At 64.5% G+C, this 53,138-nt stretch carries 64 protein-coding genes and 1 tRNA gene (1 of these 65 running past the window's edge); 27 read left to right on the top strand and 38 right to left on the bottom strand.

The features are described 5' to 3' along the window. Together C8N34_RS27105 and C8N34_RS05515 are read right to left on the bottom strand one after the other, a co-directional pair. Positions 1–881, bottom strand: partial view of a calcium-binding protein gene (locus tag C8N34_RS27105; protein WP_108128137.1) — the 5' portion only. It extends 34 nt beyond the left edge of the window; 881 of the gene's 915 nt are visible here — the first part of the coding sequence; it begins with the start codon at positions 879–881; its stop codon lies beyond the left edge, outside the window. An 80-nt stretch (positions 882–961) separates the two neighbouring features. Continuing rightward, positions 962–3,265 (bottom strand): DNA topoisomerase IV subunit A, encoded by a 2,304-nt coding sequence (locus C8N34_RS05515; RefSeq protein WP_054300754.1) that lies wholly within the window; start codon positions 3,263–3,265, stop codon positions 962–964. Between the two features lie 139 nt (positions 3,266–3,404). Here C8N34_RS05515 and C8N34_RS05510 point away from each other — a divergent pair, with 139 nt between their 5' ends. The 6 genes from C8N34_RS05510 (at position 3,405) to C8N34_RS05485 (ending at position 7,491) form a co-directional block, all read left to right on the top strand. Further along, positions 3,405–3,887 (top strand): SH3 domain-containing protein, encoded by a 483-nt coding sequence (locus C8N34_RS05510; RefSeq protein ID WP_108128136.1) that lies wholly within the window; start codon positions 3,405–3,407, stop codon positions 3,885–3,887. 63 nt (positions 3,888–3,950) lie between these two features. Then, the gene (locus tag C8N34_RS05505) at positions 3,951–4,784 is read left to right on the top strand and encodes an SDR family NAD(P)-dependent oxidoreductase (RefSeq protein WP_108128135.1); all 834 of its coding nucleotides are present in this window, start codon (positions 3,951–3,953) and stop codon (positions 4,782–4,784) included. An 80-nt stretch (positions 4,785–4,864) separates the two neighbouring features. Next, the gene (locus C8N34_RS05500) at positions 4,865–5,077 is read left to right on the top strand and encodes a twin transmembrane helix small protein (protein ID WP_054300757.1); all 213 of its coding nucleotides are present in this window, start codon (positions 4,865–4,867) and stop codon (positions 5,075–5,077) included. Then, positions 5,077–5,649, top strand: coding sequence for a cob(I)yrinic acid a,c-diamide adenosyltransferase (locus C8N34_RS05495; RefSeq protein WP_054300758.1), 573 nt, complete (start codon positions 5,077–5,079; stop codon positions 5,647–5,649). The genes C8N34_RS05500 and C8N34_RS05495 overlap by 1 nt, the downstream gene beginning before the upstream one ends. Positions 5,650–5,803: 154 nt before the next feature. Further along, a complete protein-coding gene (locus C8N34_RS05490) occupies positions 5,804–6,565 on the top strand; it encodes an electron transfer flavoprotein subunit beta/FixA family protein (protein WP_054300877.1) in 762 nt (253 codons plus the stop codon). After that, positions 6,565–7,491, top strand: a complete 927-nt coding sequence (locus tag C8N34_RS05485) for an electron transfer flavoprotein subunit alpha/FixB family protein (protein ID WP_108128134.1) — start codon at positions 6,565–6,567, stop codon at positions 7,489–7,491. The genes C8N34_RS05490 and C8N34_RS05485 overlap by 1 nt, the downstream gene beginning before the upstream one ends. Before the next feature lie 54 nt (positions 7,492–7,545). Here the strand turns inward: C8N34_RS05485 and C8N34_RS05480 are convergent, their stop codons facing one another. Further along, positions 7,546–8,361 carry a DUF6473 family protein gene (locus C8N34_RS05480; RefSeq protein WP_108128133.1) on the bottom strand — a complete coding sequence of 272 codons (816 nt, stop codon included), beginning with the start codon at positions 8,359–8,361 and terminating at the stop codon, positions 7,546–7,548. Positions 8,362–8,520: 159 nt separating this feature from the next. On the opposite strand from C8N34_RS05480, the gene C8N34_RS05475 reads away from it, so the two are divergent. Next, positions 8,521–9,396: a 3-hydroxybutyryl-CoA dehydrogenase gene (locus tag C8N34_RS05475; protein WP_054300761.1), complete on the top strand. Its 876-nt coding sequence runs from the start codon at positions 8,521–8,523 to the stop codon at positions 9,394–9,396. Between the two features lie 9 nt (positions 9,397–9,405). Here C8N34_RS05475 and C8N34_RS05470 read toward each other — a convergent pair whose 3' ends face one another. From C8N34_RS05470 to C8N34_RS05440, 7 genes are read right to left on the bottom strand one after another with little or no spacing between them, the layout of a single operon-like run. Further along, on the bottom strand, positions 9,406–10,257 hold the full coding sequence (locus tag C8N34_RS05470; protein WP_422387657.1) for a lysophospholipid acyltransferase family protein: 852 nt from the start codon (positions 10,255–10,257) through the stop codon (positions 9,406–9,408). A 14-nt stretch (positions 10,258–10,271) separates the two neighbouring features. Beyond that, entirely contained in the window at positions 10,272–10,541 is a 270-nt protein-coding gene (locus C8N34_RS05465; protein ID WP_054300763.1) for an HPr family phosphocarrier protein, read from the bottom strand. Further along, positions 10,538–10,957, bottom strand: coding sequence for a PTS sugar transporter subunit IIA (locus C8N34_RS05460; protein ID WP_108128347.1), 420 nt, complete (start codon positions 10,955–10,957; stop codon positions 10,538–10,540). The genes C8N34_RS05465 and C8N34_RS05460 overlap by 4 nt, the downstream gene beginning before the upstream one ends. 16 nt (positions 10,958–10,973) lie before the next feature. Continuing rightward, entirely contained in the window at positions 10,974–11,873 is a 900-nt protein-coding gene (rapZ, locus tag C8N34_RS05455; protein WP_054300879.1) for an RNase adapter RapZ, read from the bottom strand. After that, the gene (locus tag C8N34_RS05450; protein ID WP_242013760.1) at positions 11,873–12,331 is read right to left on the bottom strand and encodes an HPr kinase/phosphorylase; all 459 of its coding nucleotides are present in this window, start codon (positions 12,329–12,331) and stop codon (positions 11,873–11,875) included. Before C8N34_RS05450 ends, rapZ begins: the two co-directional genes overlap by 1 nt. Beyond that, positions 12,309–13,994 carry a sensor histidine kinase gene (locus C8N34_RS05445; protein WP_108128131.1) on the bottom strand — a complete coding sequence of 562 codons (1,686 nt, stop codon included), beginning with the start codon at positions 13,992–13,994 and terminating at the stop codon, positions 12,309–12,311. Before C8N34_RS05445 ends, C8N34_RS05450 begins: the two co-directional genes overlap by 23 nt. A 9-nt stretch (positions 13,995–14,003) precedes the next feature. Next, positions 14,004–14,705, bottom strand: coding sequence for a response regulator transcription factor (locus C8N34_RS05440; protein WP_054300765.1), 702 nt, complete (start codon positions 14,703–14,705; stop codon positions 14,004–14,006). 349 nt (positions 14,706–15,054) lie between these two features. Here C8N34_RS05440 and C8N34_RS05435 point away from each other — a divergent pair, with 349 nt between their 5' ends. Beyond that, the gene (locus C8N34_RS05435) at positions 15,055–16,653 is read left to right on the top strand and encodes a phosphoenolpyruvate carboxykinase (RefSeq protein WP_054300766.1); all 1,599 of its coding nucleotides are present in this window, start codon (positions 15,055–15,057) and stop codon (positions 16,651–16,653) included. A 46-nt stretch (positions 16,654–16,699) separates the two neighbouring features. Here the strand turns inward: C8N34_RS05435 and C8N34_RS05430 are convergent, their stop codons facing one another. Next, positions 16,700–17,467 (bottom strand): sulfite exporter TauE/SafE family protein, encoded by a 768-nt coding sequence (locus C8N34_RS05430; RefSeq protein WP_229825215.1) that lies wholly within the window; start codon positions 17,465–17,467, stop codon positions 16,700–16,702. A gap of 165 nt (positions 17,468–17,632) precedes the next feature. Here C8N34_RS05430 and C8N34_RS05425 point away from each other — a divergent pair, with 165 nt between their 5' ends. Beyond that, entirely contained in the window at positions 17,633–19,297 is a 1,665-nt protein-coding gene (locus C8N34_RS05425; protein ID WP_108128130.1) for an acyl-CoA dehydrogenase family protein, read from the top strand. Positions 19,298–19,338: 41 nt separating this feature from the next. Here the strand turns inward: C8N34_RS05425 and C8N34_RS05420 are convergent, their stop codons facing one another. The 12 genes from C8N34_RS05420 to folK form a co-directional block, all read right to left on the bottom strand. Then, positions 19,339–20,556, bottom strand: a complete 1,218-nt coding sequence (locus C8N34_RS05420) for an MFS transporter (protein WP_108128129.1) — start codon at positions 20,554–20,556, stop codon at positions 19,339–19,341. Positions 20,557–20,662: 106 nt separating this feature from the next. Further along, on the bottom strand, positions 20,663–21,385 hold the full coding sequence (recO, locus tag C8N34_RS05415) for a DNA repair protein RecO (protein WP_108128128.1): 723 nt from the start codon (positions 21,383–21,385) through the stop codon (positions 20,663–20,665). Between the two features lie 63 nt (positions 21,386–21,448). Further along, positions 21,449–21,781 (bottom strand): DUF1491 family protein, encoded by a 333-nt coding sequence (locus C8N34_RS05410; protein WP_054300770.1) that lies wholly within the window; start codon positions 21,779–21,781, stop codon positions 21,449–21,451. 3 nt (positions 21,782–21,784) lie between these two features. Further along, positions 21,785–22,693: a GTPase Era gene (gene era, locus C8N34_RS05405; RefSeq protein WP_054300771.1), complete on the bottom strand. Its 909-nt coding sequence runs from the start codon at positions 22,691–22,693 to the stop codon at positions 21,785–21,787. Further along, positions 22,686–23,375, bottom strand: coding sequence for a ribonuclease III (rnc, locus tag C8N34_RS05400; protein WP_054300772.1), 690 nt, complete (start codon positions 23,373–23,375; stop codon positions 22,686–22,688). Before rnc ends, era begins: the two co-directional genes overlap by 8 nt. Beyond that, positions 23,372–24,160, bottom strand: a complete 789-nt coding sequence (lepB, locus tag C8N34_RS05395) for a signal peptidase I (RefSeq protein ID WP_054300773.1) — start codon at positions 24,158–24,160, stop codon at positions 23,372–23,374. Before lepB ends, rnc begins: the two co-directional genes overlap by 4 nt. A 77-nt stretch (positions 24,161–24,237) precedes the next feature. Next, entirely contained in the window at positions 24,238–24,663 is a 426-nt protein-coding gene (gene acpS / locus C8N34_RS05390) for a holo-ACP synthase (protein ID WP_108128127.1), read from the bottom strand. Between the two features lie 70 nt (positions 24,664–24,733). Beyond that, complete coding sequence (locus tag C8N34_RS05385; RefSeq protein ID WP_108128126.1) at positions 24,734–25,483, bottom strand: pyridoxine 5'-phosphate synthase; 750 nt, start codon at positions 25,481–25,483, stop codon at positions 24,734–24,736. Between the two features lie 25 nt (positions 25,484–25,508). Continuing rightward, positions 25,509–26,201: a DUF2062 domain-containing protein gene (locus C8N34_RS05380; RefSeq protein ID WP_108128125.1), complete on the bottom strand. Its 693-nt coding sequence runs from the start codon at positions 26,199–26,201 to the stop codon at positions 25,509–25,511. Between the two features lie 22 nt (positions 26,202–26,223). Beyond that, on the bottom strand, positions 26,224–28,341 hold the full coding sequence (locus C8N34_RS05375) for a RelA/SpoT family protein (protein WP_054300776.1): 2,118 nt from the start codon (positions 28,339–28,341) through the stop codon (positions 26,224–26,226). Positions 28,342–28,372: 31 nt separating this feature from the next. Continuing rightward, positions 28,373–28,732, bottom strand: coding sequence for a DNA-directed RNA polymerase subunit omega (gene rpoZ / locus C8N34_RS05370; RefSeq protein WP_054300777.1), 360 nt, complete (start codon positions 28,730–28,732; stop codon positions 28,373–28,375). A gap of 90 nt (positions 28,733–28,822) precedes the next feature. Further along, entirely contained in the window at positions 28,823–29,392 is a 570-nt protein-coding gene (gene folK / locus C8N34_RS05365; protein WP_108128124.1) for a 2-amino-4-hydroxy-6-hydroxymethyldihydropteridine diphosphokinase, read from the bottom strand. Between the two features lie 138 nt (positions 29,393–29,530). Here folK and C8N34_RS05360 point away from each other — a divergent pair, with 138 nt between their 5' ends. The 8 genes from C8N34_RS05360 to C8N34_RS05325 all read left to right on the top strand — a co-directional run bounded on the left by C8N34_RS05360 (position 29,531) and on the right by C8N34_RS05325 (position 34,402). After that, complete coding sequence (locus C8N34_RS05360; protein ID WP_054300779.1) at positions 29,531–30,109, top strand: LabA-like NYN domain-containing protein; 579 nt, start codon at positions 29,531–29,533, stop codon at positions 30,107–30,109. 58 nt (positions 30,110–30,167) lie between these two features. Further along, positions 30,168–30,605, top strand: coding sequence for a YqaA family protein (locus C8N34_RS05355; protein WP_229825217.1), 438 nt, complete (start codon positions 30,168–30,170; stop codon positions 30,603–30,605). Positions 30,606–30,668: 63 nt separating this feature from the next. Further along, positions 30,669–31,625, top strand: coding sequence for a 4-hydroxy-3-methylbut-2-enyl diphosphate reductase (ispH, locus tag C8N34_RS05350; RefSeq protein WP_054300781.1), 957 nt, complete (start codon positions 30,669–30,671; stop codon positions 31,623–31,625). A 66-nt stretch (positions 31,626–31,691) separates the two neighbouring features. Then, complete coding sequence (locus tag C8N34_RS05345) at positions 31,692–32,300, top strand: LysE family translocator (protein ID WP_108128122.1); 609 nt, start codon at positions 31,692–31,694, stop codon at positions 32,298–32,300. Continuing rightward, the gene (locus tag C8N34_RS05340; RefSeq protein WP_108128121.1) at positions 32,297–32,725 is read left to right on the top strand and encodes a DUF3429 domain-containing protein; all 429 of its coding nucleotides are present in this window, start codon (positions 32,297–32,299) and stop codon (positions 32,723–32,725) included. Before C8N34_RS05345 ends, C8N34_RS05340 begins: the two co-directional genes overlap by 4 nt. A 27-nt stretch (positions 32,726–32,752) precedes the next feature. After that, a complete protein-coding gene (gene rnhA / locus C8N34_RS05335) occupies positions 32,753–33,217 on the top strand; it encodes a ribonuclease HI (protein ID WP_108128120.1) in 465 nt (154 codons plus the stop codon). Continuing rightward, a complete protein-coding gene (locus C8N34_RS05330) occupies positions 33,214–33,840 on the top strand; it encodes a trimeric intracellular cation channel family protein (protein WP_108128119.1) in 627 nt (208 codons plus the stop codon). Before rnhA ends, C8N34_RS05330 begins: the two co-directional genes overlap by 4 nt. 37 nt (positions 33,841–33,877) lie before the next feature. Continuing rightward, positions 33,878–34,402: a TetR family transcriptional regulator gene (locus C8N34_RS05325; RefSeq protein WP_108128118.1), complete on the top strand. Its 525-nt coding sequence runs from the start codon at positions 33,878–33,880 to the stop codon at positions 34,400–34,402. Here the strand turns inward: C8N34_RS05325 and C8N34_RS05320 are convergent. From C8N34_RS05320 to def (C8N34_RS05295), 6 genes are read right to left on the bottom strand one after another with little or no spacing between them, the layout of a single operon-like run. Further along, positions 34,392–34,625 carry a hypothetical protein gene (locus tag C8N34_RS05320; protein WP_054300883.1) on the bottom strand — a complete coding sequence of 78 codons (234 nt, stop codon included), beginning with the start codon at positions 34,623–34,625 and terminating at the stop codon, positions 34,392–34,394. The genes C8N34_RS05325 and C8N34_RS05320 overlap by 11 nt on opposite strands. A gap of 19 nt (positions 34,626–34,644) precedes the next feature. Continuing rightward, a complete protein-coding gene (locus C8N34_RS05315) occupies positions 34,645–35,115 on the bottom strand; it encodes an EVE domain-containing protein (RefSeq protein ID WP_108128117.1) in 471 nt (156 codons plus the stop codon). Positions 35,116–35,171: 56 nt separating this feature from the next. Next, positions 35,172–36,068, bottom strand: coding sequence for a methionyl-tRNA formyltransferase (fmt, locus tag C8N34_RS05310; RefSeq protein WP_108128116.1), 897 nt, complete (start codon positions 36,066–36,068; stop codon positions 35,172–35,174). After that, positions 36,065–36,568: a peptide deformylase gene (gene def / locus C8N34_RS05305; protein ID WP_054300789.1), complete on the bottom strand. Its 504-nt coding sequence runs from the start codon at positions 36,566–36,568 to the stop codon at positions 36,065–36,067. The genes fmt and def (C8N34_RS05305) overlap by 4 nt, the downstream gene beginning before the upstream one ends. Continuing rightward, a complete protein-coding gene (gene def, locus C8N34_RS05300) occupies positions 36,565–37,059 on the bottom strand; it encodes a peptide deformylase (protein WP_108128115.1) in 495 nt (164 codons plus the stop codon). The genes def (C8N34_RS05305) and def (C8N34_RS05300) overlap by 4 nt, the downstream gene beginning before the upstream one ends. After that, positions 37,060–37,578 carry a peptide deformylase gene (def, locus tag C8N34_RS05295; protein WP_108128114.1) on the bottom strand — a complete coding sequence of 173 codons (519 nt, stop codon included), beginning with the start codon at positions 37,576–37,578 and terminating at the stop codon, positions 37,060–37,062. A gap of 241 nt (positions 37,579–37,819) precedes the next feature. Here def (C8N34_RS05295) and C8N34_RS05290 point away from each other — a divergent pair, with 241 nt between their 5' ends. Beyond that, positions 37,820–39,004 (top strand): MalY/PatB family protein, encoded by a 1,185-nt coding sequence (locus C8N34_RS05290; protein ID WP_108128113.1) that lies wholly within the window; start codon positions 37,820–37,822, stop codon positions 39,002–39,004. Positions 39,005–39,007: 3 nt separating this feature from the next. On the opposite strand, the gene C8N34_RS05285 is transcribed toward C8N34_RS05290, so the two are convergent. Together C8N34_RS05285 and C8N34_RS05280 are read right to left on the bottom strand one after the other, a co-directional pair. After that, on the bottom strand, positions 39,008–39,757 hold the full coding sequence (locus C8N34_RS05285; protein ID WP_199750643.1) for a class I SAM-dependent methyltransferase: 750 nt from the start codon (positions 39,755–39,757) through the stop codon (positions 39,008–39,010). After that, entirely contained in the window at positions 39,748–40,095 is a 348-nt protein-coding gene (locus C8N34_RS05280; RefSeq protein WP_054300793.1) for a hypothetical protein, read from the bottom strand. Before C8N34_RS05280 ends, C8N34_RS05285 begins: the two co-directional genes overlap by 10 nt. Before the next feature lie 177 nt (positions 40,096–40,272). Between C8N34_RS05280 and C8N34_RS05275 the strand changes: the two genes are divergently transcribed. From C8N34_RS05275 to C8N34_RS05245, 7 genes are all read left to right on the top strand, one after another. Then, positions 40,273–41,214 (top strand): threonine-phosphate decarboxylase, encoded by a 942-nt coding sequence (locus C8N34_RS05275; RefSeq protein ID WP_108128112.1) that lies wholly within the window; start codon positions 40,273–40,275, stop codon positions 41,212–41,214. Beyond that, positions 41,211–42,122, top strand: coding sequence for an adenosylcobinamide-phosphate synthase CbiB (gene cbiB, locus C8N34_RS05270; protein ID WP_108128111.1), 912 nt, complete (start codon positions 41,211–41,213; stop codon positions 42,120–42,122). The genes C8N34_RS05275 and cbiB overlap by 4 nt, the downstream gene beginning before the upstream one ends. A gap of 252 nt (positions 42,123–42,374) precedes the next feature. Further along, positions 42,375–42,878, top strand: coding sequence for a type III secretion system chaperone family protein (locus tag C8N34_RS05265; protein WP_054300796.1), 504 nt, complete (start codon positions 42,375–42,377; stop codon positions 42,876–42,878). 80 nt (positions 42,879–42,958) lie between these two features. Then, positions 42,959–43,768 (top strand): pyrroline-5-carboxylate reductase, encoded by an 810-nt coding sequence (proC, locus tag C8N34_RS05260; RefSeq protein WP_108128110.1) that lies wholly within the window; start codon positions 42,959–42,961, stop codon positions 43,766–43,768. Continuing rightward, positions 43,765–44,100: a tRNA-binding protein gene (locus C8N34_RS05255; protein ID WP_054300798.1), complete on the top strand. Its 336-nt coding sequence runs from the start codon at positions 43,765–43,767 to the stop codon at positions 44,098–44,100. Before proC ends, C8N34_RS05255 begins: the two co-directional genes overlap by 4 nt. Then, the gene (locus C8N34_RS05250) at positions 44,100–45,047 is read left to right on the top strand and encodes a 2-hydroxyacid dehydrogenase (RefSeq protein WP_108128109.1); all 948 of its coding nucleotides are present in this window, start codon (positions 44,100–44,102) and stop codon (positions 45,045–45,047) included. The genes C8N34_RS05255 and C8N34_RS05250 overlap by 1 nt, the downstream gene beginning before the upstream one ends. Beyond that, positions 45,044–45,697 (top strand): sulfotransferase family 2 domain-containing protein, encoded by a 654-nt coding sequence (locus C8N34_RS05245; RefSeq protein ID WP_108128108.1) that lies wholly within the window; start codon positions 45,044–45,046, stop codon positions 45,695–45,697. The genes C8N34_RS05250 and C8N34_RS05245 overlap by 4 nt, the downstream gene beginning before the upstream one ends. A 64-nt stretch (positions 45,698–45,761) precedes the next feature. Here the strand turns inward: C8N34_RS05245 and C8N34_RS05240 are convergent, their stop codons facing one another. From C8N34_RS05240 to C8N34_RS05215, 6 genes are all read right to left on the bottom strand, one after another. Beyond that, positions 45,762–47,945: a 3-hydroxyacyl-CoA dehydrogenase NAD-binding domain-containing protein gene (locus C8N34_RS05240; RefSeq protein WP_108128107.1), complete on the bottom strand. Its 2,184-nt coding sequence runs from the start codon at positions 47,943–47,945 to the stop codon at positions 45,762–45,764. Between the two features lie 89 nt (positions 47,946–48,034). Further along, positions 48,035–48,487, bottom strand: a complete 453-nt coding sequence (locus tag C8N34_RS05235) for a cupin domain-containing protein (protein WP_108128106.1) — start codon at positions 48,485–48,487, stop codon at positions 48,035–48,037. Beyond that, the gene (locus C8N34_RS05230; protein WP_054300802.1) at positions 48,487–48,957 is read right to left on the bottom strand and encodes a cupin domain-containing protein; all 471 of its coding nucleotides are present in this window, start codon (positions 48,955–48,957) and stop codon (positions 48,487–48,489) included. The genes C8N34_RS05235 and C8N34_RS05230 overlap by 1 nt, the downstream gene beginning before the upstream one ends. Then, positions 48,957–50,168 carry an acetyl-CoA C-acetyltransferase gene (locus C8N34_RS05225; protein ID WP_108128105.1) on the bottom strand — a complete coding sequence of 404 codons (1,212 nt, stop codon included), beginning with the start codon at positions 50,166–50,168 and terminating at the stop codon, positions 48,957–48,959. Before C8N34_RS05225 ends, C8N34_RS05230 begins: the two co-directional genes overlap by 1 nt. Before the next feature lie 137 nt (positions 50,169–50,305). Continuing rightward, positions 50,306–50,938 carry a glutathione S-transferase family protein gene (locus tag C8N34_RS05220; RefSeq protein ID WP_108128104.1) on the bottom strand — a complete coding sequence of 211 codons (633 nt, stop codon included), beginning with the start codon at positions 50,936–50,938 and terminating at the stop codon, positions 50,306–50,308. A gap of 155 nt (positions 50,939–51,093) precedes the next feature. Continuing rightward, positions 51,094–51,177 (bottom strand) — tRNA-Tyr (locus C8N34_RS05215). 120 nt (positions 51,178–51,297) lie between these two features. Here C8N34_RS05215 and rlmB point away from each other — a divergent pair. Both rlmB and C8N34_RS05205 read left to right on the top strand, forming a co-directional pair. Next, entirely contained in the window at positions 51,298–52,086 is a 789-nt protein-coding gene (gene rlmB / locus C8N34_RS05210; RefSeq protein ID WP_054300805.1) for a 23S rRNA (guanosine(2251)-2'-O)-methyltransferase RlmB, read from the top strand. A 162-nt stretch (positions 52,087–52,248) separates the two neighbouring features. Further along, positions 52,249–52,671 carry a CoA-binding protein gene (locus C8N34_RS05205; protein WP_054300806.1) on the top strand — a complete coding sequence of 141 codons (423 nt, stop codon included), beginning with the start codon at positions 52,249–52,251 and terminating at the stop codon, positions 52,669–52,671. A 4-nt stretch (positions 52,672–52,675) separates the two neighbouring features. Here C8N34_RS05205 and C8N34_RS05200 read toward each other — a convergent pair whose 3' ends face one another. Continuing rightward, a complete protein-coding gene (locus tag C8N34_RS05200; protein ID WP_108128103.1) occupies positions 52,676–53,050 on the bottom strand; it encodes a hypothetical protein in 375 nt (124 codons plus the stop codon). Between the last annotated feature and the right edge of the window lie 88 nt (positions 53,051–53,138).

Below are 53,138 nucleotides of genomic sequence, written 5' to 3'. Positions count from 1 at the left end.
GTGCCATCCGTCACTTCGGCCACCAGCACCTTGGCCCGGCCGCCCACCCCGTCCGCATCATACCAGAGCCTGCCGCTCGCCCGGTGATAGATCAGGTGATCATCGGCATCGCGGGCGCGCAGACCGAAGGTCAGCATATCCTCCGGCAGGCTGCCGCCGATCATGCTGAATGCCCTGAAGACATCATTGTCGAGCAGGATCATGTCGCGCGAAGACTGGAAATCCTGGATCGTGTCAAAATGCGCGTCCCCCGGACGGGTATCGAAGACGAACTGATCCGATCCCGCACCGCCAATCAGCGTATCATGCCCCGCACCGCCGGACAGGGCATCATTGCCGATGCCGCCTGACAGACGATCATTCCCGGCCTCCCCGACCAGATTGTCGCTGCCCGCCTGCCCCAGCAACGTGTCGCTGCCTGCGCCGCCATAAACGCGATCATCGCCGCCCCGCGCCTCAACCCGGTCGCGCCCCCCGCCAGCAAGAAGGGCGTCACTGCCTGCCCCGGCGATGATCGTGTCATTCCCGGCAAGAAGCTTGTTCACCGCTGCTGCCGAATCGTCGCGGATCAGATGATCTGCAAACTGCGCCGCCGGGATGCTGAGGCCGCTCAGCTTCAGCACGGTATCGCCATCGACCTTCCATGTAATCCCTTGCAGCCGCCCGCCGGTAACGGCGACCAGATTGGCGCCGGAAAACTGATAAGCCAGCCCCCGCCCCGAAAAGGTCAGCGAATCCGAGCCGGAATCGTAGACGGTCAGCGCCGTGCTCTGGGCATTCACGAAATCATAGCCAAAGACCCGCTCAGAAAATGACGAGCGGATTTCGAACATATCGAAATAGGGAACCGCCCGATTCGGAGTAAAAACCAGTCGCGCCATCACGCCCTCCTGAAATATCGGTGCGAATGGTCGCGCCCCGAGGGTGATGCGTCAACTGGTTTTACCCCGATTTCCCCTGATCAGGTAAAACGGTTGTCGCGGGGGAAGCCACGGGGCGCCATGGCGCCCGCAGCGGCTCGGCCACCCTTCCACTGGGTCAGATCGGTTTCCGTCCTCGTGCGACCTGCCGGGTCTTTCCAGCTCAGGCCGTCCGCAAGCGAGAAGGTGATGGCATCGCTCAGCCCGCCATCCTTGTACTTTTGCAACCTGACGCCCTTGCCCTTCGCCATTTCCGGCAGTTCGGACAGTGGGAAAACCAGCAATTTGCGATTTTCGCCCACCACAGCGACATGATCGCCCCGGATGCGGCGGCAAAGCGCGGTGCGGATGCCATCCTTTACGGTCAGAACCTGCTTGCCCGCGCGCGTCTGGGCCACCACCTCGTCCGAAGGCACGATGAACCCGTCTCCGGCGGTCGAGGCCACCAGAAGCTTTTCTCCCCCGCGCCACACCATGAGATCGGTGATATCGGCGTCGTTCGGCAGATCGATCATCAGGCGCACGGGTTCGCCCATACCACGTCCGCCCGGCAGATTGGCCCCCAGCAGCGTGTAGAAGCGGCCATTGGCACCAACGACCAGAATCCGGTCCGTCGTCTCGGCATGGAAGATGAAGCGGCCCTCGTCGCCATCCTTGAACTTGGCGTCGATGTCGAGCGGCTGGTGGCCTTTCATGGCCCGGATCCAGCCCATCCTGGAGCAGATCACCGTGATCGGCTCGCGCTCGATCATGGCCTCCAGCGGCACTTCCTCGACCTCGGCCAGATCGGCGAAGGTGCTGCGACGGCGGCCTGCCTCGGTATTCTTGCCGAATTGCACCTGCACCCCGGCCAGATCACGGCCGATACGCTGCCATTGCAGGCCCGGATCACCCAGAAGGGCCATCAGATCCTCGCGTTCGGCGCGCAGTTCATCCCGTTCGGCAACAAGTTCCATCTCTTCCAGCCGGCGCAGACTGCGCAGCCGCATGTTGAGAATGGCTTCGGCCTGCACTTCGGTCAGTTCACCCTTGCCGGGTTTCGGCGGCACATAATCGGCCTCAGAGGTCGCCCGCCGGTGCTTCTTGCCCCAGCTTTCGGCCATCAGCGCCGCCTTCGGGTCCTCGTCATAGCGGATGATGTCAATCACCCGGTCGAGGTTCAGGAAGGTGATGATGAACCCTTCAAGGATTTCAAGCCGGTGGTCGATCTTCTCGATCCGGTGCTGGGTGCGGCGGGTCAGAACCTCGCGCCGGTGATCGAGGAAAGCGCGCAGCACATCCTTCAGGCTGCACACTTTCGGCACACGCCCGTCGATCAGCACGTTCATGTTCAGGCTGAAGCGGACCTCAAGATCGCTGTTCTTGAACAGCATCCCCATCAGCATGTCAGGATCAATGGTGCGAACGCGCGGTTCCAGCACGATGCGCACATCCTCGGCGCTTTCGTCACGCACATCGGCCAGAGCGGGCACCTTCTTTGTGGTGATGACCTCGGCCAGACGCTCGATCAGCTTGGATTTCTGCACCTGATAGGGGATCTCGGTCACGACGATCTGCCACTGGCCGCGCCCCAGATCCTCCACCGCCCAGCGGGCGCGCAGGCGGAAAGCCCCGCGCCCCGTGCGATAGGCGTCAAGGATGCTGTCGCGCGGTTCCACGATCACACCGCCGGTCGGGAAATCGGGGCCAGGCACCAGCTTCACCAGTTCCTCGTCCGACACATCGGGGTCGGCAATCATCGCCTGACAGGCATCGATCAGCTCGTGCAGGTTATGCGGAGGGATATTGGTCGCCATACCGACCGCAATGCCGCTGGCGCCGTTGGCCAGAAGATTCGGGAAGGCCGAAGGCAGCACCGCAGGCTCTTCCAGACGGCCATCATAGTTCGGGCGGAAATCAACGGCGGTTTCGTCGATCCCTTCCATCAGCGCCTCGGTCAGCGCGGTGATCCGCGCCTCCGTGTAACGGCTGGCGGCGGCATTGTCGCCGTCGATATTGCCAAAGTTGCCCTGCCCGTCGACGAGCGGATAGCGCATGTTGAAATCCTGCGCGAGCCGCACCATCGCGTCATAGATCGCCGCATCGCCATGGGGGTGAAAGTCCCCCATCGTGTCGCCCGCGATCTTGGCGGATTTCAGAAACCCGCCCGTCGGGCTGAGCCGCAGCCGCCGCATCGCCCAGAGAATCCGCCGATGCACCGGCTTCAGCCCGTCGCGCGCATCGGGCAGCGCCCGGTGCATGATGGTCGACAACGCATAGGTCAGATAGCGCTCGCCGATGGCGCGACGCAGCGGCTCCGACACGGTGACGGGCTCGATCTTGGGGGTCTCGGGTTCCTTGCTCATGGATGTGGTGTAATCGCGGCCCGCGCGCCGGTCCAGCCGGATTTGCCGTCAGGGGGAAAACCGCCGCTTTTTTCCACACGAAACCGTAAACTTCTGTGATAATGCGGGCAGGTCCGAGTGATTCAGGTTGGGATTTGTGATGCTGCGGCTGCTGGCTTTTCTTTGCGCGGGAATGTTCGCCATTCTCCTTATCGGAGGAGAGGATCACGGCCAATTGCGCCCTGGTCTTGTCGCACAGGACAGCCCTGCCAAAGCGCCCGCCGCACGGATCACAAGCCCGGCACAACCGGCTGCGGTGATTGAAGCCGCCTATACCCCCGAGGCCGCGGCACAACCCGCCGCCGCCCATCTTCCTGTCGTGCTGCCTCTGATCAAACCCGTGGCCGAACTGCCCGAACCGGAAGCGACCGAGCCCGAGGCAGAGATTCGCTATGTCAGCGCCCGCGCGGTGAATGTGCGCGAAGGGCCATCCACGGAGTTTCCCGTGGTCGAACGTCTGACCCGTGGCGAGGCGATCCGCGTCATGTGGGTCGAGGATAATGGCTGGGTTCATATCGTGATCGAGGGGGACGGGATTTCCGGCTTCGTCTCGGGCGATCTGCTGTCCGCTACCGCCCCCTGACTCCAAGCGCATTGCAATGCGCCCGGTCAGCGCCTAATCCGGGGAAAAACCCCGGAGCAGCGCATGACCACCCCCCGTACCGTCCTGATCACAGGCTGTTCGTCCGGCATCGGGCTTGATGCAGCGCGGGGCTTGAAAGCACGCGGCTGGCGCGTCTTTGCCACCTGCAGGCAGGAGGCCGATTGCGCCCGTCTGCGCGGCGAGGGACTGGAAAGCTTCGTGCTGGACTATGCTGACGAGACCAGCATCGCGGCCGCCGTGGACGAGGTAAAAAGCCGCACCGGCGGACGGCTGGACGCGCTTTACAACAACGGCGCCTTCGCCTGTCCCGGTGCGACCGAAGACCTGCCCCGCGCCGCGCTGCGCGAAATTTTCGAGGTCAATCTGTTCGGGTATCACGACCTCAACCGCCGGGTGATCCCGTTGATGCGGGCGCAGGGACATGGACGAATCGTCAACTGTTCCTCGGTCCTCGGACTGGTCGGGATGAAATGGCGCGGCGCCTATGTTGCCACGAAATTCGCGCTGGAAGGGCTGACCGATGTGCTGCGGATCGAGATGCAGGGCACCGGCATCGAGGTCATCCTGATCGAGCCGGGCCCGATTCCCACCCGCATCCGTCAGAACTCGATCCCGCATTTCGAGAAGTGGATCGATTGGGAAAATTCGGCCCGCGCCGAGGAATATCGCACGCTTCTTGGCCGCCTTTACAACGAACGCACCAGGCCCGACCTGTTTGAACTGCCCTGCTCCGCCGTCACCGCAAAACTGATTCACGCGCTGGAAAGCCCGCGCCCGCGTCCGCGCTACTATGTCACCAAAGCCACGCATCTGATGGGCACCGCGCGCCGGATCCTGCCGACGCGGGTACTGGACTGGCTGATCGCCAAGGGCTGAAATCAGGCCCCGGGACAAGAAAGCCCTCGCCTTTCGCGCCGGGGTCGCTACATCTGCGGCAAGCTCAGGAAGGAAATGCCATGCTTCTGAAAGACCCGCTTTTCCTGCTTGCCGCCGGGGCAAGCTTTGTCGTGCTGATCGTGCTGATGATCGGTATTGGCGGCTTTGCCAAGGGCGGCGATTTCAACCGCAAACATGCCAACCGCCTGATGCGCTATCGCATCATCGCGCAAGCCATCGCGGTGCTGCTGATCGTTCTTTTCGCATGGCTGCATCAACGTGGAGGCATGTGATGGTCGTTCTGTCGAAAATCTACACCCGGACCGGCGACGCGGGACAGACCGCGCTTGGAAACGGTGCGCGGGTTGCCAAGCATGATGCCCGCGTGCAGGCCTATGGCACGGTGGATGAAACCAATGCGACCATCGGACTGGCCCGGCTGCACGCGACCGGCGACATGGACGCGGCGCTGAAGCGCATTCAGAATGATCTGTTCGATCTGGGCGCCGATCTGTGCCGCCCCGATATGGCGAAGGATCACGAGGCCGGCTATGTGCCCCTGCGCATCATCGCCACCCAGGTCGCCCGGCTGGAGACCGAGATCGACGCGATGAACGCGAAGCTGGAGCCGCTGCGCAGCTTCATCCTGCCGGGGGGCAGCGCGCTTGCCGCCTGTCTGCACCTCTGCCGCACGGTATCGCGCCGGGCTGAACGGCTGGCGGTGGAACTTGCAGGGGTCGAGGATGTGAACCCGGAAGCCGTGAAATACCTCAATCGCCTCAGCGACTGGTTTTTCGTTGCGGCCCGCATCGCGAATGATGATGGCCGGGCCGACATCCTCTGGGTGCCAGGCCAGTCGCGTTAAGCGCGCGGGGGGCCTGACCTAACGTCAATGACGCGGCGTCGTGCGCCATCACCGCGTCGCTTTTGGATTGTTTTCCGGATGCGGCACGGGCTAACAACGCTGCGGAGAGCTTGGAAAGACCCCGCGGGGTCGGGAATCTGGGAGATTGCCGCTGATGAAGGTTTTGGTACCTGTCAAACGCGTGATTGACTACAACGTGAAGGTTCGCGTGAAAGCGGACGGGAGCGGGGTTGATCTGGCGAATGTGAAGATGTCGATGAACCCGTTTGACGAGATCGCGGTGGAAGAGGCGATCCGTCTGAAGGAAAAGGGGACCGCGTCGGAGATCGTCGTGGTGTCCATTGGCGTGAAGCAGGCGCAGGAAACGCTGCGGACGGCGCTGGCAATGGGCGCGGACCGCGCGATCCTGGTCGAGGCGGCTTCGGACGTGCATACCGACATCGAGCCGCTGGCGGTTGCGAAGATCCTCGCAGCCGTGGTGAAGGCCGAAGAGCCGGGTCTGGTTCTGGCCGGCAAGCAGGCGATCGACAATGACATGAACGCCACCGGCCAGATGCTGTCGGCGCTTCTGGGCTGGTCGCAGGCGACCTTCGCCAGTGAACTGGCGGTGGACGGCGACAGCGCGACGGTGACGCGCGAGGTCGACGGCGGGCTTCAGACCATCAAGGTGAAGCTGCCTGCAGTTGTGACCGTGGACCTGCGCCTGAACGAGCCGCGCTATGCCTCGCTTCCGAACATCATGAAAGCGAAGAAGAAGCCGCTGGAAGAAAAGACCGCTGCCGATTTCGGCGTCGACGTCACACCGCGCCTGACCGTGGTGAAGACCGTCGAACCCGCCGGGCGGAAGGCAGGCGTGAAGGTCGGTTCGGTCGACGAGCTGATCGCGAAACTGAAAGACGAAGCGGGGGTGATCTGATGGCTGTTCTCCTTCTGGCCGATGTGAATGGTGGCCAGCTTGCCACCGATTCGGTTGCGAAAACCTTGACGGCCGTAGCCGGTCTGGGCGAAATCCACGTTCTCGTGGCCGGTGAAGGCGGCGATGCGGCAGCGACCGAGGCTGCGGGCCTTGCCGGCGTGACCAAGGTACTCTTCGCCGACGGGCACGACTATTGCCATGGCATGGCTGAAGCGACGGCGGCTCTGGTTGTGGGTCTGGCCGGCAACTACAGCCACATCTGCGCCCCGGCGACCGCTGCGGCGAAGAACGTGCTGCCGCGCGTCGCGGCGCTGCTCGATGTAATGGTGCTGTCGGATGTGACCGCCGTGGTCGACGCCGACACGTTCGAGCGTCCGATCTATGCGGGCAACGCCATCCAGACCGTGAAATCCGGCGACAAGGTGAAGGTCTTCACCGTGCGTACGGCGGCTTTCGCGGCGGCGGGCACCGGCGGTTCGGCGTCGGTCGAGAAGGTCTCGGGTGCGACGGCCGAGGGGCTGTCGTCCTGGGTGGAAGACAAGGTGGCGGCGTCGGATCGCCCGGAACTGACCTCGGCGAAGATCGTCGTCTCGGGCGGCCGCGGTGTAGGCTCGGAAGCCGATTTCGCGCTGATCGAAAAGCTGGCCGACAAGCTCGGCGCTGCTGTGGGCGCCTCGCGCGCGGCCGTCGATTCGGGCTATGCGCCGAACGACTGGCAGGTGGGTCAGACCGGCAAGGTCGTCGCCCCCGCGCTTTATGTCGCCGTCGGCATCTCGGGCGCCATCCAGCACCTCGCCGGCATGAAGGACTCGAAGGTCATCGTCGCCATCAACAAGGATGAAGAAGCCCCGATCTTCCAGGTCGCAGACTACGGCCTCGTCGCGGACCTCTTCACCGCCGTACCGGAAATGACCGACAAACTCTGATCCCAAAAGGGATGTGAAGGAGAGGCCGCGCGATCTGCGCGGCCTTTTCATTTCTTATCGCGCCAACAAGGCCGCCAGATGCGCCGCGACCTCTGCATGCGCGGCAGGCCCCGGCAACAGCCGGGCAGCGGGCAGATCCAGCGCGGAAAACAACATTCCCTCTGTCCCCTGCGCCCGCGCCTCTGCGCTGATGATGACCTCGGCATAGGCCGCTGTCGCGGGCCGCAGCGCATCCACCATGGCCCGTGTCACCAGCAGCGGGTCGGCTGCCATGTCCAAACCGCCGTCCGGTGGCGGGTTCTCCCCCGCCCATAGCAGCGTCACCGGCACCGCCAGCACTTCGATCAGCGCGTGCATCCGCTCCAGCCAGGCAGCGCGCAACTCATCGGCAACACGCTCGAACCGAAGGGGAGAGACCCGGCGCAATTCGGTCAGCATATGCCGGGTGAAGTTGAACTCGGTAAAGTCGACCTCGCGGAACAGCATCCGCAGCAAAGGGCGCGCGGTCAGAAAGCGATCATTGCGCCGGGGATGCACCCGGTAGTAACGATTGCTCAGATTCTGCGCCCCTGGAATCTGAAGCACCACCGCCTCGGCGCCTGCCGCGATGGCAAGCACTTCCGGGTCCCCCAGATAGGCGTCGACGCCCGCGTTGGGGATCCCCAGATTCACAACAGTATGACCTGTCGCGCGGGCAACCAGCGCCGGATAGGCATGTTCGACGAATTTTCCGTAGGTCATCGTCCCGCCCAGCATCGCCCAGTAGGGTTGATCCAGCCGCGCGGCTGGCCCGCGGAAGCTCAGCTTCGACGCGCCATACCGGCATGGCGCATAATCCGGCGCACCAGCGCCCGGTCCAGTAAAACTCATTGGTCCCACCCATGTCTTTTACACCCGCGTCCAGATTGCGCCGCAGTTCTTGCCAAACCGCTAACCCCGGCATTCGCTTCAAATTTCTTGTATCCGTTCCCGGCTTGCGCCCATCCCGTTCCCGCGCATAAGGTTCCGGGGACACTGGTGGAGGCGTGAATGACAATCGAGACGGTGGGCGTGATCGGCGCCGGACAGATGGGCAACGGGATCGCGCATGTGTTTGCGCTGGCGGGCTATGAGGTGCTGCTGAACGACATCAGTGCCGAAAGCCTTGAAAAGGCTGTCACCACCATCGACAAGAACCTTGAGCGTCAGGTCGGACGGGGCAAGGTTTCGGCCGAGGACAAGGCCGCCGCCATGGCGCGCATCAAGACCACGCTGACCCTGACGGATCTGGGCCAGACCGATCTGGTGATCGAGGCGGCAACTGAGCGTGAAACGGTCAAGCAGCAGATTTTCGACGCGCTGCTGCCGCATCTGAAACCTACGACAATCCTGACCTCGAACACCTCGTCCATTTCCATCACGCGCCTCGCCAGCCGGACCGACCGCCCGGAAAAATTCATGGGGTTCCACTTCATGAACCCCGTGCCGGTGATGCAGTTGGTAGAGCTGATCCGTGGCATCGCCACCGACCAGCCGACCTATGAGGCGCTGCTGGCCGTGGTGAACAAGCTGGGCAAAACCGCCGCCTCGGCCGAGGATTTCCCGGCCTTCATCGTGAACCGCATTCTGGTGCCGATGATCAATGAGGCGGTCTATACGCTGTATGAGGGCGTGGGCAACGTCCGCTCCATCGACGAATCGATGAAGCTGGGTGCCAATCACCCGATGGGTCCGCTGGAGCTGGCGGATTTCATCGGGCTGGATACCTGCCTCGCCATCATGAACGTACTGCATGACGGGCTGGCGGATACGAAATACCGTCCCTGCCCGCTGCTGACGAAGTATGTGGAGGCGGGCTGGCTGGGCCGCAAATCCGGCCGGGGCTTCTATGATTACCGGGGAGACACGCCGGTCCCGACGCGCTGAGCCTTCGGCTCAGCGTCCAAGATCGAGGGTCAGCTGCCGCAGCCAGGCAAGGAAGCCACGCGGATTGCTTTCCCATTCCTTCAGCGCCTCGGGCGGGATCGGCTGCCCGATGAAAGGCCGCTGCGGCTTGAACAGCGCGCGCTTGATTTCATAAAGCAGCAGCCCCTGCCGGAGCGTCGCCGACAACTTGTCGGCAATCTGATAGGCGCGGCTGTTCTGCCCGGTGAAATGGATCGGCACCACCGTTGCGCCGGAACGCATGATCATCTTGTGGGTGAAGGGGTTCCATTCCGGCTCGATCGCCGGACCGAACCAGCCCTCTGATACCGCCACCTTGCCCGCCGGGAACAGGATGACCAGCCCGCCACGCTTCAGATGCGCCATGGTCAGCGCCCGCATCTCCAGCCCCGCCTCGCGCGCGTTTTCCTCATGCGGGAAGGGGACCGGGATCATGAACTCCTCGATCTCGGGAATGCCGGTCAGCAGCGAGCGGGTCAGGATCTTGAAATCCGGCCGCACGCGCGACACCATTTCAGCCATCACCATGCCGTCGACCAGACCATGCGGATGGTTGGCCACCACGACCACAGGGCCGGTCGCGGGAATACGGGCAATCTCGTCCGGCGGGGTCTGGATCTCGATCCCCATCTGGCGGATCGCCTTGGGCCAGAACGGGGCGCCAAACGGGGCACCCGAACGCTCGAACTGACGGATCAGCCGCAGGAGCGTGATCTTGGCCGTCAGCCATTCAATCGCGCGGATCGTGCCTGCCTTGAACGGATTCGTGAAGGTGCCTGCATAGGACAGGCGGCGCATGTCATACTGGCGCTCGTCCGTCGGGCGAGGGGTGGATTCGGTCACGGTTTTCGGCCCCGTCACCTGTCTTCGCCAAAGCGGTTGGCGACCAGAGCCGACAGGGCCTCGCACAGCGCCTCGGCCTGCGGGCCTTCGGTCACGACAGAAATCGACGTCCCGCGCGAGGCACCCAGCATCAGAAGACCCATGATCGAGTCACCTGAAACCGTCATTCCGTCTTTGGAAACCTCGGCGCGCGCATCATATTCCTCGACACATTCCACGAACTTGGCCGAAGCGCGGGCATGCAGCCCCTTCTCGTTGACGATGCGCAACTCGCGACTGATCATGCATTCCTCCCCTGCCCCGGCGCGGGTTCCCCGCCCAGATCAAGGCTGTTGATATACTTGCGCCCGGCGTCCAGCGCCAGACTTACCGCTTCCGCAAGCGGAAGGTCGCGTGATTTGGTCAGCTTGATCAGCATGGGCAGGTTCGCACCATAAAGAATGCGCCGGTTGCGCGCGGCACAGGCGGGAAGCGACAGGTTCGACGGCGATCCACCGAACATATCGGTCACCACCACGACGCCCTCGCCCCGGTCCACTGCGTCGGCAGCAGCGCAAATCTCGGCCGATTTGGCGCCACGGTCGTGTTCGTCCTCGATGGCAATGGCGCTCATTGCCTGCTGCGCGCCCACGACGTGTTCGACAGCAGCGAGATACTCCCGTGCCAGACCGCCGTGCGCCACGATCACAATACCGATCAAACCCCGATCACCCAGATCATTGCGGTCGCCCCCCGGCGGACCGTCTTTCAAGTTCCCTATGTCGTTTTGACACCGCCCAGCCGGCTTCTGCAAGTGCATTGGCCATGAATTCCGCTACGGCGACAGAACGATGTTGCCCGCCGGTACAGCCGAAGCCGATACTCAGATGCGCCTTCCCCTCGGCCGTTTGTTCCGGCAGAAGAAACAGGATCAGATCCCGCAATTTTGACGTGTATTCCTGAAATCGCGGATCGTCGGCCACATAAGCCGCAACCTGCGGATTTCTCCCGTCCAGAGCGCGCAATTCGGGCTGCCAGTGCGGATTGTTGAGAAACCGGCAATCAAAGATCATATCCAGCCCGCGCGGCACCCCGCGTTTGTAGCTGAAGCTTTGCAGCGAAACCGCAAGTCCTGGCGCCCCTTCGCCACGAAACCATTCCGCGATCTCGGCCTTCAGATCATGCGGTGACATCTCGGTCGTGTCGATCAGATGGTCGGCGCGAACGCGAATCGGTGCCAGCAGATCAATCTCGCGGTCGATGCCCAAGGCCGGGGTTTCCGCTGCGGCAAGCGGATGCCGCCGCCGGGTTTCCGAATATCGGCGGATCAGTTCGGCCGGTGCGCAATCCAGATACAGAAGCTCCAGATCCACCCAGGGGTCGGCGGTCAGCGTATCGACCAGCTCGATCAGCGCCGTTGCACTGAACTCGCGGTTGCGGACGTCAATGCCCAGCGCGATAGGCCGCCCCAGCGGCGGGCCATCCAGCACGCGCGGGATCAGGCTCAGCGGCAGGTTATCGATGACCTCATAGCCCAGATCCTCCAGAGCGTGAATGGCCGTGGACCGACCGGCACCCGACGGGCCGGTCACCAGCACGATGCGGAAATCCCCCGATTTGGCGGTGGCGCCGTCCATCATCCAACCCTTCCTTCGCCCCGCAACCATTGCAGAAGCGCATATTCAAGATGAGGGTTACCGCACCCCAACACAAGGTCGAGCGCACGACCAAGCACGGGGATGTGTCGTTGCGGCGGCAGCCGATCCGTCTCGGGGCGCGACAGGTCGGTCACCAGCCGCAGTTTCACCCCACTTACATGCGCCGCATGCAGAAGGCCGACGCCACGCGCCTCGATCATGCCGGCAAGACGGGGGGGCGGAGAGGCGATCACATCCTCCCCCTCACACCGCATCTGAACCTGGTCATCGGCGACCAGCGTGGCCCCCGATGCCATCATACGCAACGCGAGGCTGGATTTGCCGCTGCCTGACGGCCCAAGGATCAACAGCCCCTGCCCGCCGACCGCAACACAGGAGCCATGGATCAGCCCGGACGGCGCCGCGCCCCCGCCGTCAGACCGGGAGGCCGACGACAAAACGGGCCCCCAGTGGCTCGGAGGTGATATCGGCGTCGGTCGGGCGGATGTTCTCGGCCCAGATCACGCCGCCATGCGCCTCGACAATCTGCTTGGAAATCGCAAGACCAAGGCCAGAGTGATTGCCAAAATCCCCCTGCGGCCGTTCCGAATAGAAGCGCTTGAACACCTTGGTCAGCGCCGCTTCGGGAATGCCCGGCCCGGTATCTTCTACCACCACCAGCACGCGGTTATCCCGCCGCCGCGCCCAGACCCGCACGGCATCACCTTCGTCGCAGAAGGAAATCGCATTGGTGATCAGGTTGACGAAAACCTGCGCCAATCGGCCTTCGAGGCCGCGAATGATGATCGGGTCGGGTGGCAGGTCGGTGATGAACTCGACCTGTTTCGCCACGGCCTCCTGCGACAGATATTCGGTCAGGTTCGACAGGGTTTTGAGAAGATTGAACTCTTCTTCGTCTTCCTTGACCAGTTCACTGTCCAGCCGCGAGGCATTGGAGATGTCGCTGACCAGCCGGTCGAGCCTGCGTACGTCATGGTCAATCACCTCCAGCAGGCGGACACGCTGGTCATCGCGCTTCGCCAGATGCAGCGAGGCGACCGCTGAACGCAGGCTGGCAAGCGGGTTCTTGATCTCGTGTGACACATCGGCCGCAAACTGTTCGTTGGCGTCGATCCGGTCGTAAAGCGCCGCAACCATGCCGCGCATGGCAATCGACAGACGGCCGATTTCATCCGGGCGCGCGGTCAGGTCCGGGATGCGGACACGCCCCGGCGCCATCTTGCGGGCATCGCGGTCGCGCCCCAGTTCCGCCGCAGTTGCCAGATCGTTGAGCGGATTGGCAATGGTCGAGGCAAGAACGAGGCTCAGCCCGACCGAAACCAGCAGCGCGATAATGAACATTTGCAACACCTGCTCACGTTCATAGCGGACCAGCCGGTCAATCTCGCCCTCAGCAGAAGTCAGGGCCAGAACCCCCACAACGGCGCCGTTCTGGCGGATCGGCGTGGCGACAGAGAATACAGTGCCACCCTCCGATGTCCGCGCGGTATCCACCGCCGTCTCCCCCGCCTGCGCGACCGGCAGCAACGCGCGCGCCAGGGCCTCGCCATCCGGCGCTCCCGGTTGCGGCTCATGCGTAGTCAGAAGATTGGAGACCCAGTCCCACGACCGGTTCAGAAAATCGGTGATGATCGTTGCCCGCGCATCCTCCAGTACCGGAAGCGCGGTGCCCCTGCCCCGTGCCACCACCGCCCCGGTTGCGTCGAAGACATGCATTTCGACCCCCGGACCAAGATCAGGCGCGACCGGCAGCGCCGCATCCAGCACGCCACCATCCGCCAGCCTGGCCTCGAACACGCGGGCCGAAAGCTGTGCCTCAGTCACCAGCCCCTGTTCGCGTTGCAGCACCAGGCTGTCGCGGAAAGGATTCAGGAACAGAACCCCGGCGACCATGATGACCAGCGCCATCATGTTGAAGATCACGATCTTGCGGGCCAGCGGAGAATGGTTCAGCGCCACAAGCCCGCGCCGGGAACTGCGGGCCCGCAGCTCCAGCTCGGCCAGAGCCTCGGGCTTTTCCCAATCTTCACCGATCAGCACCTCGCTTTTGCGCGTGCCGTTTTCCTGCCGGTTCGTGCCGATCCGCTGCGCGACGGTCATGGCCGACGCTCACTCCTCATTATAGCGGTAGCCGATGCCATACAGCGTCTCGATTGCCGAGAAGTCGGGATCGGCCGCGCGCATTTTCTTGCGCAGGCGCTTGATATGGCTGTCGATCGTGCGGTCGTCGACATAGACCTGATCGTCATAGGCCACATCCATCAGCTGATCGCGGCTTTTCACGAAGCCGGGCCGCTGGGCAAGTGCCTGGAGCAGCAGGAATTCGGTCACCGTCAGCGACACGTCCTGCCCCTTCCAGGCCACCGCATGCCGCAGCGGATCCATCCGAAGCTGCCCGCGCTCCATGATCTTGTTTTCCTCGGTCACCGCGACCTCGCCGGTGGCGATCACCTCCTGCCGCCGCAGCAGCGCGCGGATACGCTCGACCAGCAGGCGCTGGCTGAAGGGCTTCTTGACATAATCGTCAGCGCCCATCCGCAGGCCCAGCACCTCGTCAATCTCATCGTCCTTGGAGGTAAGAAAAATCACCGGCATGCTGGTCTTCTGCCGCAGCCGTTGCAGCAGATCCATACCATCCATCCGGGGCATCTTGATATCAAGCACCGCCATATCGGGCAGGCGCCGGTTGAAGGCATCAAGCGCGGATTGACCGTCATTATAAGTTTCGACCTCAAAGCCTTCGGCCTCAAGAGTCATGGAAACCGACGTCAGGATATTCCTGTCGTCGTCCACAAGGGCGATCCTGGACATCTAGGGTTTTCCCGTACTGCTCGTTGTTATGAATTTTGACAACATTGTGGTTTTTCCTTGTTCCAGAATCAACAGGAAATCACGAATCAGGACCGCCAGCGCCCCAAGCATCGGCCCGAAAGGTTCAAGGAATGACTAATATGTCTCACCTTGAGGTTCCGACGACAAATGGTTGCGCTAAACCGTACTTGGTTGCGCTAACCGATGCAAAGGGCGCTGTTCCGTCACGAAACGGTCGTGTTATAGCGCGGGTGTCGACCCGCCCGTCCGGGCCGACCGGTAGTCTTTTGGCCCTGACTGCCGACGTGAACCTGAAGACGCCGCACTTGCGGCACCGGGAGCTTGCACAATGACGCATGGACGCGTGAACCCCAGCCAAACGCTGGAAACCCAAGGCATCAGCGGTCTGGGAACGGTCTATTACAACTTCATCGAACCCTCGCTTGTCGAAGCGGCGGTGCAGCGCGGCGAAGGGCGTCTGGGCAAGGGCGGTGCATTCCTCTGCACCACCGGCCAGTTCACCGGCCGCTCGCCCAAGGACAAGCATGTGGTCCGCACCCCCGGGGTGGAAAACACGATCTGGTGGGAAAACAATGCCGCCATGGCACCGGAGGCGTTCGACCGCCTCTATGCCGACATGCTGGAACACATGAAGGGCCGCGACTATTTCGTGCAGGATCTCTATGCCGGGGCCGACCCCGAGCATCGGCTGGATGTGCGCGTCGTGACCGAACTCGCCTGGCATGGCCTGTTCATCCGTCACCTGCTGCGCCGCCCCGACCGGGCCGAGCTTGACAGCTTCGTGCCGGAATTCACCATCATCAACTGCCCCAGCTTCAAGGCCGACCCCGCCAAACACGGCTGCCGCTCGGAAACCGTGATCGCGCTGAACTTCGAAAAGAAGCTCATCCTGATCGGCAATACCGCCTATGCCGGCGAGAACAAGAAATCGGTCTTCACCCTGCTGAACTACATCCTGCCCGAAAAGGGCGTGATGGCGATGCATTGCTCGGCCAACCATGCGATTGGCAACCCCGAGGATACTGCCGTGTTCTTCGGCCTGTCCGGCACCGGCAAAACCACGCTTTCCGCCGATCCGTCGCGCATCCTGATCGGTGATGATGAACATGGCTGGTCGGACAAGGGCACCTTCAACTTCGAAGGCGGCTGCTACGCCAAGACGATCAACCTCTCGGCCGAAGCCGAGCCGGAGATCTATGGCACCACCTCGAAGTTCGGCACCGTGATCGAGAACATGGTCTACGATCCCGAGACGCTGGAGCTGGATTTCGATGATGCCAGCCTGACGCAGAACATGCGCTGCGCCTACCCGCTGGATTACATCTCGAATGCTTCGGACAATGGCATGGGCGGCCATCCGAAGAACGTGATCATGCTCACCTGCGATGCGTTCGGCGTGCTGCCGCCCATCGCGCGGCTGACCCCGGCGCAGGCGATGTATCACTTCCTGTCGGGCTTCACCTCGAAGACGCCGGGAACCGAGCGTGGCGTAACCGAGCCGACCCCGACCTTCTCGACCTGCTTCGGTGCGCCCTTCATGCCGCGCCGCCCCGAGGTTTATGGCAAGCTGCTGCAAGAGAAGATCGCGCAGCACGGCGCTGAGTGCTGGCTTGTGAACACCGGCTGGACCGGCGGCAAGCACGGCACCGGCAAGCGCATGCCGATCAAGGCGACCCGCGCACTGCTGACCGCCGCGCTGGACGGCTCGCTCTCGAAGGTCGAATTCCGCAAGGACCCGAACTTTGGCTTCGAGGTGCCGGTTTCGGTGCCGGGCGTCGATGCGACCCTGCTGAACCCGCGGGAAACCTGGGCCGACAAGGCCGCCTATGATGCGCAGGCCGCCAAACTGGTGTCGATGTTCGCCGAAAACTTCGGGCAATATGTGCCCTATATCGACCAGGACGTGAAGGCCGCCGCCATCGGCTGAGGCCCACCCGATCTTGAAGAAGGGCCCGCCGCTCAGGCGGGCCTTTTCACATGATGGCCCGCCGCATCAGATTGGCGCCCGTCAGCACCAGCAGCAGCAGCGTCCACCAGCGGAATCGCTGCTGGTCCAGCCGGTCCTGCACCCATTGCCCGGCAACCATGCCCATCACCGAGGGCAGGATCAGCGCCATCGAAAACGGCAATGTCCGCGCATTCAGCACCCCCGATTGCAGATGCGCCGTCGTCAGCACAACTGCGCCGATCAGGAAGATCACGCCCTGAACCCGCACCATTTCGCGCTTGTCGGCACCGACCGACAGCAGGAACACCAGCACCGGCGGCCCCCAGACCCCGGAAATCCCGCCGTACAGCCCGCCCACCATGCCGAAGGCCCATTCCGCTCGGTTGCGGTGATGGAGGTTCAGCGCAAGGCTGCGCCCGGCAAGCTGCACCAGGGCAAACAGCGTGATCGGCAGGCCAAGGCAGAACAGGAACAGATCCTGCGGAATGACCCGCACGAATTGCGCCGAAATGACGATGAACACCACCGTCGCCGTGATCATCCGCCAATAGGCACGGCAGGATTCCAGCGCCGCTTGCCATCCTTGCCGGAATGCCTGACCAAGATTGGCAACCACGGTCGGCAGGATCAGCCCGGCCAGCGCCAGTTCAGGCGGCAGGAAGCTTGAAAAGGCCGAGATCATGATCATCGGCATCGCAAAACCGATGGCGCCTTTCACGAAGCCCGCAAACAGCGTCACCACCATCGCGGCCCAGAACACCGCCTCCGTCTGCCCCGCCATCAGGAAATCCATGCCTGCCCTCCTGTTTTTCCTTGCTTACCCGTTGAGGGGGGCAACTGCACGGCCTATTCGGATGCGACACTTTCCTACCCACAACACGCATGCTTTGAATTTTTGTTGCGCTGCGACTGCGAAAGGACTACGTCTTTCGCAACCGCAGAACCCCGAGGAATCGCCATGCCGCATGATGGACAAGCCGCGCCGAATTCGCCCCGTCTCGCCGATCTGACGGCGCTGACCGCCGCCGCCCTGCCTGAGGTTGAGGCACTGTTCACTGACGCGCGCGAGGCGCTGCGTGCCCGCGTCACCGTCGGCGGCAAGATTTCCGCCGCCGCGCTGGAAACCGAACAATTCGCGGCCCATACGCTCAGCTGGCTGGCGACCTATGTGGAAAGCCTGCGCCAATTGAACGCCTGGGCCGCGCGGCTGTCCGACCAGGGCAGCTTCGGCGAAATGGAAGCCCTGCTACTCCAGATCGGATTTGGTGAATACCTCTCGCAACTCGCGGGCGGCATTCCGATGTCGCAGAATGAAACCGCGCGTCTGTCGGACCTCGGGCTGCACTGGGCACCGGGCGAGGCCGCGCAAACCCTGATGGCCGGCGGCAACAGCCCCGCCGCGCGGGCAGCGCTGGTCGCGCTGATGCGCGACAATCATGGCCGTGCCACCTTCGGCGCCACCGGCCTGGAGGAAGAACTGGAGATGATCCGCGACCAGTTCCGTCGCTTCGCCGATGAACAGGTCATCCCCAACGCGCATGACTGGCACCTGAAGGATGAACTCATCCCGATGGACATTATCGAGGCGCTGGCCGAAATGGGCGTCTTCGGCCTGACCATCCCCGAGGAATTCGGCGGCTTCGGCCTGTCCAAGGCCTCGATGGTCGTCGTCTCCGAAGAACTGTCGCGCGGCTATATCGGCGTCGGCTCACTGGGCACCCGGTCCGAGATTGCAGCGGAACTGATCCTCTGCGGCGGCACGCCGGAACAGAAGGCGCAATGGCTGCCGAAACTCGCCAGCGGCGAGATCCTGCCTACCGCCGTCTTTACCGAACCAAACACCGGCTCTGACCTCGGCAGCCTGCGCACGCGCGCCGTCCGCACCGAGGACGGCTGGGAGGTTACCGGCAACAAGACCTGGATCACCCATGCCGCGCGCACCCATGTGATGACGCTGCTGGCCCGCACCGACCCCGACACGGCCGACTGGCGCGGCCTGTCGATGTTCCTTGCCGAAAAGACTCCCGGCACCGACGAAAACCCCTTCCCCACCCCCGGCATGACAGGCGGCGAGATCGAGGTTCTGGGCTATCGCGGCATGAAGGAATACGAACTCGGCTTCGACGGGTTCAAGGTGAAGGCCGAAAATCTGCTGGGCGGCCAGCCCGGCCAGGGCTTCAAGCAGCTGATGCAGACCTTCGAATCCGCCCGCATCCAGACCGCCGCCCGCGCCATCGGCGTGGCGCAATCGGCGCTGGAAACCGGCATGCGCTACGCCGAGGATCGCAAGCAATTCGGCAAGGCGCTGATTGAATTTCCGCGCGTGGCGGGCAAGCTCGCCATGATGGCGGTTGAAATCAACATCGCCCGGCAACTGACCTATTTCAGCGCCTGGCAAAAGGATCACGACAAGCGTTGCGATCTTGAAGCGGGCATGGCCAAGCTGCTGGGCGCCCGCATTGCCTGGGCATCGGCTGACAACGCGCTGCAAATCCATGGCGGCAACGGCTTCGCGCTGGAATATCAGATCAGCCGCATCCTTTGCGATGCGCGCATCCTGAACATCTTTGAAGGGGCCGCCGAGATTCAGGCCCAGGTCATCGCCCGCCGTCTGCTGGACTGACGGGATGAGAGCGGGCGCAGCCGGATGGCCCCTGGCTGTGCCTACACCCCGCCTCGGGATGGCCGTACCGCCCCGAGGCGGGGATGCAGACGCCCTGCAATGAAATAGGCGGCAACGAATCCCAGACCGCTGGCCAGAAACACCCCTGACAGCGGTGCCACCAGCAGCACAGCCCAGGCAACACCGGGTGTCAGCACGCCGGAAACGTCCCGGAAGCTGGAATAGACCGCCGCCATCTCGACCCGTTCCGATGGTTTGACCGACAGCATGAAGGGCAGACCACCCGCAGCGTCCAGTGTCACCAACCCGATCGAACCTGCCAGCAGGCACAGCACGGTGACCCATGGCCAGCCCGCCAGCAGACCGGATGCCGAGAAGGTGATCATGCACAGCGCGAAAGCTCCCCGCACGGTGCGCCGTACCGAATGGCGCTGCACGAACCGCAGCATCAGCGGCGTGATGAACAGCAGCCCGTTCGACAGCGACAGGGCCACGCCACCCACCTTGTCGCCCAGACCCGCCTCGATACAGAAGATCGGCAGGTAGACGACATAAACCCACCATCCACAGCTTCGCAGCACCGCAAACAGCCAGCCGGCAATCAGCCGGGGCTGTCGGAAAAACCGGCCCAGATAGGCCAGCGGGTTGATGGCCGGGCCGCGCGCGCGCTGGATCTGCTTGCCGTTGCCCAGACGCAGGATCCAGAAGGTGACCAGCAGCGCAATGGCAAAGCTACCTGCGATCAGGAAGGGCAAGGGCCGCCAGGCATCCCGCAACCAGACGCCAAGCAGCGGCCCCAGTGCCCAGGGGGCGGCGGCATAAACCATCTGGAGGCTTTGGGTTCGCCCCAGGTCAGCCCGCGCCACATAGTCCAGCACATAGGCGTTGAAACACACGAAACAGGTCGCTGTGGCCAGCGCCATGGCCAGCAGCGCAAGCGGCACCGCCACCGGGCCACCGACCAGCGCCAGCGTCATCGCCACCAGATAGGACAGCGCCCCCGCCGTATAGACCCAGCGGCGGGCCACAAAACGTGTGGCCCAGGGCACCATCAGCCCCCAGAGCATCGAGATCAGCCCGACCACGAAATAGGCCCGGCTGACCGCCGCCGCATCCTGAAGGGCGTCATACATCACAAGGGGCATGACCGAGATGAGCGTGCCACGCACCGCCGCCTCCAGACCGGCCAGCAATGCGAAATTCTGAATCCGCGGCGTCGGCGAGTGCCGCAGGAACAGCGGTATGTATTTGTTGGCCATGCTCGTCTCCCGCCCCGACCTTGGCCGCGTTCCGGTGGGCAGGTCTTGACCGGAGGCGACACCGGATGTCGCGTGTAGCATTCCACCAGAGAAGGCAGCAGGCCCGCTATGAGCTTTCGCGCGCCAGAAGATCAATCAGCCGCGCCCGCGCTTCGGGCAGTTGCCGACCATGATGCAGGGCAGAAAGCTCCCGCAACAGGAAATGCCCTGTGATCGCAAAGCCCTGCGCCAGCTCCGTGCCTGACATGGCCCCCTGCCCCAGCAGCCCCTGGGGAAGTGGCAACAGGCGCGGGGTCCAGTCCCCGGCTCCGCCCCGGCTGACCGCCCGCCCCGTGCGCGGGCTGACATAGGCCAGATCCTCGCGGCTGCCCGTCACCGCACAACGCGCAAGATCAAGCCCGAACCCCGTCTCCTCCAGCAGCAGCATTTCCCAGCGCAGATAATCCGCCGCCCAGCCTGCACCATCCAGCCGGGACAGCAGATCCTGTGTTCGCCCATAAAGCAAAGGATAGGCGGCACGTTCCGGCAGGGCAAACCGCAGCATGGCGCATATCGCATTCAGCCCCGCCAGTGCCATCCGATCCCCCATCAACCCGGCCCGGCTGCGCAGAGGCTCTGCCTGAAAGACCCCGAGATGATCGTCCAGACGCGCGCGCCAGTTCACTGTGACCTGACTGCCCGGTTGCAGCATGGCCGCCACCTTCCGGGAAGCGCCGCCCCGCAGCACCCCGGCATGGCGCCCGTGTTGCGCCGTGAATACCTCGATAATAGCCGATGTCTCGCCATGCGGGCGCGAGCCGATCAGCGTGCCTTCATCCTGCCACTCCATCCCTGCACTATCCGATGCGTCCAGAATGGCGGCAAGATGGCAAGAGGCGGTTAACGCGGGTCGTCAGTCCAGCCCCGGTTCCTCCAGAAGGCTGCGGCCAGCGCGATCTTCCAGCTCGATCACCCACAGATCGGGGTCGCCCCGCCGCGCGCGCGTAATAGCGGCATCGACCTCCGTCTCTGATCCTGCGGCCAGAATCACCCAGACCCGCCGGTCGGCTGTCAGGTCATAACTCCGTTGCCAGGCCTGCGCCTGCCCGTCCAGCGTGGCACATTTCACCACAACGGCCCCCGCTGTGGCATCGCCTTTCGCCGTCACATAGACGGGAATATCGGCCAGCCGGAGCCGCGCAAGATAGGCGGAGACCCAAAGATCGGTGGCAAGCCGCGGCTGCATGGCTCAGTCGCCGTCGCGGAAATCCAGACCCATCTCGGAATAGCGGTCAGGCTCGTCAAGCCAGTTCGGCCGCACCTTGACCTGAAGGAACAGATGCACCGGGCGGTCGAGGAATTCCATGAGATCGGCCCGCGCTGCCTGACCGATCGCCTTGATCGTCTCGCCCTTGTTGCCCAGAACGATTCCCTTGTGGCCGTCGCGAGCAACATAGATCACCTGGTCGATCCGGGTAGAGCCGTCCTTGCGATCTTCCCATTTCTCGGTCTCGACGGTCAGCTGGTAGGGCAATTCTTCGTGTAAACGAAGAGTCAACTTCTCGCGCGTAACCTCGGCGGCGATCATGCGCATCGGCAGGTCGGCGATCTGGTCCTCGGGGTAAAACCACGGCCCCTCTGGCAGTTGACCCGCCAGCCACTCGCGTAGCTTGTCCACACCATATCCGCGTTCAGCGGAAATCATGAAGGTTTCGACAAAGGGAAACGCCGTGTTCAGCTCCTGCGCCAGCGCCAGCAGGCTTTCCGCCTTCACCCTGTCGATCTTGTTGATCGCGAGGGCAATCTTCTGGCCTTCGCCGCGTTCTTTCAGGGCATCCAGAATCGCCTGCACGCCATCGGTCAGCCCGCGATGCGCCTCAATCAGCAGCACCACGATATCGGCATCCGCCGCGCCGCCCCAGGCTGCGGCCACCATCGCGCGGTCAAGGCGACGACGGGGGCGGAACAGGCCGGGCGTATCGACAAACACGATCTGCGCCGCCCCCTCCATGCAAACGCCACGGATGCGCGCGCGCGTCGTCTGCACCTTATGGGTGACGATAGAGACCTTCGCCCCCACCATCCGGTTCAGCAATGTAGATTTTCCGGCATTCGGCTCGCCGATCAGCGCCACGAACCCCGCCCGCGTGTCAGCCATGTCCGTTCTCCATCCGCGCCAGCAGCGCCCTTGCGGCCGCCTGTTCGGCCGCCCGTTTCGTTCCGGCCTTCGCCTGTTCGCTCTCGCCGCTTTCCAGCCGCACCTCGACGGTAAAGATCGGTTGATGATCCGGCCCCTCGCGGCCAAGTGCAAGATAGTTTGGCGGCACCTGACCGCGCGCCTGCGCCCATTCCTGAAGTGCGGTTTTCGGGTCGCGGGCATCGGTTTCCACGGTCTCGATCCGCCCGCCCCACAGCCGCAACACAAGGTCTCGGGCTGTCTCGAAACCGGCATCGACATGGACAGCAGCGATCACCGCCTCCATCGCATCGCCCAGCAAGGCCTCTTTCCGCCGCCCGCCCGACATCATCTCGGACCGGCCGAGCTTCAGCACATCACCCAGACCGATCTGCCGGGCCACGGCGGCACAGGTTTCCTTGCGGACCAGCGCATTGAAACGAGGCGCCAGCGTGCCCTCCGCCGCCCCACGGTCGGCCGCCAGCAGCGCCTCGGCCATGGCCAGCCCCAGAACCCGGTCGCCCAGAAACTCCAGCCGCTGATTGTCAGGCCGGGTGGCAGAGGCGATGGAGCCATGGGTCACCGCCCGCACCAGCAGTTCCGGGTTGCGGAAGTGATAACCCAGACGTTCCTCGAACGCACGGAGATCGGCAGCCAGTTTCACTCGATAGCCTTAAAGAAACGGTCGGAACGCCAGGTCCAGAAATACAGCATCGACCGTCCGGCGGAGGAGAAGATCACCCGGTCGGCACGACCGATCAGATATTCGGCAGGCAGCATGCCCACACCGCCCACAGCCTGGCTGTAGCGGCTGTCAGTGGAATTGTCGCGGTTGTCGCCCATGAAGAAGTAATGCCCCGGCGGCACGGTGAACACATCGGTGTTGTCGCCGAAGCCGTTGGTGTCGATGTTCAGCACATCATGTTTCACGCCATTCGGCAGCGTCTCGATGAAACGCGAGCGTTTGCAGATGCCGCCAGCACCGACCGGGCCGTTCTCGCAGCGCGGAAGATTGCCCATCGGCCCCTGCGGCTCGTAGATTTCTTCAAAGGTGCCCGCCGGTTCCTGCGGCACTTCCTGGCCATTGATCCACAGGATGCCATTCTTCATCTGGATCGTATCACCCGGCAGACCGATCAGCCGCTTGATGAAATCCGATCCGTTCACCGGATGGCGGAACACGACGACATCGCCACGCTCCGGCTCACTGGCCAAGATCCGGCCCGAGAAGGGGCACATCGCGAAGGGGCAGGAATATTGCGAATAGCCATAGGCCATCTTGTTGACGAACAGGAAATCGCCGATCAGCAGCGTATCCTTCATGGATTCCGAAGGAATCCAGAACGGCTGGAAGAACAGCGTGCGGAACACGCCTGCGATCAGCAGGGCGTAAACCACCGTCTTGATGGTCTCGACAATCCCGCCGTCCGATTTCGCCTTGCGTGCCATGCCTGCGCCTCTCGTCTGTTGCCGGCGCACCGGCGCCAGATGGTATCGCCGCTACATGCGCGCGGGTGGGCCGGGAGTCAAGTTTGCGGCGGCGCCCCGTCGGCCATCGGCCGGGCCTCGATCACCACGAAAGCCTGCGCCCAGGGATGATCATCCGTCAGGCTGACATGCACCACCGCCTCATGCCCAGGCGGGGTCATACCTGCCAGCCGCTCCGCCGCCCAGCCGGTCAGATGCATCACGGGCTGCCCCGTCGCCAGATTGGATACCGCCATGTCGCGCCAGGAGATGCCCATGCGCAGCCCCGTCCCCAGCGCCTTGGAGCAGGCCTCTTTCGCCGCCCAGCGTTTCGCATAGGTTGCGGCCTCAGCCCGGCTGCGCCGCGCCGCCTTTGCCTGTTCGCGCGGCGTGAACACGCGGTCGCGAAACCTGTCGCCATGCCGCTCCAGCACGGCGGCAATGCGGTCGATATTGGCCAGATCGGTGCCAACGCCGAGGATCATCGCCACCCTCGGACCGCGAATCCCTTCAAAGGAATTTGCAAGATTCTCACAAGAATTCTGGTGCCCGGCGTCACGCGCGCGCCTCGTCCATGCGGCGGCGCATTTCCTCGATGGCGGGGCCAAGCCCCATATAGATCGCCTCCCCAATCAGGAAATGGCCGATGTTCAGCTCGGCCAGTTCAGGCATGGCCGCGACAGGGGCCACGTTGTCATAAGTCAGCCCGTGTCCGGCATGGACCTCCAGCCCCAGACTGGCCGCCAGGCGCGCACCCTCGCGCAGTGCCGCAAGCTCGGCTTCCGCCTCGGCCATCCGCCCTTCGGCATGGAGGTCAGAGTAATGGCCGGTATGCAGTTCGACCACGGCAGCGCCGATCCGGGCAGAAGCCTCGATCTGGCGCGGATCATGGCCGATGAACATGCTGACCCGGCATCCTGCGGAGGCCAGTGGGGCAATATATTGCGTCAGCCGCGCCTCGTCGCCTGCCACATCCAGCCCGCCCTCGGTCGTGCGCTCCTCACGTCGTTCCGGCACCAGACAGACGGCATGTGGCTTCAGCCGCAGCACGATCGCCTGCATCTCGTCCGTTGCCGCACATTCGAAGTTGAGCGGAATGCCGATACCGGCGCGCAACGCATCCATATCGGCGTCGCGGATGTGACGACGATCTTCGCGCAGATGTGCCGTGATCCCGTCGGCCCCCGCCGCCTCGGCAAGAAGCGCCGCGCGCAGCGGGTCCGGCCAGGCCGAGCCGCGCGCATTGCGCACCGTCGCCACATGGTCGATGTTCACACCCAGCCGCAATTTGCCCGAAGTCATCATGCCTCTCCTTGCCATCGGCGGCACCTTAGGCTGCGCCGGGCGTGTCGTCATCCCCTGATGAGGGCGTTTTCCCTGCGGCACGCCGCGCAGGAAGAAGGCCCTTCATCGCCTTCCGCCGCTCTGCCCCTTCGCGCAGCCGTGCGGCACGCAGTTTCTGATAGGCGTTGATCAGCGGCAGGGTCAGGTAATAGCCCGCGGCGCTGGCCGCCAGCCCGGGGAGGATCGACCCCACAGTGTAGGGCCAGAAGATGAACCAGAAGAAGTTTTCCAGCTTGTCCCAATGCGCCACGTCGCCGGTGAAGATGGCACTGAAATTGTGCCAGAGCTGCACCCCGGCCTCGGTAAAGGCGGCATAGACCGTCATAAAGGTCATCGGGGCCTCGATGCCCAGCATCCAGTGGCCCAGCTTCAGGCACAGCATGGCGATGAAGGGCGTCGTGAGCGGATTGGAGATGAAGGTCGCCAGCAGTGCGGCAACGATATTGCCCCGGATCATCCAGGCCAGGCCCGCTGCCAGCAGCATCTGAAGTCCGAAGACCGGCGGGAAATTCACGAAGGTTCCGGCAAAGATGCCGCGGGCGATGCGGTGCGGCTGATCCGGCAGGCGGCGCATCCGGTGCAGCACATACTGGATTGACCTGCGGATGCCCCCGCGCGGATAGACCAGATCGCGGACGATCTGTGCGTAGCTTCTTGGATTGCGCCGTTTGAAGACCACGCCCCCGCCTTTCCCGGCTTGCTCAGGGCTTCCGGCCCAGATCCCTGTAGCGCGAAACCTGCGCCACGTCGCTTTCCGCCTCAAGGGCGGTCATGACCATATGCAGGTGCTCGACATCCCGCAAATCCACATCGACCAGCAGGCGGAAGAAATCCGGCTTGCGGTCGACGAAGTTCAGATCGGAGATATTGGCCTTCTGCTCGCCAATCAAGGTGCAGATCCGCCCCAATACGCCCGCGTCATTGGCAATGGTGACATCCAGCGTCACGGTATTCACCGCCGCATGGCGCCCGCTTTGCCAGCGCAGGTCGATCCAGCGTTCCGGCTGCTCCTCGTATTCGGCAAGCGCCGGGCAGTCGATGGCATGGATCACCACGCCCTGCCCGCGATAGGTGATGCCCACGATCCGTTCGCCCGGAACCGGCTGGCAGCAGGGCGCACGGCGATAGCTCTGGTCGGCCGTCAGGCCCTGAACCGGGCGCTGCACATCCACCTCGTCGGGCTGCGCGGTCTGCAATTCGGGGTAAAGCGTTTCCAGAACCTTGCGCGCCGTCGTCTCGGCCGAACCGATCTGGGCCAGAAGCTCGGTTTCATCGGGCAGGCCCATCATGCGCGCGGCGGTACGCAGCGCCTTGTCCGACACCCGCTTACCCGCGTGATCGAAGGCCACACGCGCCAGTTCCAGCCCCAGCTTGACGAACCTGCCGCGATCATCTTCGCGCAGGCCGCGCCGGATGGCCGCCTTGGCGCGGCCCGTCGCCACCAGATCGACCCAAGCGGCCTGCGGACGCTGGCCTTCGGCGGTGATGATCTCGACCGACTGGCCGTTCTTCAGCCGCGTCCACAGCGGCACGCGGATGCCATCAACCTTGGCGGAAACCGTGGAATTGCCAATCCGCGTGTGGATCGCATAGGCAAAATCCAGCGGCGTCGCACCGCGCGGCAACTGGATCACATCGCCCTTGGGCGTGAAGCAGAACACCTGATCGGTGTACATTTCCAGCTTCACATTCTCCATGAAGTCGTCGTGATCTTCCTCGCCCAGACGCTCGGTCAGGGCGGCCACCCATTTCGCCGGATCGACCGCGAACGGGTTCTGGACCCGCACCCCCTCGCGGTAGGACCAATGCGCGGCGACGCCCGATTCGTTGACCTCATGCATCTGGCGGGTGCGGATCTGCACTTCGACCCGCTTGCCGTCACGCCCCGAAACCGTGGTATGGATCGAGCGATAGCCGTTGGATTTCGGCTGGCTGATGTAATCCTTGAATCGCCCCGGCACCGCGCGCCAGCGCTGATGGATCACGCCAAGAATGCGGTAGCAGTCCGCCTCGGAGGCGCAGATGACGCGGAAGCCGTAGATGTCGGACAGACGCGAGAAGGCCAGATCCTTCTCCTGCATCTTGCGCCAGACGCTGTAAGGCTTTTTCGCGCGGCCATAGACATCGGCCTCGATCTGCGCCTTTTCCAGTTCGTTGCGGATATCGGCGGTGATCTTGTGCACCACATCCCCGGCCTCGCGTTGCAACGCGATGAAGCGGCGGATGATCGAATTGCGCGCCTCGGGGTTGAGAACCCGGAAGGCGAGGTCTTCCAGCTCCTCGCGCATCCACTGCATCCCCATCCGGCCGGCGAGGGGCGCGAAAATTTCCATCGTCTCGCGCGCCTTCTGCACCTGCTTGTCAGGGCGCATGCTCTTGATGGTGCGCATGTTGTGCAGCCGGTCGGCCAGCTTCACCAGAATGACCCGCAGGTCGCGCGACATGGCGACGAACAGCTTGCGGAAATTCTCGGCCTGCTTCGACTCGGTCGAGGTCAGTTGCAGATTGGTCAGCTTGGTGACGCCATCCACCAGTTCGGCGACTTCCTCGCCGAATTTGGCGGCGATATCGCCATAGCTGGCCTTGGTATCCTCGATCGTGTCGTGAAGCAGTGCCGTGACCAGCGTCGAATCATCCAGACGCTGTTCGGTCAGAATGGCGGCCACGGCCACCGGATGCGTGAAATAGGGCTCGCCCGACTTGCGGAACTGCCCTTCATGCATGGCCTTGCCATAGGCATAGGCCGTGCGGATCAGATCGGCATTGGTGCGCGGATTGTAGTTGCGGACGAGGGCAATCAGATCCTCGACGTCGATCATGCTGCCCTGCCCGCCTGTATCTGCCCGCCGATCAGCGGTCGCCTTGCGCTTCCATCAGGGCGCGCAGCAACTTTTCTTCCGACATGTCGTCCTGCGCCGGGCGGTCGACCATCTCGCCATTGCCCATGAGCATGGCCATCTGGTCGTCTTCCGGCTCGTCCACCTCGATCTGGGTCTGGTGGCTTTCGATCATCCGCTCGCGCAGATTTTCGGCCGACTGAGTTTCCTCGGCGATTTCGCGCAGCGCCACGACAGGATTCTTGTCGTTGTCACGCTCGACGGTCAGAACCCCGCCCGAAGCAATCTCGCGGGCGCGATGCGCGGCCAGCATCACCAGCTCGAACCGGTTGGGAACCTTGTCAACGCAATCTTCGACCGTCACGCGGGCCATGGGTGTCTCCGTCAAGGATGGGGCATGGAACGGTCTCTTTAAGCCCAAGTTTGCCCCTTGACAAGAGAGGATCGTCCGAGGCGCCCAAGGTCAAATCACCGTGATATCCGCCAGATCACTGGCGGGCAGCCGCGCCAGCATCTGCCGCACCCTCTGCCCCAGTAACGGATGCAGCCAGTCGGGCGCCACATCGGCCAGCGGCACCAGCACGAAGCCCCGGTCCTGCATGCGCGGATGCGGCAGGATCAGGCGGTCCGGGGCCTGCCGGGCCTGATCTTCCGGCGGCAGGTCGCGCCAGGCCGCCTGCGTCGCGGCATCCGGCAGCACCTGCGTGCCCATCGCCAGCAGATCCAGATCCAGCGTCCGCCCGCCCCAGCGCGTCACCCGCTCGCGGCCGAACCGCGCCTCGACCGCATGCAGGGTCGCCAGCACCTCCGCCGCAGTCCTGTCGCCGCAGTCCAGCACCGCCGCAGCATTCACATAATCCGGTCCGGCCCCCGCCGGAAAGCACGGCGTCCTGTAGAACCGGCTGACCGCTGTCGGTGGCAGACCGCATCGCGCAAGCTCTGCAAGTGCTGCGCGCAAAACCTCAACCACAGGGAGATTTTCAGCAGGAAGATTTCCGCCCAATGCAATCAGAGCTTGATTTGCCTTTATCATATTCAATGATAGTCTCTTAAGTATAGGTTGTGCAAATCGCGGACAGCTTGGTATCGATTATCGTTTCCCGCGGCAGCCTGCCGGACAGCCTTACCTGTTTACACGTTGTTTGCGCGAGACATTTGAGGGGAAAATGATATGTTTTACAAGGACGAACGGCTTGCGCTGTTCATAGACGGATCAAACCTTTATGCGGCGGCCAAGGCGCTCGGGTTTGATATCGACTACAAGCTTCTGCGGCAGGAGTTCATGCGCCGGGGCAAGCTTTTGCGGGCCTTCTACTACACCGCGCTGCTGGAAAACGACGACTATTCGCCGATCCGGCCGCTGGTGGACTGGCTGCACTACAACGGCTTCACCATGGTCACCAAACCGGCCAAGGAATATACCGACAGCCAGGGGCGCCGCAAGGTCAAGGGCAACATGGATATCGAGCTGACCGTGAACGCCATGGAACTGGCGCCGCGCGTTGATCATATCGTGCTGTTCTCGGGCGATGGCGATTTCCGGCCGCTGGTGGAAAGCCTGCAACGTCAGGGCGTTCGCGTCTCGGTCGTCTCGACCATCCGCAGCCAGCCGCCGATGATCGCCGATGAACTGCGTCGTCAGGCCGACAATTTCATCGAGCTGGATGAACTGCGCGAAGTGATCGGCCGCCCCCCGCGCGAGCCGCGCGCGGTTGAACGCGAGGATCTGCCGCAAGCCAGCGGCCAGTGACACGGCTCCGGCCCCCTCCCCAGAAGGGTGGCCGGTCTCCTGCCCGGATCTGACACCCGTGTTCCTCGCCCTCGCCGGCCTTATGCTGGCCGCCTTTCTGGCGGCCACGCCCCTGCCGATGCAATCGGAAGCCGTTTTCGTGGGTCTGCAACTGGCAGGCTCTGCCCCGGTTGTGCCGATGATCCTGCTGGCCGGTCTGGCCAATACCGCAGGCTCCGCCGTGACCTGGGCCATGGGGCGCGGAGCGCGCACGCTGGAACACCGTCTGCGCCTGCCTGCCGAAAAGCTCGCCCGAGCCGAAGTCTGGTATCGGCGCTGGGGCAAGCTGAGCCTCCTGATCAGCTGGGCGCCGCTCGGCGATGTGATCTGTCTGCTGGCCGGGGCCTTCCGCGTGCCGCTGTGGCAGTTCCTGCTGATCGTCGGTTTTGCCAAGACAGCGCGCTATGCGGTTCTTGCCGGTCTGACCGCCGGCGTCATCTCCTGGGGCTGGACGTGATGGAGGGCTGGACCTGAGCCGTCCGAGGGCTTAGCTGGAAGCCAGACGCGAACGAGGCCCCCGATGACCGACCCGAAGCCGCCGCTGACCCTTTACCTTGCCGCCCCGCGCGGCTTTTGCGCGGGTGTGGACCGCGCCATCAAGATCGTCGAGATCGCGCTTCAGAAATGGGGCGCCCCGGTCTATGTGCGGCACGAGATCGTGCACAACAAATTCGTGGTCGACGGGCTGAAGGCGCTCGGCGCCGTTTTCGTCGAGGAACTGGACGAGGTGCCCGACGACCGTCCCGTCATCTTTTCTGCCCATGGCGTGCCCAAATCGGTCCCGGCCGCTGCGCAGGCACGCGAGATGATCTGGGTCGATGCCACCTGCCCCCTGGTCAGTAAGGTGCATATCGAGGCTGAACGGCATCATGAAAACGGTCTCCAGATGATCATGATCGGTCATGCGGGCCACCCGGAAACCATCGGCACCATGGGGCAACTGCCCGCGGGCGAAGTTCTGTTGGTGGAAACTGTTGCCGATGTGGCCGAGGTTCACCCGCGCGATCCCGAAAAGCTCGCCTTCATCACCCAGACCACGCTGTCGGTGGATGATACCACCGACATCATCGCGGCACTGCGAGCGCGGTTTCCGGCCATCATCGGGCCGCATAAGGAAGACATCTGCTATGCCACCACCAACCGGCAGGCCAGCGTCAAGGCCATTGCCGGGCAGATCGACGCGCTTCTGGTGATCGGGGCTCCCAATTCCTCGAACTCGCGGCGTCTGGTGGAGGTGGGCCGCGCCAATGGCTGCGCCTATGCCCAACTGGTGCAGCGTGCCACCGACATCGACTGGCGCGCGCTGGAGGGCATCCGCGCCGTTGGCATCACCGCAGGTGCCAGCGCCCCCGAGGTGCTGGTGAACGAGGTCATTGATGCCTTCCGGGCACGGTTCGACACCACGGTCGAACTGGTGGAAACCGCGAAGGAGCATGTGGAGTTCAAGGTGCCCCGCATCCTGCGCATGGCCGAGTGAACCCGCATCCAAGGGCTTGCCACCACCGCGCGAGTGCCTAGTCTGTCGCAAACAGCGGAGGTTTCCATGTCGCCCGAATTTCTTGTGACCGCTTTCATCGTCTGCATCAGCCCCGGTATCGGCGTGGTCTACACGCTGTCGGTCACCCTTGGCGGCGGATTCCGTGCCGGGATCTGGGCCGCCACCGGCTGCACGCTGGCCACCATCCTGCATATGGTCGTCGCGCTGGCCGGTCTGGCGGCGATCCTGCTGACCAGCGCGGTGCTGTTCCAGACCGTGAAATATGCGGGCGTCGCCTATCTGCTGTGGATGGCCTGGGCGGTCCTGCGCGGACGGGGCGGGATGGATATTGCCCCCGCCGCCCCGGCCAGCACGGCCCGCATCGTCGCGCGCGGGGTGATGCTGAACATCCTCAACCCCAAGCTGCCGCTGTTCTTCGTGGCCTTCCTGCCGCAGTTCCTGCCGACCAGCGGTGCGACGCCGGGACAGATGATCGAACTTGGCCTTGGCTTTGCTGCCATGACCTTCGTGACATTCCTGCTTTACGCCATCATTGCCGCCTCGGGCCGCCGCGCCATTCTGGGCAGTGCACGGGTGATGACGTGGATGCGCCGCGCATTTGCCGTGTCCTTCGCGGGCCTCGGCCTGAAACTGGCCATGGAGCGGGCGGCATGATCCCGCAGCCGGTCGCCGTTCTGGGGCTTCTGGGCCTGACGCCGTTTCTGGCGGGGGCCTCACTGGCGCGCTGGCCGGTGGCGCATCCGCTGCTCGCGATGCTGGCAGATGGCAACCGGATGCTGGTGCATTACGGTGTCGTCATGCTGTGCTTCCTGTCCGGCGCCCTGTGGGGCTTTGCCACACGGGCAGAAGGGCGCGAGGCCTGGGTCGCCTATATCCTTTCGGCCCTGCCCGCGCTCTGGGCCTTTCTGGCGCTGGCGCCGGGGCACCCCTATCCGATCCTTGCCCTGATGGCCGGATATGCCGTGCTGCTGGTGTTCGATTTCTGGTTCTGGAACGAAGGGCTGGTCCCGGCCTGGTGGATGCGGCTGCGGCTCTGGCTCACCGTCGGGGTTCTGGCATCCCTGAGCGCGGCGCTGTAAGGCGGGCGTCCAAGGAAAGGAAACCCGATGCCCCAGCTTTTCGCCTATACCGACGGAGCCTGCTCCGGCAACCCCGGCCCCGGCGGCTGGGGGGTGCTGTTGCTCGCGCGCGAGGGCGAGGTGGTAGTGAAGGAACGCACGCTGAATGGCGGCGAGGCCGATACCACCAACAACCGGATGGAGCTTCTGGCCGCCATTTCCGCGCTGGAGGCGTTGAGCCGTCCCTCCGAAATCATCGTCGTCACCGACAGCGCCTATGTGAAGAACGGTGTCACCGGCTGGATCTTCGGATGGAAGAAGAACGGCTGGAAAACCGCTGATCGCAAGCCGGTGAAAAATGTCGATCTGTGGCAGCGGCTGGACGAGGCGCAGGCACGGCACAAGGTCGAATGGCGCTGGATCAAGGGCCATGCCGGACATGCCGAGAATGAACGCGCCGATGAACTGGCGCGTGAGGGCATGGCCCCCTTCAAGAAACAGGGCGCGGCATGACACTGATCGGGGCGCTTGATCACGCCTCGGTTCTGGTCTTTGCACTGACCGGGGCGCTGGTTGCCAGCCGGGCGCAGCTTGATCTGGTGGGGTTTGTCTTCATCGCCTGCCTGACGGCCTTTGGCGGCGGCACGTTGCGCGATGTGCTCATCAACCGCGAGGCCGTGTTCTGGATCGCCGATCCCGGCATTCTGGCGGTGCCCACCTTGGCCGCCGTTCTGGTATTCTTCACCGCGCATCTTCTGGAAAGCCGCTACAAGGCGCTCCTCTGGCTTGATGCCTTCGCGCTGGCCGTGGCGGTGCCTGCGGGCGTGGCCGTGGCGCTGGATGCCGGGCTGGGCTGGCCGGTCGTCATCCTGATGGGGGTCGCCACCGGCTGCATGGGCGGCCTCATGCGCGATGTGGTGTGCAACGAGGTGCCGCTGGTGCTGAAACAGGGCGAGCTTTACGTCACCGCCGCCTTCGCGGGTGCGCTGGCTGCCGTGGCTCTGGCAGGCACGGGTCGTGAAACTGCACTGATCGGCTGCGCCGCCGCCACTTTCGTTCTGCGGGCCGGATCGGTGGCGCTGGGATGGCGCCTGCCGGTCTATCGTCCCCGTCCGCCGCGCGACGGTTTGCGCTGAGGCTTTTCCTTTACAATCCTGTGGCTATGATCGGCACATGGCCCGCAGAAAGATCATCCCCGATAATGATGTCTACGCCGAAATCCGGCGCATGATTGCCCGTGAAGGCGAACGCGCGGTCTCGTTCCAGACCGTTGCCCGCGCCACCGGGCTTGCCGCGCCGACGCTGGTGCAGCGCTTCGGATCGCGCGAGGCGATGGTGCACAGCGCCCTGGCCGCCGGGTGGGAGGCGCTGGAGGCCGCAACCGAAGCCGCCGAAGCCGACGCGCCGCTGAACGCCAAGGGGGCGCAGGCCTTCCTCAAGGCTCTGGGGGCCGATACGCCGGAAGCGGCCGACCTGTCTCATCTGGCTGCCGATTTCCGCGATCCGGTGCTGCGGGACCGCGCCGACCGCTGGCGTCAGCGGGTCGAAACCGCCATTGCCCTGCGTCTGGGTGGCGGCGCCAAAGCACAAGAGGCTGCCGCGCTGCTGTTTGCGGCATGGCAGGGCCAAAGGCTCTGGCAACCCGCAGGTGGCAAGGGGTTCCGCCTGAAGGACGCGGTCAAACGGCTCAGCGGCTGAAGCGCTGCCACAGCCAGATCAGCGCCATCGCGCCCGCCACGGCCAGCACGAACATCAGGCCCGAACTTGCCAGCCGCGTCAGCAGCCGCACGATGACCCAGGCCAACCCGGCGCCGACCGTGCCGATGAACACGGTGGTCGGTACATCAGCCTGCACGCGCATGAAGCGGGTGGCAAGAAACCCTGCCGCCGCGCCGACGATCAGGATAAGCAGAAAGTTCATGGCCATGCCTCGCAGCGGATCATCCGGCCTCAGCTTGGCGCAAGGGCCAGCCCATGTCCATGCCACAGCCCATGGCCCCCTCGATACATGCGAAATCCGCCGCCGTCAGTTCACGCAGGCCATAGCGGAAAGCCATGCCCCAGGACGCAAGCCCCCGCGTCAGGTCAAGCCGGTCCAGCAACAGGCGGATCGGCGCAGGCCGGGCCTCGCGCCACAGCATCCGGCGCCGGAACGGATGAAAACCACCGCCCATATCCACCTGCCAGCTGTCACCGTCCGCCACCCGCCCCAGCGCAGTGAAGGCCTGCAATGGCGCCCCGCCGGTAAAACGATCCCGCGGGCTGTAGATCACCACCCCGTCGCCCGGACGCATCCGGCGCAACGGGGCCACCTTGCCATGGCAGGTCTGGACAATACCCAGTGCGCGCCCGGTGGCCGCATGATCGGCAGAGGCGGTGATGACCCAGTATCGTGGCTCTTGATGTGACATGGTTTTCCCCTTTCGGGGACACCCTGCCAGACCCATGCTGACAGAAGCTGTCAGGATCAGTCGACTCTTTCCGGCAAAGTGAAGCCGCGCAGGAAATCCTCGGGCGCCATGGCGCGCTTGCCCTCGCGCTGTGCCAGCGTGATTTCCACCGCGCCGCTGCCGCAAGCGATGCGCAGGCCACCCAACACCTGCCCCGGTGCGCCCTGCCCTTCGGCCAGACGGCTGCCCAGCAGTTTCACCCGCTCGCCCGCCACCTCGCACCAGGCACCGGGAAAGGGCGAAAGTCCGCGGATCAGCCGATCAACCTCGGCTGCCGGAGCGGACCAGTTCACCCGCGCCTCGGCCTTGTCGATCTTGGCGGCATAGGTCACGCCGTCCTCGGGCTGCGGATCGGGGCGCAGTTCCGCCAGACGGTCCAGCGCCTGAAGGATCAGCTGTGCCCCCATCGTGCTCAGCCGGTCGTGCAGCGCGCCGGTAGTTTCCTCGGGGCCGATCGCCGTCGCCTCGCGCAGCAGAACCGGGCCGGTATCCAGCCCCGCCTCCATCTGCATGATGCAGATGCCGGTTTCCGCATCCCCCGCCATGATGGCGCGATGGATCGGCGCCGCCCCACGCCAGCGCGGCAGAAGCGAGGCATGGATGTTCAGGCAGCCGTGGCGCGGCGCATCCAGCACCGCTTGCGGCAGGATCAGCCCATAGGCCACCACCACAGCGACATCGGCACCCAGCGCCGCGAACTCCGCCTGTTCCGCCGCGCCTTTCAGACTGACCGGATGGCGCACCGGAATGCCCAAAGCCTCGGCCTTGGCCTGCACCGGCGAGGGGCGGTCTTTCTTGCCCCGGCCCGCCGGGCGAGGCGGCTGGCTGTAGACACAGACAACCTCATGCGCCGCTGCCAGCGCCTCCAGCACGGGGACCGAGAAATCGGGCGTCCCCATGAACACGACCTTCATCCGCGCCTCCGCAGCTTTTCTGCTTTTTGCAGCAGCATCTTGCGTTTCAGCGGTTTCAGATGGTCGAAATACATCCGGCCGTTCAGATGGTCGATCTGATGCTGCACCGAGGTCGCCCAGAGGTTCACGAAATCGCGCTCCTCCATCTCGCCTTGCGCATTCACGAACCGCACCGTCACCGCGCGCGGGCGGCTGATGACGGCAGACACACCGGGCAGGTTGGGGCTGGCTTCCTCGTGCTCACGGAACTGCACGCTGGCATGCAGCACCTCGGGATTGGCCATCAGCACGACCTTGCCACGCTCTTCGCTGCAATCCACCACGGCGAGCCGTTGCATCACGCCGATCTGCGGCGCGCCAAGGCCATAGCCCGGCATTGCCTCCATCGTGTCCACCATGTCGCGCCAGATCGCGCGCACGTCGTCGGTGATCGCCTCCACCGGGGCGGCGACCGTTTGCAGGCGCTTGTCGGGCCAGGGGATACAGCGGCGGGCGGTCATGTCTCATACTCCGCCAGCGCTCGGGCGCGGGCTTCAGGGGAAACGCGGTCGAAAATCACGATCCCGTCCAGATGGTCGAATTCATGCTGGGCGCAGATCGCGTCGAAATCATGCAACTCCTGTTCGTGCAGCTTACCGTCCAGCCCGGTCCAGCGCAGCCGGATCGCCTGCGCTCGGCGCACCTGCATGGTGACGCCAGGGATGGACAGGCAGCCCTCCGGCCCCTCGGCACGGGTGTCTGACATCCACAGAATATCGGGGTCGATGCAGACGCGCGGGCTGCGCGTGCCTTCCTTCCAGGTGGTGTCCATTACGAAGATGCGCCGCAGCACCCCGACCTGCGGTGCTGCCAGCCCTCGCCCAGGCGCAGCGTACATCGTCTCCAGCATGTCGGCGGCCAGACGCGCCGTCGCATCGTCCACCGGACCCACCGGCATGCAGCGGGTCGCCAACCGCACATCGGGCCAGCGCAGGATCGGCAGAACGGTCATTCAGCCCTGCCGCGCGCGTTCGCGCTTCAGCTTTTCCATCTTGCGCGTGATCATCTGCCGCTTCAGCGGGCCCAGAAAATCAATGAACAGCTTGCCGTTCAGATGGTCGATTTCGTGCTGCACACAGGTCGCCCAGAGATCGGAAAACTCTTCCTCCTGCGCGCTGCCATCCAGCGCGGTCCATGCGACACGCACACGGGCCGGGCGCGCGACCTCGGCATATTGCTCGGGGATCGACAGGCAGCCCTCTTCGTAGCTCGACAGATCCTCGGAGGCCCATGTAACCTCGGGATTGATCATCACCAGCGGGCGCGGCTCATCCGGCGCCTTGGCGCAATCCAGCACAATCACCCGGCGCATCACACCGATCTGCGGCGCAGCCAGCCCGATGCCCGGCGCATCATACATGGTTTCCAGCATGTCCTCGGCCAGCGCCGCAAGATCGGGCGTGATTTCGGTGACAGGTTCGCAGGTCTTTTTCAGACGCGGATCGGGATGAATAAGGATGGGGCGCTTCATGGCTCTGATTTACGCGCAGTCCGCCCGCCGCGCAACCATGGCAAAGGGAGGTCGTGATGCGAAGCGGGTGCCCGCCCGCCCTTCATGCAGAACAATGCCCATCATTCGCATGATGATTGAGAATATTTCCCGACATGCAACATCAGTCCGCAACATATGATCACTTCAAAGCGATGGATTGCCCGTTCCTCCCACCCGGCCTAGTCTGCCCCGCAAGACCGCCCGAACGGAAGGAAACCGCATGAGCACCGCCCCGAACTTTGACGAGATCATCAACCGCCACGGCACCCATTCCGTGAAATGGGACATGATGGAAAAGCTCTATGGCGTGCCGGCCTCGGAAGGGATCGCCATGTGGGTCGCGGATATGGAGTTCCGCCCGCCGCATTGCGTGCAGAAGGCCGTCGAGGACATGGCCGCCCATGGCCTTTACGGCTATTACGGCGATGACCGCGCTTATCTGGAGTCGATCCGCTGGTGGATGGCACATCGCCATGGCTGGGAGGTTCCGGCCGAGGCGATCTTTACCACCCATGGCCTTGTGAACGGCACCGCCCTTTGCGTCGATGCCTTCACCGCGCCCGGTGATGGCGTGGTGCTGATGAGCCCGGTCTATCACGCCTTCGCCCGCGTCATCCGCGCCGCCGGGCGCGAGGTAGTGGAATGCCCGCTGAAGACCGAGGCCGGGCGCTATGTCTTTGACACCGCCGACTGGGAGGCGCGGATCACGCCGCGCACAAAGATGTTCGTGCTCTGCTCGCCCCACAATCCCGGCGGCCGGGTCTGGAGCGTGGCGGAATTGCAGGCCATCGCCGCTTTCTGCGAAAAGCATGACCTGATCCTCGTCTCCGACGAGATCCATCACGATCTGGTCTATCCGGGCCACAAACATACCGTGATGCCGCTGGCCGCACCGGGCATCGTGGACCGGCTGGTCGTCATGTCGGCCACCACCAAGACCTTCAACATCGCGGGGTCGCATTCCGGCAATGTGATCATCCTCAACCCGGAACTTCGGACACGCTTCGCCGCGCGGATGAATGCGCTCGGGATTTCGGCCAATTCCTTCGGTCTGTTCATGTCGACCGCCGCCTACAGCGCCGAGGGCGCGGCCTGGGTCGATGCGCTGATGGCCTATCTGGACGGGAACCGCCGCCTGTTCGACGAGGGCGTGAACGCGATTCCGGGTCTTGCCTCGATGAAACTGGAAGCCACCTATCTGGCCTGGGTCGATTTCGCGGGCACCGGCATGGCCCCGGCCGAATTCATTGCCCGTGTCGAAAAGGGCGCGAAGATCGCCACCAACCACGGCGCGAGCTTCGGTCTGGGCGGCGACAACTTCCTGCGCTTCAACCTGGCCGCCCCCCGCGCTCAGGTGGCCGAGGCGGTGGCGCGTCTGCAAGCGGCCTTCGCCGATCTGCAATAAGGCTCAGGCGCGGCGGCCCAGCGGGATGATCTCGGGGGCCGTCGCATGCCAGGGGGTGCCAGCCCAGTCGCCCCACCATTCGTCGACCTCAAGCCCCGCCGCCGCGATCTGCGCGGCGATTTCCGCCTGCGGGGCGAAGGCGATGCGGCATTCGGCCCGCTGCGCCGGTTGCCCCTCGGGCTGGTAGAAGGTCCAGTAAGTAACGATGCCGGTCGCCGCATCGTGGGAAACATCGTTCCACACCCGCACATCGCCTGCCTGCGGATGAGTAAACCGGCTTTCCGATCGTTCGGGCACCCAGTCGCGCCATCCCTCGCACACCGGGTTGCGGCTGTCGAAGAGGAAGCGCCCGCCGGGGCGCAGGTGGCGGGCAATGCCACCCAGCACAGCGGCGCGGTCTTCCGCCGTCAGAAAGACCTGAAAGGCATGGCCGGTCAGGATCACCAGATCGAAGCTTTCTCCCAGATCAAGCTTCCGCGCATCGCCCTGAACCCAATGCACCCTGTCGCCGCCGGGCCTGCTGCGCGCCACCTCCAGCATGGCCTCCGCCGGATCGACCCCGACGACACGCGGCACGCTTTCCGCAATCGCTGCCGCAACCATGCCGGTGCCACAACCCAGATCCAGCACCGAGTCGCAGCCCCGCGCCAGCCGCAGACAGGCCGCACTGTCGGCGGCCCAGCCGTTTTCATGGTCATAGAACCGCGTGAAAGCGGGATCGTGATACAGCGCCTCCGGCCCGGTCAGCGCCACGGCAGATAGCCGGAGGGCGCGTTCTCGTCGCGCGGATAATCCAGCGGCGGCGTTTCGCTGACACGGTTGCTGCGTTTGAAGGTGCAGACAAGACGCCCGTTCTCGACCTGCGCCGCGACGATCAGCCCCTGAAGGATATGACGCGCGCCATCATAGACATCGACCATCCCACGCAGGCGGGGCACTTTGGCCGCATCCAGCACCATTGCCTCTTCACTGAGGCTCAGCACCGGAAAGACCGCCTCGCCCAGTTGCACCCGCAACCGGCTGCGCCGCGCCCTGCGCGACTGTGCAAGGGCAAATCCCTCGCGAAGTTCCTGTGGCAGAAATTCCAGCATGGCGTTCCTCCCGTCGCCGTCCCTTGATCATTACGCTGCCAGAAGTGATTGACAACAAGGCAACAACCGACATTTGCGAAACAATTCCGCCATCGTGGGCTGCAAGACACGGCGCGCACTCGGAATGGTTGCGCTTGGGCGCCAAATCGGCCATCCCTGCGGGCTGGAGGTGCGGGAATGGCAGAAGCTCAGGCAGATCACGGGGGCGGAATCGACGCAGCGGCGCGGCGGTTCGGCGGCGCGCGCGCCGATTGGCTGGACCTGTCGACCGGCATCAACCCCAACCCTTTCCCGCTGCCCGCCCTGCCCTCTGACGCCTGGACCGCGCTGCCTGACCAGACGGCGCTGAACCGGCTGATTGCGGCGGCACGGCAGGTCTGGTCGGTGCCGGACGGAGTTGGGGTTCTGGCCGTCTCCGGTGCCTCGGCCCCCATTGCGCTGGTGCCGCATCTGCGGTCTTCGGGCCGCGTGCATATCCCCGGCCCGACCTACAACGAACATGCCCGCGCCTTCCGTGCGGCCGGGTGGGAGGTGGTCGATACCGGCGCCACCGCGCAGGTTCTGGTGCATCCGAACAATCCCGATGGCCGCTTTCACGCGGCGCCCGGCGCGCTGCCACTGACGGTGATCGACGAAAGCTTCTGCGACATCGCGCCCGACCGCAGCCTGATCCATCTGGCCACCCGCCCCGGCACACTGGTGCTGAAAAGCTTTGGCAAGTTCTGGGGGCTGGCCGGGCTGCGGCTCGGTTTTGTCATCGGCGATCCCGAACTGATCGGCGCGCTTTCGCAGCGGCTCGGGCCATGGCCCGTCTCCGGCCCCGCGCTGGAAATCGGCGCCGCCGCGCTGGAAGATACCGAATGGGCCGAGACCACCCGCCTGCGGCTTTTGCGTGACGCGGCGCGGCTCGACGCCCTGGTGCGCGCGCCGCTGGTGGGTGGCACGCCGCTGTTCCGGCTTTACGAGGTCGATGACGCCGCCCGCTGGCAGGAGGCTCTGGCAGAGCGGCAGATCTGGAGCCGGATTTTCCCCTACTCCCGCCGCTGGCTGCGGCTGGGCCTGCCCCCGGCGACAGGGTGGGACCGTCTCGCCGCCGCATTGCAAGGGCTTCACGCATGAGCGCGGCGCTGCTCGTCCCCGCCATGCTGCTGGACGCCGCGCTGGGCGAGCCGAAAGCGCTGTGGAACCGCTTTCCGCATCCCGCCGTGCTGATGGGCCGCGCGGTCGGGAAGCTGGACCATGCCCTGAACAAGGGCCGGATGCGGCGCGCGCGTGGCATCCTTGCCATGGCCCTGCTGGCCGGGGGCGGCTGGCTGCTGGGCCTGCTGATCTCCTCGCTGCCGGACGCCGGCCTGATCGAAGTGCTGGTCGTCGCGATTCTTCTGGCCCAGCGCAGTCTGGTCGATCACGTCCGCGCGGTCGGGGATGGCCTGCGACAGTCGCTTCCCGAGGGGCGGCGCATGGTGGCGCGGATCGTCGGGCGTGACACCGCCACGATGGATGCCCCTGCCGTGGCGCGTGCCGCTATCGAAAGCGCGGCTGAAAACCTGTCGGATGGCGTCATTGCGCCGCTGTTCTGGTATCTGGTCGCGGGCCTTCCGGGCCTGCTGCTTTACAAGATCACCAATACCGCCGACAGCATGATTGGCCATCGCACCCCACGGCACGAAGCCTTCGGCTGGGCTGCTGCGCGCTTCGACGATCTGCTGAACCTGATCCCCGCACGGCTGACCGCCTTCCTGCTGGCGCTGGCGCATTGGCGGCCCGATGCGACGCGGATCATCCTGCGTGACGCCCCGCTGCACCGTTCCCCCAATGCAGGCTGGCCTGAGGCGGCGATGGCCGTGGTTTTGGGCATCGCCCTCTCGGGTCCGCGCAGCTATCACGGCGAGATGCGCGATTTCCCCTGGGTCCATTCGGAAGGCCGTCGCGACCCCGGCCCGGCGGAAATCGAGGCGGCCTGTGACGCTCTCTGGCGGGCGTGGGCAGCCATGCTGGCCGTTGCGGTGCTGCTGGCGCTGTTCTGACAGGGGCGCGATACGGCCTTCAGGCTTGCAGCCAGGGCCAATGCCAGAGCAGCCCGGCGCGCAGCACCCTTTTCCCCGGAATCGGCATGTTTGCGCAGTTATGCACAGAAGATTTGCCCTGAAAGTTCTTTACAGGCTTCCCCTTTGGCGACACCATATCTAGTAAGGGGCCACAAAGTGTTCCGCAGTTACCTGCCTGAACCACATGAGGTTGTGGGGCGAAGCTAACACAAGCAGTGAATGAGGTCAGGGATGTCGCTCGCAGAAGATTTCTTGGTGCATGATGACCTGCACCCGATCGACATGGCCGAAACGCTTGCAGCAGACCATGCCTGGGAATTCGACCGCCTGACCGACAACCAGATCGCCATGTCGGTTGAAGGGTTGTGGCGTACCTATTCGCTGACGCTTGCCTGGTCGCCGCAGGACGAGGAGTTGCGGCTCATCTGCACCTTCGAGATGGAGCCGCCCGCCCCGCGCCTGCCCGCACTTTACGATGTGCTGAACCGCTGCAACGATCAGGTCTGGGCCGGTGCCTTCACCTTCTGGGCCGAACAGCAACTGATGGTCTGGCGTTATGGCCTGTCGCTGGCAGGCGGCCAATATGCGGGCAGCGAACAGATCGGCCGCATGATCGAAGCGGCCATCACCGCCTGCGAACGCTATTACCCGGCCTTCCAGCTGGTTGTCTGGGGCGAGCGCGACCCGGCCGAGGCCATGGGCGTCGCCATGGCCGAAGCTTACGGCCGCGCCTGAACCACCCCAAACCGGCCATTGCCCCCGCCCGTCCGGCTGCCTAAGCTGCGCCCGAACATGGGCAAGACGCGGGGGATGCGATGCTGGATAGGGTGAAGGACCGGGGGCTTGTACTGCTGGGATGCGGCAAGATGGGCTCCGCCATGCTGGAAGGCTGGCTGGCGCAGGGCGTGCCCCCCGGTTCAGTCCATGTGATCGAGCCCTATCCTTCGGACTGGCTGAAATCCACCGGGGTTCACCTGAACGAACCTCTGCCCGCCGCCCCCGCCATCGTTCTGCTGGCGGTAAAGCCGCAGATGATGGGCGCGGCGCTGCCGCAGGTCGTGGCTCTGGGGGGGGGTGGCACGCTGTTCCTCTCCATCGCTGCAGGCACTACCATCGCCAGTTTTGAGGAAACCTTCGGCGCCGCGACACCGATCATCCGCGCCATGCCCAACACCCCCGCCGCCGTGGGGCGCGGCATCAGCGCGATCACCGGCAACCCGCGCGCAACCGAGGCCGATCTGCAACTGGCCGAGGCGCTGCTCTCCGCCGTGGGTCAGGTTGTGCGGCTGGAAGGTGAGCATCAGATGGATGCCGTTACCGCCGTCTCCGGCTCCGGCCCTGCCTATGTCTTTCACCTGATCGAGGCACTTGCAGCGGCTGGCGAGGCCGAGGGGCTGCCCGCCCCCCTCGCCATGCAGCTTGCCCGCGCCACGGTCTGCGGTGCGGGTGAACTGGCTCAGCAATCGCCGGAAACCGCCAGCCAGCTGCGGATCAACGTCACCTCCCCCGGCGGCACCACGGCCGCCGCGCTGGCGGTGCTGATGGATGCCGAAACCGGCTTCCCGCCCCTGTTGCGGCGCGCAGTGAAGGCAGCGGCGGATCGCGGGCGGGAACTGGGCAAATGACGATCACCTATGACGATTTCACCAGGGTCGACATTCGCGTCGGCGTGATCACCCGCGCGGAACCCTTTCCCGAGGCGCGCAAGCCCGCCATCAAGCTCTGGGTCGATTTCGGGGCGGAGATCGGCGAGAAGCGCTCCTCCGCGCAGATCACCGTGCATTACAAGCCCGAAGAGCTGATCGGCCGTCAGGTGCTGGCGGTGGTGAACTTCCCGCCGCGCCAGATCGGCCCGGTGAAATCCGAGGTGCTGGTGCTGGGCGTCCCCGATGCGGCGGGCGAGGTCGTGCTGATCGGGCCGGGGCATGACGTGCCACTGGGCGGGCGGCTGTTCTGATGCGGCTGCTGATCACCCGCCCGTTGCCCGACAAGGTCATGCAGGCCGCCCGCACCCGGTTCGACGTGACCGCGCGGGAAAGCACCCTGCCGCTGACGCCCGAAGAACTGCGCGCCTCGCTGCATGACTTCGATCTGGTGCTGCCGACACTGGGCGATCTTTACGCGGCGCCCGTCTTTGCCGATGTACCGAAGCCCCGCGCGCGGCTCCTGGCCAATTTCGGCGTGGGCTACAACCATATTGACGTGGCAACTGCCCGCGCCGCTGGCCTCGCGGTGACCAACACCCCCGGCGCCGTCACCGATGCCACCGCCGACATCGCGCTGACGCTGATCCTGATGACCGCCCGCCGCGCCGCCGAAGGTGAACGGCTGGTGCGTTCGGGCCAGTGGCAGGGCTGGCATCCGGTGCAGATGCTGGGCCTGCATGTGACCGGAAAGCGCGTCGGGATCATCGGGATGGGCCGCATTGGCCGCGCCATCGCCCGGCGCTGCCATTTCGGCTTCGGGATGGAGGTGGTGTTCCACAACCGCTCGGTCACCGATCCCGGCCTGCCCGCCCGTCAAGTGCCGCTGGCCGAGGCGATGGCAGCCGATGTCGTGGTGATCGCCGTGCCAGGCGGCCCCGCCACCCGGCATCTGATCGGCGCCGAGGCGCTGGCCGCGATGCTGCCCCATGCCATCCTCGTCAATATCGCGCGCGGCGATGTGGTGGACGAGGCGGCGCTGATCGCGGCGCTGGAACAGAGCCGGATCGCCGGTGCCGGGCTGGATGTCTACGAACGCGAGCCGCTGGTGCCCGAGGCGCTGCGCGTGCTCGATACCGTGACGCTGCTGCCGCATCTGGGTACCGCCGCGCTGGAAGTGCGCGAGGCGATGGGGATGATGGCGCTCGACAACATCATCGCCTTCGCGGAAGGCCGCGCCCTGCCCAACGCCGTCGCATGATCCTGTCGCGCGGGCGCCGCTTCATCTTTATCCATATACCAAAGACCGGCGGCACCGCGCTTGCCCTCGCACTGGAAGCGCGGGCGATGAAAGATGACATCCTGATCGGCGACACGCCCAAGGCCCGCGCCCGAAAAGGCCGCTGGCAGGGGGTGCAAAGTCACGGGCGGCTCTGGAAACACTCGACGCTGGCCGACATCGCAGGTCTTGCGAGCGACGATGAAATCGCCAGTTTCTTCACCTTCACGCTGATCCGAAACCCGTGGGACCGTGCCGTCAGCTATTACCACTGGCTGCGCGGCCAGAGCTTCACCCATTCGGCGGTGAGCCTTGCGCAATGCCTTGATTTCACCGCTTTCATCGCGCATCCGCAAACCCGGGCGGCCTTCCGCGCCAGCCCCGCCCGCAGCTACCTGACCGACCGCTTCGGACAGGAACGCGCCTCGACCTATGTGCGGCTGGAACATCTGACCGAAGACCTTGCCCCGGTCGAAGCACATCTGGGCTTCCGCCTCGGCCCCCTCCCCCAAGCCAACGAAAGCAGCCGCGCCCGGGACTGGCGCGGCTATTTCACCGATGATACCGCCCAGATGATCGCCACCGACAGCGCCGAGGATATCGCCCGCTTCGGCTATTGCTTCGATCCCTGAGCCGCTTTCATCTTGGCAAAAATATCCAGCGGGGGTCCGGGGGCGCGAAGCCCCCGGTGCCACCTCAGGCCGCCTGGGCGGTGGCGCCGGGATAGAAGCTCTGCCCCTTCGCCGCCATGTCCCGCAGCAGTTTCGGCGCTGCAAAGCGCGCGCCGAACCGTTCGGTCAGTCCGTCACAGATTTCGACCGCGCGCGCAGCCCCGAGGATGTCCAGCCAGCCAAACGGGCCGCCCGACCAGGGCGCAAAGCCCCAACCGAGGATCGCCCCCACATCGCCCTCGCGGATGTCGGTCAGCACGCCTTCCTCCAGCGCCCGCACAGCTTCCAGCACCTGCGCCATCAGCAGACGATGCTGCACCTCGGCCAGTTCCGGCTGGGCTTCCGCCATCGGATAGCGCGCTTCCAGCCCGTCCCACAGGCCCAGACGCTCGCCCTTGTCAGAATAGGCGTAGAAGCCCGCATTGGTCTTGCGCCCCATGCGGCCCTGATCAGCCATCCAGAAGATCACCTCGTCCACCGCCCCGTCGGGATAGGCGTCGCCCATCGCCGCCTTCGTCGCCTTGGCAATCTTCACCCCCAGATCAATCGAAGTCTCGTCCACCAGTTGCAGCGGCCCCAGCGGCATGCCGACGAGCTTTGCCGCATTCTCCACCAGCGCCGATTCCACCCCTTCGGCCACCATGCGGATGCCTTCGTTGATATAGGGGATGATGCAGCGGTTGGCGTAGAAGAAGCGCGCGTCATTCACCACGATCGGGGTCTTGCGGATCTGGCGCACGAAATCCAGCGCCTTGGCCACGGCGCGGTCACCCGTCGCCTTGCCGCGGATGATCTCGACGAGCATCATCTTGTCGACGGGCGAGAAGAAATGGATGCCGATGAACTGTTCCGGCCGCTGGCTGGCCTTGGCCAGCGAGGTGATCGGCAGGGTGGAGGTATTGGTGGCAAAGATACAATCGGCACCAACGACGGCCTCGACCTTCGCGGTGACCTCGGCCTTGACCTTCGGATCTTCGAACACGGCCTCGACGATCAGGTCGCAGCCCGCAAGCGCCGCATAATCGGCTGTGGCGGTGATGCGGCCCAGCACTTCGGCCTTTTTCTCGGCGGTGACCTTGCCGCGCTTCATCCCCTTGTCGAGCAGGCTTTCCGAATGGGCGCGGCCCCGCTCCGCCGTCTCTTGCGTCGCATCAATCAGCACGACTTCGATGCCGGCGTTGGCGGAGACATAGGCGATGCCCGCCCCCATCATCCCTGCGCCGATCACGCCGAGCTTCGCCACCTTCTGATCCGGCACCTGCGGGCGGTTAGCGCCTTTCTCCAGTGCCTCCTTGTTGATGAACAGGCTGCGGATCATTGCGGTGGCCGAGGGGTTCATCAGCACAGAGGTGAACTGCCGGGCCTCGATCTTCAGCGCGGTGTCAAAAGGCACCAGCGCACCTTCGTAAACCGCGCTCAGCAGCGCCTTGGCGGCGGGGTAAACCCCTTGGGTCTTGCCGTTCACCATGGCCGAGGCGCCGACGAAGGTCATGAAGCCCTGCGCGCTGTAGGGCGCACCGCCGGGCATCTTGTAGCCCTTGGCATCCCACGGCTTCACCAGATCGGCGTCAGTCGCGTTCAGCACCCAGTCTTTCGCACGGGCTAGTAGTTCCCCGGGTGCCACCACCTCGTCCACGATCCCGGCGGCCTTGGCCTTCTTCGGGTCGCTCAGCTTGCCTTCCAGCAGGAAGGGCGCCGCGACCATGGCACCCATCTTGCGCACCAGCCGCGTTGTGCCACCCGCGCCGGGGAAGATGCCAACCATGATTTCCGGCAGGCCGATCCTGGCCTTCGGATTGTCGGCGGCGAAGATACGGTGGCAGGACAGCGGCAATTCCAGCCCGATGCCCAGCGCCGTGCCCGGCAGCGCCGCCGCGATGGGCTTGCCGCCCTTCAGGGTCTTGGGGTCCATGCCTGCGCGTTCGATCTTGCGCAGGATGCCGTGCATGTTCATCACGCCGTCAAAGATCGCCTGTGCGCCCCCGGCCCGCATGCCGGCGATGACATTCAGATCCATCCCCCCGGCGAAATCCTTCTTGCCGGAGGTGATGACGATCCCCTTCACGCCCGGATCGGCAAGGGCGGCATCGACAAGGGCATTCAGCGTGGCGAAGCCCTCCATCGACATGACGTTCATGCTTTTGCCCGGAACGTCCCAGGTGATGACGGCAACGCCGTCGCTGTCGGTCGTGCTGGTGAAATCGGTCATCGTGTTCCTCCTCTCGGGCCGCAGGATCCGGGGCTTCGCGCCCCCGGCCCCCCCGCGGGATATTTTTGCCAGGGTAAATGGCAGGGGTGTCACCAGGGCGTGCCGTCGCGGTGCAGATAACGGCGGGCGCTGCCCTGTTTGTGGGTGATCAGGTCATGATCGGTGTAGTGGATCACATCGGCCTCCTTGCGGGTGCCGATTACGAGGTAACGCGCGGGCGCGTCGGACCGGTTGTCGAGCCGGTGCCCCACGGGCTGCCCCGCGGGCCAGCAGGCGGCGTCCCCGGCCCGCAGCAGGGTTTCGCTGTCCTCGACCAGCACCACCTCCCCCGCAAGCATCAGGATCATCTCGTCCTCGGCCTCGTGCCAGTGGCGGCGGCCGGAGGTTGAGCCGGGCGGCAGTTCCTCGATGAAGGCGCCGAACTGCGTGAGACCGCCGGGATCGGACAGCAACTGATAGCGATAGGGACCGATGCCGCCGCCCAGAACCGGATGAACGGTGTCGTCTTCGGTCACGAAAGCGGGCAGATCGACCTTTGGCATCAGCGCGGCCCCGTCCAGTCGGTGCCGTCACGGTAGGTGAAGCGCGCCTGACCGCCTTCCATTTCCACCCGCAGGTCGACATCGGAATAGGTGGCAACCTCGCGCGGGGCCTTGGTGCCCACCACGAGGAAGCGCGCCACCACATCGCTGCGGTTGATGAAATGGTGCCCGTCCGGTGTATTTGCCGGGAAGGCCGCGCAATCGCCCGGCCGCATCACGGTTTCGCCCGCGTCCTCGACCAGCACGCATTCGCCTTCCGTCACCATCACGAATTCATCCTCGTTCAGGTGCCAGTGCCGCAACGAGGACAACGCGCCGGGTTCCAGCGTCACAAGATTGACACCGAACTGGGTCAACCCGCCCGCCTGCCCCAGCCGCAGGCTGGAGCGGCCCTGCATCATGGACGCATAGGGCTCGGGGTAGATCGAGCCGGTTTTGAGGGGCACCTGCGACAGGTCGAGCTTCGGCATCACACCCTCTCGATGATCGTGGCGGCCCCCATGCCGCTGGCGATGCAGAGCGTGGCGAGGCCGGTGGATTTGCCGGTGCGTTCCAGCTCGTCCAGCAGGGTGCCGATGATGATGGCGCCGGTCGCGCCCAGCGGATGCCCCATGGCGATGGAGCCGCCGTTCGGATTCACCTTTGCCGGATCCACATTGAACGCCTGCATGAAGCGCAGCACGACGCTGGCAAACGCCTCGTTCACCTCGAAAAGGTCGATATCCGAGATGGACATGCCGCTGTCCCTCAGGATCTTTTCCGTGACCGGAACCGGGCCGGTGAGCATGATCGTCGGGTCGGTGCCGATCTTCGCGGTGGCACGGATGCGGGCGCGGGGTTTCAGCCCGTGGGCCTTGCCGAAATCGGCATTGCCGATCAGCACCGCGGCGGAACCATCGACGATGCCCGAGGAATTGCCCGCGTGGTGGATATGGGTAATCCGCTCCAGATGCGGGTATTTCATCAGGGCGATCTTGTCGAAACCCGGCATGACCTCGCCCATATCCCTGAAGCTGGCCTTCAGTGCGCCCAGCGTCTGCATGTCGGTGCCGGGGCGCATGTATTCGTCATGGTCGAGGATGGTCAGGCCATTGCGGTCGGTCACCGGCACGATGGAGCGCGCAAAGCGCTTGTCCGCCCAGGCCGCAGCGGCGCGGCGCTGACTTTCCACCGCCAGCGCATCGGCCTGATCGCGGGTGAAGCCGTATTCGGTGGCGATGATGTCGGCCGAAATGCCCTGCGGCACGAAATAGGTCTTCATGGCAAGCGAGGGGTCCACCGCGATCGCGGCGCCGTCACTGCCCATGGCGACACGGCCCATCATCTCCACCCCGCCCGCGATGTAGGCGGCACCTGCACCGCCCTTCACCTGATTGGCGGCGAGGTTCACCGCCTCCATTCCGCTGGCACAAAAACGGTTGATGGCAAGGCCGGGGATCGACTCGTCGAGGTCCGAGGCCAGCACGGCAGATCGCGCAAGGCAGCCGCCCTGTTCACCCACCTGGGTGACATTGCCCCAGATGACATCCTCGACGGCATGGCCCTCCAGCCCGTTGCGGTTGCGGATCGCGTTCAGCATCTGGGCCGACAGCGCGACCGATGTCACCTCGTGCAGCGCGCCGTCCGGGCGCCCCTTGCCGCGCGGGCTGCGGATCGCGTCATAGATGAAAGCCTCGGTCATGATCTCCTCCAGTATCTGACGGGCGTCCGGGCAAAGACTTGCCCCGACGCTGCTTTAGGGAAACCCTAGCAGGGCCTTCCCCATCATGTGTAAATGCCGTCACGTCGCGAAAAGATTGACGTGCATATCACGTCGCGTCACTTTGCAGCGCGGTCCGACGGATGGCCAGGCATCAGGTCATAGGGATGCTTCCAGCCCGGCAGCGCGGCGATATTGTCCAGCCAGCGGTCGATATTGGGCCGCGCCTTGCGGTCAAAGCCGAAAGGCTCGGGGTAATAGAGGTAACCGCAGCAGGCGAAATCGGCGATGGAAGGCGCATCGCCCACCATCCAGTCGCGCCCGGCCAGATGCCGGTCGAGCGTGCCCAGCGCGGTCTGCACCCGCATGGACAGCCAGTCGATTGCCGCCCCAGGCCGCTTTTCCGCAGGCACGAAGTTCATCAGAAACCGCAACCCGCCCTGCTGGCCCGAGCCCTTCTGGGCGTCCCAGAACAGCCAGCGCAGCACCTCGTTGCGGTCGCCGCCCAGAAATTTCCCTGTCCGCTCTGCCACATGCAGCTGGATGACGCAGGATTGCGTGAGGGTCAGATCGCCCTCCACCAGCACCGGCGCCTCGCCCATTTCATTCAGCGCCAGAAATTCCGGCGTGCGTGAGGCGCCGTTAAAGAAATCGACATAGACGGGCTGCCAGTCATAGCCCGAAAGCTGCATCGTCAGCGCCGCCTTATAGGCATTGCCGCTTTCGCCAAAGCAGTAAAGTTGCGCGGTCATCCTGATCCTCCTGCCTGATTCCATGAGGGAATCGCCCCGCTGCGGGGCGCGCAGGGCCAGTTAAGCAGGCAGAGAGCAGGGAGGCGAGGAGTCAATCCGCACGAAACCGCGACGCGCGCCGACGGCGCCTGAAGGATTAGAGATTTTCAGGAAGATGGTGGGCGACCCTGGAATCGAACCAGGCACGAGTCGCCTCGGCGGAGTTACAGTCCGCTGCCGCACCTTGCAGCACGTCGCCCACTGGCGGCGGATGTATCCAAGGGGGCGGGGGGCGTCAAGAGCGAATTCGCGGGTTTTTCACTTGCGCCCCCGCGCGGCCCCTGCGCATTCTGCCCGCCTGAAATCGAGGGACACGAAAGATGAGCGGCGGAGCGAAGAAACCGGCCTGGGTAATCGACAAGGAACGCGCGAAACGCGCGGCGGCCAGCGAAACCGTCTGGCTGTTCGGCCTGCACGCGGTGCGCGACGCGCTGCTCAATCCCCGGCGCGAGAAACTGCGGCTGGTGCTGACGAAGAACGCCTATGACAAGCTGGCCGATGCGGTGGCAGAGGCCGGGATCGAGCCGGACATCGTCGATCCGCGCAAATTCAGCGTGCCGATCGACGAAGGCTCGGTCCATCAGGGCGCCGCGCTGGAGGTGAAGCCGCTGAATTGGGGCAAGCTGGCGGATGTGGCGATTTCGGGTGAAGGGGCGCCGCTGGTCGTGCTGCTGGACCGGGTGACCGACCCGCATAACGTGGGGGCGGTGCTGCGTTCGGCCGAGGTGTTCGGCGCGCGGGCGGTGATCGCGCCGCGCCACCATTCGGCGCCGGAAACCGGCGCACTGGCCAAGACTGCCAGCGGGGCGCTGGAACGTCAGCCCTATCTGCGCGTGACCAATCTGTCGGATGCGATGGTGGAACTCCGCGATATGGGCTTCGTGCTTCTGGGGCTGGATGGTGAGTCGGAAACCCCGATTGATCAGGCGGTGGCCGAGGCAGGCAGCCGCCCCATCGCGCTGGTCATGGGGGCCGAAGGGCCGGGCCTGCGCGAGAAGACCCGCGAGACCTGCGACCGGCTCGTGCGCATCCCCTATGCCGGAGGGTTCGGGTCACTGAACGTCTCCAACGCCGCCGCTGTCGCGCTTTATGCCGTCAACCGCCGTTGATTTTCACGCTTTTGCGACTGGCCCTTTAATGGTTCGGCAACCCACCCATATCACTCTCACAAGGAGCGGGTCAGGAACTCCCGTCCCTTCCCTTACTGTCCCTCGTTCCACACCTGGCGCCCGGGCCCTCTGTCCCGGGCGCTTTTTTGTCTGAGGCCCGCCATGACCGAACCCACCGATGCCGATATTCGCGAAATCCTGACTGAAACGAAGGTGATTGCGCTGGTGGGCTGGTCGCCCAAACCCGACCGGCCGAGCCACGGCGTCGCGCGCTTTCTGAAAGACCGGGGCTATCGGGTGATCCCCGTCAACCCGGGCCATGCCGGAGAACAGGCGCTGGGGGAAACCGTGCGCGCCTCGCTGTCGGAAATCGACATCCCGGTGGACATGGTCGACATCTTTCGCCGGGCGGAGGATGTGCCCCCCGTGGTGGCCGAGGCGCTGGCGCATCTGCCGGGCCTTAAAACCGTGTGGATGCAACTGGGTATCCGCAATGATCCGGCGGCCGAAACTGCCCGCGCCGCCGGGGTGAAGGTGGTGCAGGACCGCTGCCCCGCCATCGAAATCCCGCGCCTCGGTCTGTGACGGCTCAGTTCAGCGCGAGGCACTCGCCGCCGCGATGGCAGGTCAGCAGGCGATGCAGATCGTCCTTTGACGGCTGTGCGATCAGCAAGTCGCCGCAGAGCGTTTCAAACAGCACCAGCCGGTCATCTTTCTTCTGCACGAAGATCAACTGTTCGCCCCGGGGCACATAACTGGCATCGCAGGTGGGCTCGGCCGTCAGGCAATGGCGCACCAGCGTGATCTGGCCGGTGAACGCAGTGCCGAAGCCGCTGGCCCCCAGTTGTTTGCCGGTAAAATTCAGCACCGGGCCGGTCTTGCCCTGCCTCACCGGCGCCTGATCGAACTGGCCCAGCAAGACGACATAGTCCTCCTTCGCCTTGCGCGCGGTTTCATCCCACATTTCCCAAGTAAGGCGCTGATTTCGCTGTCCTGACCATTATATTTCCTATATAAAACATGGTGTTGAAGGCTGCGAGGGGCGCGTTTCA

Source organism: Gemmobacter caeni, from assembly GCF_003054195.1.
In the GTDB taxonomy this organism is placed as follows: Bacteria; Pseudomonadota; Alphaproteobacteria; order Rhodobacterales; family Rhodobacteraceae; genus Gemmobacter; species Gemmobacter caeni.
The sequence above is the reverse complement of the archived record's forward strand: the minus strand, read 5'-3'. Positions and strand labels throughout refer to the sequence as shown.

What these genes read in the sequence shown, in the direction of transcription:
- C8N34_RS05250 (WP_108128109.1), top strand. Translation starts at nt 44,100, where the DNA reads ATGCGGCTGCTGATCACCCGCCCGTTGCCCGACAAGGTCATGCAGGCC.
- fmt (WP_108128116.1), bottom strand. Translation starts at nt 36,068, where the DNA reads ATGAAGGTCGTGTTCATGGGGACGCCCGATTTCTCGGTCCCCGTGCTG.
- C8N34_RS05320 (WP_054300883.1), bottom strand. Translation starts at nt 34,625, where the DNA reads ATGAACTTTCTGCTTATCCTGATCGTCGGCGCGGCGGCAGGGTTTCTT.
- C8N34_RS05220 (WP_108128104.1), bottom strand. Translation starts at nt 50,938, where the DNA reads ATGACCGCGCAACTTTACTGCTTTGGCGAAAGCGGCAATGCCTATAAG.
- C8N34_RS05430 (WP_229825215.1), bottom strand. Translation starts at nt 17,467, where the DNA reads ATGGATTTCCTGATGGCGGGGCAGACGGAGGCGGTGTTCTGGGCCGCG.
- C8N34_RS05205 (WP_054300806.1), top strand. Translation starts at nt 52,249, where the DNA reads ATGACCGAACCCACCGATGCCGATATTCGCGAAATCCTGACTGAAACG.
- C8N34_RS05340 (WP_108128121.1), top strand. Translation starts at nt 32,297, where the DNA reads ATGATCCCGCAGCCGGTCGCCGTTCTGGGGCTTCTGGGCCTGACGCCG.
- C8N34_RS05440 (WP_054300765.1), bottom strand. Translation starts at nt 14,705, where the DNA reads ATGTCCAGGATCGCCCTTGTGGACGACGACAGGAATATCCTGACGTCG.
- C8N34_RS05275 (WP_108128112.1), top strand. Translation starts at nt 40,273, where the DNA reads ATGGCAGAAGCTCAGGCAGATCACGGGGGCGGAATCGACGCAGCGGCG.
- folK (WP_108128124.1), bottom strand. Translation starts at nt 29,392, where the DNA reads ATGATAAAGGCAAATCAAGCTCTGATTGCATTGGGCGGAAATCTTCCT.
- C8N34_RS05240 (WP_108128107.1), bottom strand. Translation starts at nt 47,945, where the DNA reads ATGACCGATTTCACCAGCACGACCGACAGCGACGGCGTTGCCGTCATC.
- C8N34_RS05410 (WP_054300770.1), bottom strand. Translation starts at nt 21,781, where the DNA reads ATGCAGCCGCGGCTTGCCACCGATCTTTGGGTCTCCGCCTATCTTGCG.
- C8N34_RS05510 (WP_108128136.1), top strand. Translation starts at nt 3,405, where the DNA reads ATGCTGCGGCTGCTGGCTTTTCTTTGCGCGGGAATGTTCGCCATTCTC.
- rlmB (WP_054300805.1), top strand. Translation starts at nt 51,298, where the DNA reads ATGAGCGGCGGAGCGAAGAAACCGGCCTGGGTAATCGACAAGGAACGC.
- C8N34_RS05475 (WP_054300761.1), top strand. Translation starts at nt 8,521, where the DNA reads ATGACAATCGAGACGGTGGGCGTGATCGGCGCCGGACAGATGGGCAAC.
- C8N34_RS05480 (WP_108128133.1), bottom strand. Translation starts at nt 8,361, where the DNA reads ATGAGTTTTACTGGACCGGGCGCTGGTGCGCCGGATTATGCGCCATGC.
- C8N34_RS05425 (WP_108128130.1), top strand. Translation starts at nt 17,633, where the DNA reads ATGCCGCATGATGGACAAGCCGCGCCGAATTCGCCCCGTCTCGCCGAT.
- era (WP_054300771.1), bottom strand. Translation starts at nt 22,693, where the DNA reads ATGGCTGACACGCGGGCGGGGTTCGTGGCGCTGATCGGCGAGCCGAAT.
- C8N34_RS05225 (WP_108128105.1), bottom strand. Translation starts at nt 50,168, where the DNA reads ATGACCGAGGCTTTCATCTATGACGCGATCCGCAGCCCGCGCGGCAAG.
- rpoZ (WP_054300777.1), bottom strand. Translation starts at nt 28,732, where the DNA reads ATGGCCCGCGTGACGGTCGAAGATTGCGTTGACAAGGTTCCCAACCGG.
- C8N34_RS05265 (WP_054300796.1), top strand. Translation starts at nt 42,375, where the DNA reads ATGTCGCTCGCAGAAGATTTCTTGGTGCATGATGACCTGCACCCGATC.
- C8N34_RS05245 (WP_108128108.1), top strand. Translation starts at nt 45,044, where the DNA reads ATGATCCTGTCGCGCGGGCGCCGCTTCATCTTTATCCATATACCAAAG.
- C8N34_RS05485 (WP_108128134.1), top strand. Translation starts at nt 6,565, where the DNA reads ATGGCTGTTCTCCTTCTGGCCGATGTGAATGGTGGCCAGCTTGCCACC.
- C8N34_RS05500 (WP_054300757.1), top strand. Translation starts at nt 4,865, where the DNA reads ATGCTTCTGAAAGACCCGCTTTTCCTGCTTGCCGCCGGGGCAAGCTTT.
- C8N34_RS05290 (WP_108128113.1), top strand. Translation starts at nt 37,820, where the DNA reads ATGAGCACCGCCCCGAACTTTGACGAGATCATCAACCGCCACGGCACC.
- C8N34_RS05255 (WP_054300798.1), top strand. Translation starts at nt 43,765, where the DNA reads ATGACGATCACCTATGACGATTTCACCAGGGTCGACATTCGCGTCGGC.
- C8N34_RS05280 (WP_054300793.1), bottom strand. Translation starts at nt 40,095, where the DNA reads ATGCTGGAATTTCTGCCACAGGAACTTCGCGAGGGATTTGCCCTTGCA.
- rnhA (WP_108128120.1), top strand. Translation starts at nt 32,753, where the DNA reads ATGCCCCAGCTTTTCGCCTATACCGACGGAGCCTGCTCCGGCAACCCC.
- C8N34_RS05345 (WP_108128122.1), top strand. Translation starts at nt 31,692, where the DNA reads ATGTCGCCCGAATTTCTTGTGACCGCTTTCATCGTCTGCATCAGCCCC.
- C8N34_RS05385 (WP_108128126.1), bottom strand. Translation starts at nt 25,483, where the DNA reads ATGATGACTTCGGGCAAATTGCGGCTGGGTGTGAACATCGACCATGTG.
- def (WP_108128114.1), bottom strand. Translation starts at nt 37,578, where the DNA reads ATGAAGCGCCCCATCCTTATTCATCCCGATCCGCGTCTGAAAAAGACC.
- C8N34_RS05235 (WP_108128106.1), bottom strand. Translation starts at nt 48,487, where the DNA reads ATGCCAAAGGTCGATCTGCCCGCTTTCGTGACCGAAGACGACACCGTT.
- recO (WP_108128128.1), bottom strand. Translation starts at nt 21,385, where the DNA reads ATGGAGTGGCAGGATGAAGGCACGCTGATCGGCTCGCGCCCGCATGGC.
- cbiB (WP_108128111.1), top strand. Translation starts at nt 41,211, where the DNA reads ATGAGCGCGGCGCTGCTCGTCCCCGCCATGCTGCTGGACGCCGCGCTG.
- acpS (WP_108128127.1), bottom strand. Translation starts at nt 24,663, where the DNA reads ATGATCCTCGGCGTTGGCACCGATCTGGCCAATATCGACCGCATTGCC.
- C8N34_RS05435 (WP_054300766.1), top strand. Translation starts at nt 15,055, where the DNA reads ATGACGCATGGACGCGTGAACCCCAGCCAAACGCTGGAAACCCAAGGC.
- lepB (WP_054300773.1), bottom strand. Translation starts at nt 24,160, where the DNA reads ATGGCACGCAAGGCGAAATCGGACGGCGGGATTGTCGAGACCATCAAG.
- C8N34_RS05465 (WP_054300763.1), bottom strand. Translation starts at nt 10,541, where the DNA reads ATGATCAGTCGCGAGTTGCGCATCGTCAACGAGAAGGGGCTGCATGCC.
- C8N34_RS05230 (WP_054300802.1), bottom strand. Translation starts at nt 48,957, where the DNA reads ATGCCGAAGCTCGACCTGTCGCAGGTGCCCCTCAAAACCGGCTCGATC.
- ispH (WP_054300781.1), top strand. Translation starts at nt 30,669, where the DNA reads ATGACCGACCCGAAGCCGCCGCTGACCCTTTACCTTGCCGCCCCGCGC.
- C8N34_RS05445 (WP_108128131.1), bottom strand. Translation starts at nt 13,994, where the DNA reads ATGACCGTCGCGCAGCGGATCGGCACGAACCGGCAGGAAAACGGCACG.
- C8N34_RS05505 (WP_108128135.1), top strand. Translation starts at nt 3,951, where the DNA reads ATGACCACCCCCCGTACCGTCCTGATCACAGGCTGTTCGTCCGGCATC.
- C8N34_RS05490 (WP_054300877.1), top strand. Translation starts at nt 5,804, where the DNA reads ATGAAGGTTTTGGTACCTGTCAAACGCGTGATTGACTACAACGTGAAG.
- proC (WP_108128110.1), top strand. Translation starts at nt 42,959, where the DNA reads ATGCTGGATAGGGTGAAGGACCGGGGGCTTGTACTGCTGGGATGCGGC.
- def (WP_108128115.1), bottom strand. Translation starts at nt 37,059, where the DNA reads ATGACCGTTCTGCCGATCCTGCGCTGGCCCGATGTGCGGTTGGCGACC.
- C8N34_RS05360 (WP_054300779.1), top strand. Translation starts at nt 29,531, where the DNA reads ATGTTTTACAAGGACGAACGGCTTGCGCTGTTCATAGACGGATCAAAC.
- C8N34_RS05330 (WP_108128119.1), top strand. Translation starts at nt 33,214, where the DNA reads ATGACACTGATCGGGGCGCTTGATCACGCCTCGGTTCTGGTCTTTGCA.
- C8N34_RS05315 (WP_108128117.1), bottom strand. Translation starts at nt 35,115, where the DNA reads ATGTCACATCAAGAGCCACGATACTGGGTCATCACCGCCTCTGCCGAT.
- C8N34_RS05495 (WP_054300758.1), top strand. Translation starts at nt 5,077, where the DNA reads ATGGTCGTTCTGTCGAAAATCTACACCCGGACCGGCGACGCGGGACAG.
- C8N34_RS05515 (WP_054300754.1), bottom strand. Translation starts at nt 3,265, where the DNA reads ATGAGCAAGGAACCCGAGACCCCCAAGATCGAGCCCGTCACCGTGTCG.
- C8N34_RS05420 (WP_108128129.1), bottom strand. Translation starts at nt 20,556, where the DNA reads ATGGCCAACAAATACATACCGCTGTTCCTGCGGCACTCGCCGACGCCG.
- C8N34_RS05200 (WP_108128103.1), bottom strand. Translation starts at nt 53,050, where the DNA reads ATGTGGGATGAAACCGCGCGCAAGGCGAAGGAGGACTATGTCGTCTTG.
- def (WP_054300789.1), bottom strand. Translation starts at nt 36,568, where the DNA reads ATGACCGCCCGCCGCTGTATCCCCTGGCCCGACAAGCGCCTGCAAACG.
- C8N34_RS05325 (WP_108128118.1), top strand. Translation starts at nt 33,878, where the DNA reads ATGGCCCGCAGAAAGATCATCCCCGATAATGATGTCTACGCCGAAATC.
- rapZ (WP_054300879.1), bottom strand. Translation starts at nt 11,873, where the DNA reads ATGGACGGCGCCACCGCCAAATCGGGGGATTTCCGCATCGTGCTGGTG.
- C8N34_RS05375 (WP_054300776.1), bottom strand. Translation starts at nt 28,341, where the DNA reads ATGATCGACGTCGAGGATCTGATTGCCCTCGTCCGCAACTACAATCCG.